This is a genomic window from Nostoc sp. FACHB-888, assembly GCF_014696655.1.
Taxonomy (GTDB): Bacteria; Cyanobacteriota; Cyanobacteriia; order Cyanobacteriales; family Nostocaceae; genus Nostoc.
Window position 1 is genome coordinate 1 of record NZ_JACJQM010000045.1, and the last position, 54990, is coordinate 54990.

Genomic DNA, 54990 nt, shown 5'->3' on the forward strand with positions numbered 1-54990 from the left:
AGTGTTTACGAGAGAACTGGTCAATACATCCCCAAAGACGACAAATTGCCAATGATACCGATGGTTTGGGGTAGCGGTTTTATAACTCAGGTGCAAGAAACATTTAATTTAGATTCAGAGCAAACGTATAGGTATAGTACGTCAGCGCGTTTGGTGGACTGCTTTGGGATGTTTGATTATTTGTTGGGGATGGAGACAAGTCAATGAACCAAAGCAAAAAGAAACGCAAGTCTCTGAGTTTGCGGCTTCAGCCTTATGAGGGTGATGTTTTAGCGGAGGTTGTCGATTACTTGAACTCGTTGCCCAAGGATGAGGCACAGCGTAAGATGGCTGATATCTTGGTGGCTGCTTTCTTGCCAGTGGCGCGATATTCAAGCGGTAATTTTACAAGAGAGCAGATCCGTTTTGCTTGTTGGGAAGCGCAGGACTCGTTGAATAAACACGGTAGTTATATGCGTTTTGCTCTGGGTGTGGAACAACCGCAGTTTGTTCTGTCACAGCCAGCGTTGACTGCACCAGTTGTAGCGGTCAATGCCCCAAGCTACAAGAGTAATGCTTTAGAGTCGCCTGAGCTTGAGGGGGAAGCGGCTGATTCAATCAGACCTGCTTCAATAGTTCAAGGTCAGGCTTCGTCTCAAGAATTAGATGCGATTTTTGGAGGAGATTGAGCGAAGAACTAGCATAAGAATCGCCACAGTTTCCCTTGGGGTGAATTCTGAGGTGGCTTCTGTAGTGCTTGTGTAATGTTTTCAGTAGTATTGGAAGTAAAAAGGGGAGAAATTTTTTTGTGGATTTAATGTTGGGTCTTAGTCATCCGTGAGAGGTTAAAATAAAGCGCATTTTGTCAATCAGTTAAAATACTCAAAATAACCTTATTGAAAATGATAATCGTGCGTGGGGGAGGGGAAAGGAGGCGAGCGACGCTCGCCTCCTTTCCCTTCTATTCGATTATCATTATCAATAAGCTTTTGAGAGTTAAAATTTCAAGGGAAAAGGTATTGTAACGGCAGAATAAATTTATAAGAAGTGGGCAACATTGTTAGGTAAATTCAATTATTAAACGAGTTAATGAAAAGTTTGGTTTACCGCCATGCCCAAGCGACCAAAGCAAAACTCTGACCACGTACACAAACATAATACTCCTACTATAGATAATCAGGTAATTTCTCAGCAATTAGAAGCTTTATTAACTCCAGCTATTTTTGCTCAACACAAATATTATCAGCAGTTAGGATGCCGAGATAGAATTCTGAATTTATCTTTCATGGTAGCAGCAGTATTAACGCTATTGTGGAGACAAGTTCCTGGAGTACAAGAGTTAAATCGCCTTTTGGCAAGAGAAGGTTTCTTATGGTGTCGTGTTACTAAAGTTGCTCAACAGTCCCTATCAGAAAGATTTTTAGTTTTTCCTAATGAATTATTTGAGCGTGTATTTAAAGATTTACTACCTAAGTTACAATTTAATTGGCAACAAAGACTCCGACGACCATTGCCAGATAGTGTTAAATTTGCACTCCGTAATTTTGAACAAATTTGGATTGCTGATGGGTCAACCCTAGAAGCGTTATTTCGGAAGCTAAAAAGCTTGGAGGACTTGAAGACAGGACAGTTAGCTGGGAAAATCTGTACAGTTATTGATTTGGTTACTCGTTTACCTGTCGAAGTTTGGTTTCACACTAATCCAGCAGCATCGGACACTAATTTTGAAGCGGCATTATTAAATTTACTGCCTGCTAAAACTCTGATTTTACTTGACAGAGGTTTTTATCATTTCCACTTTTTACAACAAATCATTAACCAAGAAGTTCATTTTATTACTCGTTTAAAAGCCAAAGCATCTATTAAGTACTTAAAAATTTTCAGTTATGACCATTCAGTTAAAGACCGATTGATTCAACTTGGTACTGTTCGTCGTGGCGCACCAGTGCTTACTTTACGTTTAATAGAAATTAAGGTTGGTAAAACTAGCTATTCTTATATGACTTCTGTCCTCAACCCACAAATCTTACCTCCTTACGTTGTCGCAGATTTATATCGCCGAAGATGGAGAGTTGAAGAAGCTTTTTACGTGGTCAAGCGTTTATTGGGACTGTCGTATTTATGGACTGGTTCTATTAATGGTGTGAAGTTACAAGTGTGGGCAACTTGGCTCTTTTATGCAGTATTGGTTGACTTGGGAGATGCGGTTGCAGACGAATTATCTCTGCCATTTGACCGCATTTCTTTAGAGATGATTTTTCGTGGTTTATATCATTTTAGTGTCGCCTATGACAAAGGTAAGGCGGATGACCCAATTAAGTACTTCGCTGCCAAAGAAAATCAAGATTTAGGAGTAGTTAAAGCCCTGCGAAAACCAGTCTCCAAGCTGGATTTATCGCCTTTTCCCGCACCCTCTTGACAAAAGTGCAATCACTCTAACCTCTCACTGATGCTACATTGAGTCTAGTTTGAAGATAAGTGAAATACCTGAATTTGTTAAATTATTATCAGAAAAAATTCACAAAGCACATTATGTTGATAAAGAATTAAAAAAATTATCTAAAAGTTTAGATAAAGGTGAATTAGAGTCTCGTACAACAATTATTAATATAAATATATTTATCAATGAATCCAAGTCAACTTCTCATGAAATTAAGGAAATTTTGTCCGGTAAAGTTGATTATACAAAACTCCAAGAAGCCCTTGGAACTGCGAATTATTGATTGTGAAGTTAAACTAGAGGTAAATTGTGATGAGTAACGATCCTAATAAATCATCAGGCAAGTCATATAGTACAGGCAATTTTACTAATGTACCAGGAATTGTAAATATAGGTGAGGGCATAACAAATACCTTGAGAGATATAAGAACTACCATTGATAAATTACCTAAAGATGAGTCTGAAGACTCAGAAATCAAAAAAGCATTAAATGAATTAGAAGAAGCTATTGTGAGTGACCCTAACTTGCCAGTAAAACGAAAAGAAGAAGCACTACAAAAATTAAAAGATTTGGCAGCAGCAGCAAATAATCCCAATCCAAAGGCTGAAGAATCAAGAAAAGATGCTAACTACACTATTACGCTCTTGAAATCCATGACTGACGCATTGGGTAATGCTACACAATTCGCTGAGATTTTTAATAAAGTATTACCTGCAATTAAACTTTGGTTTGGATTACCTTAATCCTTATCAACACTATCATTGATAGTGAAGGCGATCACACTCTTACCAAGAGTATCAAAAAAGTGATCGCCCCCATCTAAAAACCTACCCCACACATCCACAGCCCCCAAAGCCAAAAGAGCCGATCGCTGGGCTGCTGTTAAGCAGTCACGCCCCTGATGTTCATCCCTTCATAAAGGCGATCGCTTCTCAATATTTTTGTACATTAGACTTGTCGCTAAATAAGAGCAAAAAATGATGAAATAGAATTCTCGATATCACTCATCAATTTATGCAGCCATCAAGTAGAAATTCCACAGACCCGCAGCAGTCAACATGAAGCGATCATCTAAATCACGAATGTGATTTCTATATACTGCTGTAGCAACTTTGTATCTCTTAATACCTGATATTGTGTGTTCACATTTAACGCGAGCGCTACTTTTTTCTCGATTGGATTGTTTTTGTTCTTCAGTTAGTTGTTTGCCTCTGGGCTTTTTGTCTGGAATGCGGATGTTGACAAATTCTTTTTGTAATCCCTGAAACCCCAAATCCACATGAATCGGAACTTCATCTGGAACAAAATCTACCAATTTTTCCTCATCTAACTGTCTTTTATCATGAACCTTACCTTCCCTTGCAATTGACTTGCACTAGTACCCGTTTAGCTTGGTCTGTCATTACGAGGTGTTTGCGAGTATGGCGCTTTTTTTTACCCGAGTAATGACTTTTCTGCTTCTCTTCGTCTTTGGGGCGTTGAATCGGGCGTTCCGTCCCATCAATCATGACTTCTTGAGCATACGGGAAACGAGCAATAAACTCCTCTATACTCTCCAACTTACGTTCTGGTAATACCATTTTCTTTCCCAGGACAGTCTTGAGCAATGGTTGTAGTCTTAACATCCAACGGTGTGCCCGACTGCGATGTAGGTCAAACAGTACTCCCGCCACATCAAAGGTGGGGTAGCACTTGAAGTAGAACAATATGAAAAATAGCTTGTCTTCTACTCGCTGCAATCGAGGCTTTCTACCCCCACCCACAGACCGTTTCCGAGGCTTTTGGCTGTTGGCGTAGGCGTAGCCCGCCGCAGGCATCGCTTCAACGTTGAGTACAATTTCAAGGGCAACTGACAACTCATCAAATGCTTTACGATTCAGTCCACTAAATGCTCTAAGCAGACGATCTTCCTTGAGCACCCGATTGATGTCTAGCATTTTCCTGTCTCATCCCAACGGCTAATCGCTGATTTTACCTTATTAAGCGACAGATCTAGTGTGTAAGGCTAAAAGGGTGCGATCGCTCAGTTCTTCTAAAGAAAAGTTATCTCCAGCATTCTCGTCAAATTCCACTTGAGTTTTGGCAGCTTGAAATTTATCCCAGCCTTTTAGGGTAAGGATTACACCCCGTCTACGTTTGCTTGGTTGTTTCATCAACGTCACCTAAAACCGAGTAGATGCATCTCTATCGAGAAAATTATCACAGTCCTATAGAAATAGTTGTTCCGCAACTATTCAAGCTTGGCAAATTAAATAAAATGTAAAAGTTGACTAGCTTGGCAAGAAGACGGCAAATATCTAAACCTGATTGTGGAAATTTTGTCAAGTTCAACGGCAGCAGTCGATAAAAGTTTAAAAAAACAAGTTTATCAAGATACCTTCCGTACACCAGATTATTTCTGCTTTCATCCTGTAACAATGGAATTTCAAGGGTTTCATTTAGTTGATGGTAAGTATCAAGAAATTCAACCTACCACTGATGGACATTTGTGGAGCCAGCAGTTAAAACTTTATTTGGGGGTTTATGAAGGTAAATTAAGATTCTTCACTGCTGGAAATGAATTGATATTATCATCAGAACAAATAGCTGAACAAGAAAGTTTACGCGCCCAACAGGCAGAGCAAGAAATTACTCGACTGCGCGAGGTTTTACGTAAACAGGGCATCGACTTAGAGAAGATTTAATTACATTAGGAAATTAATTAAGTCCATTTTCAAGTTAAGATTTAGTTATTGGTGTGTAAAAAAAGCATTATCTTCTGAAAGTAGGGCATCGTTTGCAAGCAAAAGACATTAAGGATAAGCTAAAGTCCCTTACCCTGCAAGCCTCCTCGATAGATCCCAATTTAGCGAGAAGATTAGATGAAATCAATCGTTGGGTAAAAAATATTAAGCCAGGTTCTCTGACTGCAAAACCTTTTGTCCTTGCATTTCTCCTAGAGGTGATTACGGATTCTACAATTTGGCTGATCGTCAAATCCCTACCTTCAGAAGAACAAAAAGCAAAATTTGAACAAATGACACCGATTGAAAGATATTGGTATGGTTATCTCTTTCCTAGATGGATTAATGCAAGTGACTCCAAATTTTATATTTGGAAACAAAAATTGATGGCAGGTGAATTTAATCAGGTAGATGATGATATCATTAAGTCAATAGCTCAAGATGTTGTTAATCGAGAAGGTAGTTTTTGGCAGCGTTATATCGCCGACCTATCGATGGCAACAGACCTAATTGTTAGTAGTCGTAACAATCAACCACTTTGTATTCAAGTTACCAGTGTTTCTGAAGAACTTAATCACCAAAAGTACCAAGCTTGGCAAAATACACTGCGATCGTGGGAAATAGAGAGAGGATTGTTCTTGAGTTACAATCCCAAGGATAGTAATTTTGTCAACCAGTTAGTTAACGTGGCCCTGTATAACAGTGATTACCTTTCTGGTGGCAAATATTTAAAATTTTCGTGAATTTTCAGGAATTTCATATTCCAGATTTGTTTCTAGCCTACATACTTACGTGCTAATTACAGCTTTATATGGCTAATAAAAGAGAAACTCCCTGCAACAATCAAGTAGATATATTTGCTGAAGCTTTAGCAACAGCGCGACAAATGCAGCAGAACTGGCTAACTTATGGGGTTGATTTTGTCAATATTTACGTTGAAGATGTGGAGGGAGACTGGCTAGAAACCTGGGGACATGACGAAATATTAGGTAATTTTCAATTAGATACTATTAAGGAATTTTTGGTAAGTAATGATAGTGTAGCTGTGAAAGTAAGACAGCATTTAGGAGAGCGATCGCTGTTTGATTTCGCAGTAAAATTAGAAGAATCTTGGAGAATTTCCCAAACCAATGACAGGTTATCTGCTGTTAGAAATCTGTTAGCTGATGAAGAAAATAGTATTAATACAGATGATCTCAGGTTATTGGATTTAGCAAGTACTCTGCTGGTAAAATTGGCAGAGATTTTGTGAAATTTGAAATTACAGCAGATTGCTTTGGATGCAATACATTTTGACCTCACTTTTATTCCTCTCTCCCAAAAGGAGTCAGGGTTTGAGGCTTGCTCCCCAACGCTCGCTCTTAATAGGCTGGGGGTTAAGTCTGTATTTCACACAATTGAGAACCGCTATATGTTCTACTGTATAACGTCAGTTTGCAGCAACTAAAATCAAATAGTATTACTTATTTTCCAAAACGCTCCATTGCTGTTTGTACTTTCTCAACTTGTCTGGGTGCTTGCATTTCGTTAAAGAGTGCGATCGCTTGCATAAAATTTTCTCTGCTCTTGTCAATTTCACCCATTTGTTGATGAGTCAATGCAAATTGATAGTAAGCCTCTGCTAAATTAGATTTCGCACCTATTTTATACAGAATTTCTACCGCTTCGGCATGATAAAAAACCGCCTTAGTAAATTCTCCTTCTTCTCTATATAACCCAGCTAAACAACTTATAGCTTTAGCCTTAAGCTGAGTAAAGTTATTTTCTTCGGAAGTAGATATAGCTTTTTGGCAGAAATCAAAAGATTTTTTAATATCACCTAAGTTTTTGTAAGTTAAACATAGAGTTATTAAGCTATGCACAACTCCCCAAAAAGTCACTCTAGTGGATGAAGATATTGCAGAGAAGCCATCTTCAGCAATATAAACAGCATCTTCTCTAACGTTAGAAGATGATTTAACAAAAGCTAGGCAACACTGAGCATATGCCATGTAATCGTCAAGATTGCTATCTTGTTTAGCCAAGTTACAAACCGACTTAAAACAATCTTCGGCTGCTTCCATCTCCAATAAATCAAGCTTGCAAAGCCCTGTATTGAAAACTACAGAAATTTTTATTACCTTGACATCTAAATTGTCTAATATTTCTTCTGACTTTTTATAGCAAGCTATAGCTTCTCGAATGCAACCGATAATTCGATATGTATAACCTAGTATATTGTAAAGTTTAATTAGTCTTTCTGGTGATTCTATATAGTCTATTATCCGACTAATTACAGAAAAATTTTTTTGGAGCAGTCCCAATTGGTAAAACGAGGAACCTAAAGGTAAACCTGTACCCCACTTTTTACCTCTTCCTTGCACAATTACATCACAAGCTAGCTCAAAATCACTAATTTCTACATAGTGATAATAAGCTTCTAAAGCGGTTAATGCATCTGTAATATTCTTGATGACTGTAACTCGTTGCGTCCAACCTTCTGCGGCTTTTCGATTTACTAATTCCCATTCTTCACTGACTAACCTTAATCTACTAATCGCTTCATCCTGAATTACCGGATGCAGCCAGTATTGTCCTTTTTTCGCTTCTATTAAAGACAAATCTTGCAAAGCTTTAATTACACGTCGGCGTTGTTGTTCTGGAACATCCCAAAGCAAACATAAAACTCCCTCAATAGGTACTGAAGGAATATCTTGATAGCGATAGCATCCTAAACGACACAGAAGGCGATAGGCTTCTAAGTCATTTTTTTCAAGACGCGTAAATTGACTGGCGACTAAATCTTTTAACTCTCTTTCTATTAATAAATATTTACAGTTTTCCTGCCAATAGGCGTGTATGTCACCATAAAAATCTGTTAATATTGCTCCTCGGAGAATTTGCATTGCTTTGGCGTTACCTCCATAAGCTCTGCACATTTCACTGAGAATAGTACAATCACAATTGATATGGCATCTGCGGAAAAACTCTCGCCATGCTTCATCATCTAAACCTTCGAGTGGGTAGAGATTTATCTCTACGCTAGACTCCCGCAAACGCTCACGACTTGTCACTAAAGTAACTGAATGCACATCGGGATCTGCTAATACTCTCAATAGCTCAACATAAGGGCGAAGATATTCTAGGAATTTGCCATTTTGATCGAGAGCAGTTTCTAGATTATCGATAAACACCCCAATTTTAGTAGTTTGTTCTCGCAGTTTGCGCCGGAGTCGTTCTAAGCTGATACCAAAGTCACATCCCGGTTCTTCGTTAAAGTATCGCCGCAGCCATTCCTCAACTACACTCTCCACAGGGGTGATGTTTTGGATTTCTGTGGTGGCCATCCACAGTTCCAGAACAAAATTAAATCTTTGACTTTTAAAATATTTGCGTGCTAAGGTTGTTTTGCCAACACCACCTTCACCCTGGATGAGGATAACTTTTGCTCCTCCACTAACAAGGGTGTGGAGTTCGGATATTTGGCGATCGCGCCCCACGAAGTTAGAATCTAAATCTTGAGGTTTAGCGTCATTCGCCACTAAATTTGGAATTTCCGGGATTTTTTGCGATTGTTGAGTTGTTCTAAACCTCTGAACCACTCCTTGGAAGGTTGATTTTGAGACTTTCTCTCCTAGCACTTTTGACAGCAAATGCCAAAGTTCTGCACCAACTGCTTTTAAATGCGCTTCTGTATAACCACGGCTGTTGGCAATATCTTGGTAAGTCCGCTTTTCATCCTCCCACAAATGACGCAAGATAATCCTTTGAGTTTTATCTAGGTGTTCTCCCGTCTTAAGAAAAACCAAGTTATCTACAAACTCTAAGGCTTCTTCTACACCCATTTGCTAGCTTGATGTATCATTTGCAATTTATTATAACCATATTTTTACTACTTCTTCCTACTTTGCATATTACAAAAATACTTTTTCCTACTCGGTAGTATATTTACTTTATCCTACTGCAAACCATTTTGGACTGTATTATTCTTGTAATTAATACAGGCGAAGTTAAGTTAAGCGCCAATAAAAGGTGGTTGAGGAGAGATTTTACCAGCGTTACTACTGCAAGCTTAGTAAACCACAGATATTACTTGTTACTGTCCCATATTAATGACCAAAGAGGCAAGGGAGCAGGGAGCTAGAAGCAAGGGGGAGGATTTAAGATTCCCCCTGCAAAATGGAGAGGGTTTCTGAACAACTAAATTTATTTATCGGGTTCTCTCCCCTGCTCCCTACCCCTTTTCCTTTTTTGTTGACTCATGAAAGTGGTGTCTACTAAACAGGCAGTAGGTATTAACTAACTAGATTCTGTAGAGCATATTTACAGCTAAGTATGTAAGCCTTTACCCTACAGGAGGTTCAATGATGTTAGACAAAGCTTGTCATCATGATTGCAATCAAAATCAGTGCCCCTTTGCCCAAGATGCACGTAATCCCAATAGATATGTTTGCCTCAAATGTGGTGTTGAGCGAGAAATAAATAATTATTCCTCTGGTTTCGGCTCATTTTTGCTGCTGTTGTTAAGCTTGTTTATTTCGTTTCAACTATTAGTTACCTACGAAAGGCGAAACGATCTACAAAGGCAACAACAGTCTTTGAATAACTCACCCAATCAGACAAATATTCACAACGTGTAAAACTAATCTTCAGACTGGGCAAGATTTCCCATAATCTCCTTTTTTAAAAGGTAAATGGGAAATCAAAAAGAATATGCACTGCTAAAAAGCTAGTTATTTTCGTGAGTAAAATTATGGAAAAAAATCAAGATACGCTTTTATTTCGCTTTGCTTCTAAATCTTTGAAATATTTTTTACTGGTGCTGTTTGGCATTGCGATCGCCTACGTTCTATCCATTGGTTTAGGCATCTTACACATCATACCCATACTGGTGTACCTTTTACAACAGCTTTTGCTTCCACTGGGAATCATCTTGTTGTGTTTAATTACAACAGTAGTCATTATTGAATCGCTGCGTTAACAATCTTGGGAGTAGGGAGTTATTTAATTTTGGATTTTAGATTTTAGATTAACCCCCTATCTTCATGTAATCGCTTTGGGAAAGGAATTTGGAATTTGAGATTTCTCCTTCAATCCAAAATCCAAGTTGCGCTGGAAGCGCACCAAAGCTGCGACTCAAAATCTAAAATTAAATGGCTTCTAACTTATTTACTTACCGTAGTAAACCCTGGCATTCCGGTATCCTATATTTCGCAGATATTTATTCCATTCCTCTGCTGGGAATCGATCAGAGAACGGCCCTACGGCTACGTGTGGCCCTCTTGGTTGCGTCCTTTCGAGGACTGCGCCAGATTGTCCTAAATCTTGACCAAATCGGCCCAGATTCTGCCTAACTTCTGATGCGATCGCAGATAATTGGTCTAGAGTGGTCGGAATGATGACATAATACCTAGAAACTGGCCTAGTAGCACTTATATTATTGCGATCGCCTACAAAGCCTCTATTACCTACATCTATCTCTTGTCCGTTAGCAAAGCTGATAATGCGGGTGCTATATATGCCTCGTGACTGTAGCTCATTTACCCGTTGTTGGGCGTTAGATACCCTGTTAAAAACACCTGACTGAATTACACTCCGTCCTTGGTACTGGCGAATGTAAGCACTGGGTTCAATTTGACGGATTGCTTGTAGCGTCTGGAAATCACTACTATCTACGTAAACTAAGTAGCGCTCAAAGTTCTGGTTATATTGACTAAACTGTGAAGGTTGAGAAGGCTGAAAGTTCGGCTCAAATTGATTGTTTTGTAATGGTTGAGAGGGCTGCAAATTCGGCTCAAACTGATTGTTTTGTAATGGTTGGGAGGGCTGAAAATCCTGCTCAAATTGACTTTCGTCCACTGGTTGTAACTGCGGTGATGGCTGTTGACTAAAAGGAATTATTGGTGGTGGCGGTAAAGTTTCACCTGCTTGTTGAGCCAATAGCACCTTGCTGTTGTAAATTTGTGCTTGTGCTGGAGTAGATTTGGGAATCAGCACGAACCATCCTCCCATTAATAAAGACAAAAGTCTGATAGTAGGCTTCCAACCCTCAGAACTTCGGCGCAGCGTCTCAATTGGGATAAATTGACTTGGTATTCCTCTCGACATAGTAGTTAGAAAGTAGTCAAAGTATTTTTAGGCAATTTCCATCAAGAACTAATTAGTTCACCGTTGTAGCAACTACTATATAGCGTTAACGTGAAGTTAGCTCATCTACATGGCAAAAAATACATCTGCAACTATTCTTATATGAATGTATTCCCATGCAGAACATGGGAACGAGGAAAATATTAACTACAATTTGGTGTCAGTAAGCTTTCAAACACAAAGTCTGCCAATTTTGTACCAGACACATAAGCTGTATCTGCATCCCATATGAACACCAAAATAAACACGACTGCGCCCATTCTCTAAAGCTGCGGAAGAAAAGCTATTAAATTTTTGGAATATCTGACACAAAAAGACGCGCAACCTTTCCTAGAGAATGCCTACCCAGTTATGCCCAGTAATGACGGAGTTAAGAGCAATTTATATTTGCTTGCTCAAAAACCGAAATGCTTTAGTAGCAAGGCTTTGAAAGAGTGTGTGCTACAATTGGACAACCACGCAGCTATCGTGTCGTGCTTTGTATGAAAAAAGTCGTCGTTGGTCTTTCTGGTGGCGTTGACAGTTCCACCGCCGCAGCTATCCTGCACCATCAGGGCTATGAAGTGATTGGTTTGACTCTTTGGCTAATGAAAGGCAAAGGTCAATGTTGCTCTGAAGGTATGATCGACGCGGCTGATCTCTGTGAACAACTGGGCGTTCCCCATGAGGTTGTGGATATTCGAGATGTCTTTCAGACGCATATTGTCGATTACCTGGTGACTGGTTACAGTGCTGGGATCACACCTTTGCCTTGCTCTCAGTGTAATAAAACGGTGAAGTTTGGGCCAATGGTGCAGTATGCCCATGAACAATTGGGGTGCGATCGCATTGCTACTGGTCATTATGCCCGCATTAGCTATGACGAAGCAACTGGACGTTACCAATTATTAAGGGCTGTTGACCGCAACAAAGATCAATCATACTTCCTCTATGATTTGTCTCAAGATTTACTTGCAGCAACTATATTTCCTCTGGGCGAACTAGAAAAAACTGACACGCGCCGCATTGCAACTGAATACGGACTGAAAACTGCTGATAAGCCAGAAAGTCAAGACTTATGTTTAGTGGAAAGTAACGGTTCCATGCGGGCATTTCTCGATAAATATTTAGCTCCCAAAACAGGCGATATTGTAGATGTATCAGGCAAAGTTTTGGGACAACATGATGGTGTCCATCACTACACCATTGGCCAGCGTAAAGGCTTAGGGATTGCTGCTGCTGAACCTCTGTATGTGATTGAATTAGATGCAGAAAATAATAAAGTAATAGTAGGCGATCGCACTAAGGTAACTCAGCCAGAATGCACAGTAAATCGGGTAAACTGGGTTTCCATTGCTGAACCATCCACCCCAATTCATGCCCAAGTGCAAATTCGCTATCGTTCAACGCCTACACCAGTGACGGTGATTCCGTTGGAAAACTCCCGTGTGCGTTTGGTCTTTTATGAACCTCAATTCAGCATCACCCCCGGACAAGCGGCGGTGTGGTACGACGGCGAGAAAGTGTTAGGTGGCGGAATAATTGAACAATTTAGTTGAATCTTACCCTGCTTTTGCGCCCCTCCACAAGTGAGGAGGGGTATTTTTATTTATCACATTTTTGTAAAAAAGTTTGATAATGTTGTTGCAATGCAATTGAATTAGGTTTAAATCTGTCTTTATCAGGAAGTAGTAATTTTTTTCCGCCGAGTCCTTCATAATCAGTCCCACATAAAGTAGGAGAAATTACTACCTCATAGCTTTTTGGATGAATAGATAGTAAGTGTTGATCAAAAAGTATGTGTATATCTACCCGAAGTAAAATGCCATTAGAGGGATGATTTGTTTCACTGCCAAGATAGGGAATAATATGAGCGGCTTGTAATACTTTATCTGGGCCAAAGCCTGTAATAGCACACTTTCTTTGATAGGCTTTTAGTAGCTCACGCAGAAACCTTGATTGCCCTTTGCGTTGAACAACTCTGGATACAACCCGCTTTCTATCATCTGTAATATTCTGCGGATTAAATTTATCTTCAAGTATATGAAGTAATTCTCTCGAAAGCTCATCTTTAGGCTCTTCTCCAGCCATCAGATGCATCAATTTCACTAAAATATTATCCGTTTCTTCATGAGCCAAATTATGCTTATTTATATATTTATGATAAGCAGCAACTAACTCGATATAATCGATGTTTTCCCCAGTGATAACATCTGCCTTTATCTTATCAGTTAATTTTGTTGACAAAGGTGGATTTTGTTTATTAATTTCTATTATTTCCTTTATGAGTTGCTCCCAAAATAGAAATAAATTTTTTGATAATTTATCCTTTGGTTTTTCTCCAAAAGAGAGGTTTAGAAGTCTATATAGTATATCTCTTTTCTGCTTAAAGCTTAATGTATTCTGCTTGGTATATTCTACAAAAACAATAGTGATTCTTTCCCAACACTTAATTTCCCTTTCGGGAAAAACATCACGTGTGAAATTCATTACCCAATCTTCAAAACTATATTTTAACAAAAAACCCAGAAATGAGTAAAATTTTTTAATTCGAGTAATTTGTTCGGAAGTAAGTTGGCTTGTTAATTCTCGGCGAATTATAAGGTTATCAAAAGATACAGTTTTCGTTGTAAATTTGCCTGTCTTAAGGTTTAAGACTTTTGTTTTTCTATTAAGTTTTTGATTATTTGACATTTTTTAATCTTACTATTCCCATTTATTATCTCCTAAATCTTCATCCAATATTGCTTCGATATCTTGTCCGCCATAAATGACTCTCAGAATCTCTACACCTGAATCCGAAGTAAGATAAAAAACAAGATACTTTTTAAATCCTTTTATTGCTTGCTGTCGAATACCAGCTAAATTGGGATGAGAGAATTGACAAGATTTTCCCATTCGTGGCATTTTACCTAGTTGTTTGAAAGTTGTTTCTGCTGCTGCAAGAAACCGATCTGAAGCTTCCAAGTTATCTTCTGCAATATAAGTCGCTAATTCTATCAAATCGCGGATGACTTGCGGTCGTTTGCTTACGTCGCTCATTAACCTTCGTTTGACTCTTTATTCTTGGCAATTCTTCCGCGCACAGCTTGGCGAATGTCTTCCCAATCGTCAGGAGTCATCTCAGTTGCATTTCCAGAATTTAGACCTTCTAAAAGCATCGCTTCCAAACGTTCAGCCGCTTGACGCTTTTGATCTTGGCGTACTAACTCGCGGAAATATTCACTGACACTACTATAGCCACCAGTCGCCACTTTCTCTTCTATATAAGTCCGCATCGCGTCAGGGAGAGATATATTTATACTTTTCACTGGCATTACTTCCCTAATTTTTGCTTCATAATATTATTTTATGGCAATTTATGCCATTTATTGCCATAGCAGGAGTAATTAGCAAAAGCAATACCTGCGTGGGCTACATATACTTACTTTTTATCAAAAACTACTTCTATCTAATGCTTCTTCAAACTCTTTCAAAGCTTGTACGGTTCCTACTTGCCAAGCTCGTTCAACTGTAGCGGCAACGATTTGAGTTAGAGGGATATTTGGAAAGTTAGGACTGTGATCAGATTCGATGTAATGTCCATCCTTGAGTAAATAAATCCTCAGCTTTTTACTATCGTAAATCCATAGTTCTGGAACTGCGATCGCAACGTATGCATCAAGAGTTGTTTTTGATGTCACATCTGTTTCAATTGCCAAATCAGGAGGCGGATCATCGGGTTCGAGTTTGCGACGACCGATCATTCTTTGGTAATTCTGGATGTAGAAACAAGCATCTGGTTCTACCCCCGCCGTATTTTCCCGCTTGAAGGTGGTTGAACCGAAGGGTTCATAACTTTTTCCGGCGATCTTCAGCAAGATTTTTACAATATCCGAAATTAAGTCCTTTGATTTTTCGTGTTCGGGTAGAGGAACCATAATTTCTAACGTAGACTTGCTGTAAGCAACTCGTAGCGAGCGCTTTTCCCCCAGTTCTTGCAAAATAGACTCAAATTCCTCCCAACTGATATCCTGGATATTCACTGTACTACCAGGTGTTAGCCGCATTTGACTAACAGGTTTAACAATGGGGGATACAGCAGTCATAAGCATTTTCCTTATAAAGGAACTATTGTGAAACTTGAGGCTGGATTAGCTTTAGCGTAACCTAATCAGATCGCTTACAGGCTAGTTGCAAAAATTTTCCTCCATCTCTAAACTCTTTTTTTTCTCTACGTACCAGCATTTGATAAGTTAGTACATAATCTGAAACAATAACAGTTAATACAACGAGGGGATTACGTTGAGTCAAAATCCAGATGCTATAGCTCCTCATGGTGGACAGTTGGTTAACCGTATAGCCACACCAGAACAAAGAGCAGAGTTTCTCTCAAAAGCTGACTTTTTGCCGCGAGTGCAACTAGACGATCGCGCCGTTTCTGATCTAGAAATGATTGCGATCGGTGCTTTTAGTCCACTCACGGGTTTTATGAACCAGCAAGACTACGATCGCACTGTTACAGAAATGCGACTAGCTAACGGTCTTGTGTGGTCAATACCGATTACACTATCGGTAAGCGAGGAAGTAGCTTCCCCCTTAAAAGAAGGCGGCTTCATCCGTCTGGATAACTCCAGAGGTGAATTTATTGGGGTTTTGCAACTCACGCAAAAATATCACTACGACAAAACCCGCGAAGCCATTAATGTCTACCGCACTGATGATGTCAAACATCCAGGCGTACAAGTACTCTATAACCAAGGTACTGTACATCTGGCGGGTGATATTTGGCTATTGCAGCGCGAACCTCATCCCCAGTTTCCCACTTATCAAATCGATCCAGCTGCCTCACGGCAACTATTCAAAGACAAGGGTTGGAAAACCATCGTTGGCTTTCAAACTCGCAACCCCATTCACCGCGCCCATGAATATATTCAAAAGTGCGCTTTAGAAACTGTTGATGGTCTATTTTTGCACCCATTAGTGGGGGCGACAAAAGAAGATGATATTGCCGCCGATGTGCGGATGCGCTGCTATGAAATTTTGCTAGAACACTACTACCCCTTAGAACGGGTAACTTTGGCAATAAATCCAGCAGCAATGCGCTATGCTGGGCCTCGTGAAGCAATATTCCACGCTTTAGTCCGCAAAAACTACGGTTGTACTCACTTTATCGTCGGACGGGATCACGCTGGCGTTGGTGACTATTACGGTACTTACGATGCTCAATACATCTTTGATGAATTTGCCCCAAGTGAATTAGGCATTGTGCCGATGAAATTTGAACACGCTTTCTACTGCACGCGCACTAAGCAGATGGCAACATCTAAAACTAGTCCCAGCAGGCCGGAGGAACGCATTCATTTATCGGGGACAAAAGTCCGAGAAATGCTGCGACGTGGTGAGTTACCTCCACCAGAATTTTCTCGTCCTGAAGTAGCGGCAGAGTTGGCGCGGGCAATGCGGATAGAAGTACCTGTTTAGGGCATGGGGTATGGGGCATGAGGCATTAGTTATGGTTTCTCACTCTGCTACCTCATCTTCCTTATCTCTAGATTTTGAACAACAAGCAAACAGTATCGACTGTAACTTTACAATACAGAGTTCAGCCCTGTAAGCTGCTAACTGATAGCTGAGGGCTGATAGCTAATTATGAAACGGCGCACGTTTTTACACAGAATTGGCTCAATACTCGCGGTATTGGGGGTAACTGAGGCTGAGTGGTTGACTTTGGGAAATCGCTATTATCAAGCTTTGGCACAACCCAGCCCGCGTAAATTGGCATTGTTAATAGGTATTAACCAATACCCAAAAATTTCAGCCCTCAGTGGTTGTCTGACAGATGTAGAACTACAAAGAGAACTTTTGATTCACCGCTTTGGCTTCCAAAGGTCAGATATTTTAACTTTAACTGAGGAACAAGCTAGCAGGGGATTGATTGAAGCGGCTTTTTTGGATCACTTGGGTAAGCAAGCTAAACCTGGTGATCTGGTCGTCTTCCATTTTAGTGGTTATGGCAGCCGTGTCAAATTGGAAACATCGCCAGATATAATACAAAACGCTCTGGTGACAGCTAATGAAAGTCAAAATTCACAAATAGTCAACTATATATTAGAAGAAACTCTACTGCTATTATTGCGATCGCTCCCCACAGACCGAGTCACAGCAGTATTAGATACTAGCTATTATGCTCCTAGCGCAGTAATAGGATTAAAAATTCGCGCCCTTCAGGAGTCAGTAGCAAAGCTAGCAGCAGAGGAACTCGACTTTCTCAAACAACTTAAAACTCAGAAGTTATCCAGTACTCCAATTGTTTTAGCAGCTACCTCAGAGCCAAAGCAGCCTGCGAGAGAAAGACTCTTTTCTGGTTTTAGTGCTGGGTTATTTACCTATGCCTTGACGCAGTATTTGTGGGAATTCACCCCAGCTACCACAATTCAAGTCGCCCTCTCTCATGTGGAAAATTCCTTATACAAATTGGGAAATAAACAGCAACCAGCCTTATTAAGTAGTCAAAAAAATCCAGATATAACCTCTCTACTGCCAGAAAGTATCATTGGTGCAGAAGGTGTGGTGAGTGCTATTGAAGAAGACGGTAAAACAGTGCATCTGTGGTTGGCAGGATTACCTCCACAAGTGCTGCTATACTACGGAGTGAATTCTCGATTCACCCTAGCAACAACAGAGCAATTAATATTGCGATCGCGCACTGGGTTAACAGCAAAAGCGCAAATTTCCAAAATTGAAGGTGCAAATCCCCTACAAATCGGGCAACTCGTCCAAGAAGCAGTCCGGGTTTTACCCCGAAATATTAATTTGACAATCGCTTTGGATACAGGATTGGAAAGAATTGAGCGGGTAGACGCTACAAGTGCCTTTGCTGGATTTTCCCATGTATCCACCGTAATGGCAGGAGAAAAACCAGCTGATTATCTATTTGCCAAGCTACAAGAAGTTCCCAGTAGTTATGGTCTATTTTCTCTTGGTGGCGAGCTAATTCCCAATACTACCGGGGAAGTAGGAGAAGCAGTAAAATTAACAGTGCAAAGGTTAGCGCCAAAATTATCAATCTTGTATGCAGCCAAATTATGGCGACTTACAGAAAATGAAGGTTCTTCCCGCTTGCCTCTCAAGGCAACCTTAGAAATAATTAGTGGCATCTCGCCTCGCGTTGTCATCCAGCGCGAAACAGTACGAACTTTCAAGACTGAAAACTCGATTAAAAAATCGCTCCCTACTCCGATTGTGCCTATCGGTAGTCGAATGCAATATCGAGTGGAAAACCAGAGCGATCGCCCAGTATATTTAATCTTGCTGGGATTAAACAATAATCATACAGCGATCGCCTTCTACCCTTGGGAAACCCCCACAGAAGCAAACATTGCGGACACCAAGCCCCTTCTTAAAGAAGTAGTTATTGCCCCAGGTGAAACCCTTACCCTACCCCAAACTAATGCTGCTTCCCAATGGGTGATTTCAGGGCCAGCTTCTGAGTGCGAACAACAACTGATTTTTAGTACTAACCCCTTTAGGGAAACTCTGGCCGCCTTGAGTACTGCTAAGTATTCCACAGCCGAACAACGGTCGATTGACCCATTGTTAAATCCCTTGGACGTTGCACAAGCCTTGCTACAAGACTTGCATAACGCTAACGCTCTCAAAACTGAGATGAATGGCACAGCAGCCGACTCATATATCTTGGATGTAAATAATTGGGCAAGTCTTAGCTTTAGTTTTCAAGTATCTTGACACTCCTACGGTTATTAAACTATCGCTGTTTGTTTGGGTTTTAACTTGGGCAAATCTGCCTTGTCTTTCTTCTATCAACTTTCTGGAAGTAGACACCACCCTTAAAACAACACTGTTCAATAATTTGAAAGAAGTAAGTTCTTTCAAGGGAACACTTACAGGTTAGATTTTGCAGGCTGCAATCTCTCTGTCTTTTTACTGCTTTATTAAGTCCGCCTACGCTGACTAATACTAATTCACAAAAATCCTGATACATATAGATTTCTCGTAAGGGCATGGCAAAGACAAGCCCTTACCAGCGTATTTGTATCATTATTAAAGTGAAATGGTATAACTTCAAGATCATCTCCAGTAAAAAATTCTTTCTCTTAGCATAAGCTAGAGTTTTATATAACTTTAGTTGTACTCCTATTGATTACCCTGAAGGTTCAACTTGAATATTTAACTCATAAAGTATGAACTATAAACCATAAAATATCTCAATTTAATTCAGTCGCCAGCAGGAGGAGATTCAGCACAATATTTTTTATAATTGCTAACAAAGCTTATAAACAACCCGGAAACAGCGTATGCCTCTTCATAAACTTGAACATTTTGACCCAAACTATCGAGAAACTTTTGGCGGAGACGACATAAAATCCCTGGATCTTTATACTGAGGGAGGAGACAGAGTTGGCTCAGTGGCTGATGTTTTAGTAGATGACGATGGCCATTTCCGGTATTTAGTTATTGATACAAGCGTAAATTTTCTAGGAAAAAAAATATTACTACCAATTGGCCTTTCCCGGATCAATTATGCTGCAAGACGTGTCTATGTTGATGGATTAAGCAGGCAGCAAGTAGAAGGTTTAGTTGAGTATAAAGAAGGCGCGTTCATCGATCATGATTACGAAGAAAGCGTACGTAGTGGATTTCGCTCTCCAAGCAGCGGTGTGACTTACGATCGCAATACATACAATTACCAAACAGAACCAGCTTTATACGGGTTGAATGATCAAGATCATCAAACTTTTAGACTGTATGAAGAACGATTGGTTGCTAACAAACAGCGGATCAAAACTGGAGAAGTAACGGTTGGTAAACACATTGAAACACAAACTGCAAGTGTTACCGTACCTATTCAAAAAGAGCGAGTTCTAATTGAGCGAGTTGTGCCAACAGAAGCAGGAAACGTTATAGATCCCAATGAGCTTAAGTTCCAAGAAGGGGAAGTAGCACGCATAGAAGTGTATGAAGAAACGCCTGAGATACGTAAAGAAGCCTTTGTGCGTGAAGAAATCCGAGTTAAGAAAGTAGTAGAACAAGACACTGTGGAAGCACAAGGAACTATTCGTCGAGAAGAGTTAGATGTTGATACTGAGGGTAATTTACAGGTGCAGGAACATGGTACCACTACACATGAAACTATTTAAGTAGTTGGTCAATAAGTTTGTTTAGTATCTTTATCTGAAATAATCATGCAGGCAAAGTTAATTTTTATCTCTGCCTGTATTTTTGTATTAAACAACGAAATTCCTGATTTATCTAAAAAGACGGAAATTTAACCATTTTAAAAATTTACATATTGATAAAGGATGTGGATGCGTGAAATTGCACTTTATATCACAATGTTTTCCTGTCTCTACTTAATCTTTGGCTATGCTATAAATTTGCTATAAGAAAATATCTATAACTTTTGATAATTAAACTTTTGAAATAGTTCATTCGCCAGAAAGAGGCAAATAAGTAATTAAATGGCTAATTTAGTTATTAGGAGATGGGAAGAAAATTTTTGAGGAAAATATCATGGTTCTTTACAAATTAGAAGATTTTGAGCCTAATTATCGTGAAACCTTTGAAGGTCGCGACATTAATGGCCTTGGCGTTTATACACAAGGAACTGATGAAAAGATTGGGACTGTAAGCGATGCTTTAGTGGATGAAGAAGGTCATTTCCGCTATCTAGTCGTTGACTTAGGTTTCTGGATTTTTGGTAAAAAGGTATTACTACCAATTGGTCGTGCCCGGATCGACTATAACGTTGATCGCGTTTACACAATTGGCTTGACTAGAGAGCAAGCGGAAGATTTACCTGAATTCAATGAACGCCTAGCGCTTGATTACGACTATGAAGAACGCGTGCGTGGCGTATATCGCCAGCCCACAGACTACACCCGTCCTTTAGAAGCATCAACACCTGTAGAAGGAACAATACCTGTAGATACAAGCTATCAACCAGCAGCAACTACACCAACTTACAATCGTGATACCTACAATTACGAACATGAGCCTTCTTTATACGGAGTAAATGAGCAAGATCATCAAACTCTGAGATTGTATGAAGAACGGCTAGTTGCCGGTAAACGTCGCCAAAAAACTGGGGAAGTAGCGATTGGCAAGCACGTTGAAACTGAGACTGCACGGGTTGCAGTGCCAATAGAAAGAGAGCGGGTTGTGATTGAGCGTGTAACTCCAGCAGATGCAGGTACCGCTGTTTCTGGGCGCGAAGCAGACTTCCGTGAAGGCGAAGTTGCTCGCGTAGAAATCCACGAAGAAACTCCTGAAATTCGTAAAGAAGCATTTTTGCGTGAAGAAGTCAGAGTTAGAAAAGTGGTCGAACAAGACACAGTTGAAACTCAAGAAACTGTGCGTCGTGAAGAGTTAGATGTGAATGCTGGTAATCTTCCGATTGAAGAACGCTAACTAACAGAGTCATTAGTTAGTAGCTAATGACTAATAATTAATTTAGTACAGTACAGGTGAGGCTGTTAAGTTAGCTTTGCCTGTGCTTACGATAGATAATGCAATTTTAAATTTTGGAATGCGAATATTGTCGTAAATTAAATATGGGTTAGATAAATACATCTGTCGCAAACATTTTCTAAATAGTATTTAGATGATCAATACGTTTAATTTAGTTAAGTAAAAAGTAACTCATAATTTGCATATGAATAGCCAACCGATGACAAAAAACATTGGACAGGCAAACTCCGACTCTCAGACTAGCACCTCATTAGCAGATTTAAGAAAGAAGGTGAAAGGTTTTGCTGTATTCGATCAGCAAGATCAGCTAGTAGGAGTAGTTCATGACTTAATTGTGGATGCTAATCGTCGATTAAACCTAGTTATATCTAACGAGGTGAATCAAGAAACTCTAGAATATGGTCAGCAGTTGGCCGGGAAACATCCTTCTTTATTTCGCTTGCAGAGCCAGAAAATCAAAAAAATCGACAAACCGACTAAATCTGTTTTCATAGACTTAAACAAATCAGAAATTGAATATATGCCTGAATATTTAGAAACAGAAACACCAGGCGAACGCGTACTATCAGAAAACTCAACTGACCAACCAGTCGATTCTCAAACTACAAATAACACAGTTGAGCCAGTAAATTTAGAAGAGGTTACCGAAGAACAGATTATTCGTTTACTAGAAGAACGATTAGTTGTTGAAAGCAGTAAGCGTAAAATTGGTGAGGTGATTGTTCGTAAACAAGTCGAAATCCGGATGATACAAGTTCCTGTCCGGCGTGAGAAGTTGATTGTGGAACAAATTAGCCCAGAACAAAAACAACTTGCAGAAATTGATTTAGGACAAGAAGAAATTTCTGGCATCCAATTAACCGATATAGAAAGACTTGAAGTTACCCATTTTAATAGTGGTTTAACCGTAAGCGGCGAGTTTAGCTCACCTAAAACTGCTAGTTTATTATTAAATGCGATCGCACTAGAGCAAAATCACGGCTGCAACCAGGTGCGAGTGACCATTGTTGTTGAAGATGAGTCACACCAGAAAAAATATCAGGAGTGGTTTGACCGCTGTTCTAAAGGTCAACAACCAAACCCTGAAAAATGAGTTAGTTTCTCGCTGATTGTTAGGGTGGGCATCGCACACCCTAATTTTTTTTGCTGATTTAAGAAAAGAAAGTTGAAATTTCCGTTCCCTTAAGAGCCAGTGGAATATCCCTAAAGCAACTTAATTTACAATACTAAGCAGTTGCCGTTCTTTTGGCCACTTGCAATGAAATTTCAACTGAAGAGACTTTTACCGAAGAAAAAACAGCGCCTGATCCCCCGTATTCAGATTCAAGTTCGAGATGGAAAGTTTGAGATTATGGGTATGGGTGCATGGCATTCCTACTGGCGCGATCCCTACCATCTGCTGCTAACGATTCCCTGGGCTGGCTTTCTGACCTTAATTTGTAGTTTCTATATAACGATTAATATTCTATTTGCCCTAGCTTACTGGATAGGAGGAGATTGTATTGCCAACGCCCGACCTGGCTCTTTTTTAGATGTTTTTTTCTTTAGTGTGCAAACCCTAGCATCTATCGGCTATGGGGCAATGTATCCTAAAACAACTTACGCCAACATTGTTGTCACGATTGAAGCAATGATCGGTTTGATGGGAATTGCTGTGATGACGGGGTTAGCGTTTGCTCGATTCTCCCGACCCACAGCCCGCGTGCTTTTTAGCCGTGTTGCTGTAATTACACCTCATAATGCGATGCCGACTCTCATATTTCGCAGCGCTAATCAGCGTCGCAATATGATTCTGGAAGCGCAGATGCGAGTCTACTTGATGCGCGACGAGGTAACCCTAGAAGGTCAGTTCATGCGTCGGTTCTACGATCTCAAACTCCTGAGCAGCCAAACACCTAGCTTCACCTTAAGCTGGTCAGTGATGCATGTTATTGATGAGTTTAGCCCTCTATATGGGATGACACCAGAATCATTAACGCAGACAAATACTATGCTGATCATCTCTTTGAGTGGCATTGATGAAACGGTTGCACAGGTCGTCCATGCGCGTCATAGTTATGCTGCTAATGAAATTTTGTGGAACAATCAATTTGTTGATATCATGCACCACACACCCGATGGACATCGCTACATTGATTACAACCGCTTCCACGAGGTTTTACCTTTAGATGAAATGCTTTGAATGCTTAAAACTTACTCCAAATTCTAATTGAGTGGTGGTTGTAAGGGTTTAACGACAACCCGACCATTTTCAACTACAGTGCAACTTTTAACCATGCTTTTGCTGTAGTTAACTGGCACATCCTGGGACTGGTTTTGGTAGGAGACATTTTGCTGCTGTTGTTGGTTGAGGACGACAACACAACAAGGGCAGGAGGAGAAAGACATATAAAATATTTTGATCTCTATATCTATTATCGCTCTACTGATGCTGTTTGGCTGAAAAATTTGCTACTGATGTGTTTTGATAAGCCAGTGCTGATTTAAAGTGTATATGCGAAACTATGGCTGGAAGTAGTTGCTTTCTTGTGCTTGTAACCTGTTTGATATATCTAAACCAAGTAAACAGGAAAGCGGTTATAGATCCCGCCCCGCTTTCCTCCCTGCTCAAACTTGTCTGGCAGGGTTAGATAGTGGATTTTTCTAATGAAAAAATTTTTGAGATACCTGGGTTTAGGTTTGCTATCTACGTTTCTGACTGCAACTCCTGGATTGGGAGCTGAACGCATTAGCTTTTATTATCCTCCCTTCGGCGAGTTCTCGTTGTCTGTGGATTCGCTGGAAACTTTTGCGAAAGTTGGCAAAATAGATCAAGATTTTTCATTTTATGCTAGTCGTGCTACCCCACAACAACTCACTCAACTGCGGGATCTGCTCCAGCAAAGGTTCAATGTCACTCCTACTTTGGTGTCTCAGGTTACCTACTCACCTATAGGCGAACAAGTGATGCAACAGCTAGGAGAATTACTCCTTACTGAGTCTCGACAGAACGGCTTCTATGCCATACGTGCCTCTTTAATTTTGGCTGCTGCTGATCAAGAAGGTTTAACAGTTGTGAATTTGCTGCGGAAATTTCCTAGCAATACTATGCGGGTGAATTTCACAGAGGGGTTAAGAATAGTTGATAACTTGTCACAATTGCTCAGAAGAAGGGATGAAGTTGTTGCCTCTCTTCAAAAAGAAGCGATCGCTCAAGCAGCTAATTCAACCGTTGACTTCTCACAACAGCCAGATTTGCGATCGCCTGGAAAATTCCGCTGGCAGAAAAAAAACCTGGAGCTAAATGACTTTTCTCGCAATCGCCGTCTACCAGTAGATATTTATTTACCTGAAACTCAAAACTCTCTGTCGCCTCCCTTTCCCCTTATTGTCATTTCTCATGGCCTCGCCTCAGACCGCTCTCCCTTTGTTTACCTAGCTGAACATCTAGCATCCTATGGTTTTGCTGTTGCTGTACTGGAACACCCTGGTAGTAATGCCGAACGCATTCAACAATACTTTTCGGGTTTAGCAGGGCCGCCACAACCTGCGGAATTTATCAACCGACCTTTGGATATTAAGTATCTACTCAATGAACTCCAGCGACTGGAAAAACTTGATCCTACCCTCCAAGGAAAACTCAATTTTCAGCAAGTTGGGGCAATCGGCCATTCTTTTGGCGGTTATACTGTGTTGGCTCTAGCAGGAGCAAATATTAACTTTAACCAACTGCGCCAAGACTGTGATCCTATTACTTCATCCTTTAATTTGTCGCTCTTTTTGCAGTGCCAAGCAATTGAGTTATCCCCAACAACTTACGAACTCAAAGACGATCGCATCAAGGCCATTATGGCGATTAATCCGATTAACAGTTCAATCCTGGGTGAGGACGGAATTAGTCAAATTAAAGTACCTGTAATGTTGGTAGGAGCTAGTCAAGATATTTTCGCCCCACCTGTATTTGAGCAGATTCGCCCCTTTACCTGGCTTTCTGAATCCAATAAGTACCTAGCTTTGATCGAAAATGCCACCCACTTTTCAGCGATCGCAGAACCTACTTCTGAAAATAATGTTTTACCTGTGCCAGCTGCCTTGTTAGGCCCTGATCGGACTCCTGTTTATTCCTATCTCAACGCCCTCAGCGTAGCTTTTTTGGAAACCCATGTCCTCAACCGCGCTGAATACCGTTCCTATTTACAGCCAGCCTACGCCACATATATTAGTCAAGAGCCACTTAATCTTAGTATTTTGCAGTCGTTGTCGGCAGATCAGTTCAATCAAATTTGGAATAGATCAACTGTCCAGTCAGTCAAACCATTAAATTTTCAACCTCCCTCTACTCCTACCATCCGTAAGAGATTAGGGGCTTCCAGATAAATCCAATTCGCAATTCGCTTTTTCGCCATGACGCTCCTACGTCGCTAACGCTGCGCTAACGCAATTAAACTCAGCCTGACACTAGGGGTGGGGTTTTTACTTACCTTGAGATACAAGGATTTTTTCTCTACGAGACGCTATCGCGAACGCGCCACTTGCGGGCGAGGTTTTGAACATGAAGCTTTTTTGATAAAAAAATATTTCATCCCTACGGAACGCTACGTGTAGCTTGCTTCCCCAAAGGGATACGCTTTAAGGGGAGGGGGGCAGGTGGTCACTGAGCGTCTTGCACTGAGCGTAGCCGTAAAGCTTGCGGCATAGCTACCCTTCGGGCGCAGCCTCTCCAAGAGTTGGGATCTGAAGTTTTACCAGCAGACCCAAGCAACCAAAACAAAACTCTGACCACACATAACGAGAAAACGTTGGTTGTAACGCAGTTTGTGAACTTTTGTAAAGAATTGGTTGGGTCTGCATAAAATTTAGAGATCAAACTGATAGCTCAACAGACGCTGTGCTGTCCAACTATCAGGGAGGATTTTATGGACTTCTGTCAGAAGTTGTTTGAAAAGTGTTTCGCTGTGATTTTAGGCAATTTTAGATCCCTCCTACAGCTTTTTAAGGGGGGAACCGGAATCACAATCCCCCTTTTTAAAGGGAGCCACTGCGGTCTTCTCCCAAGGGGAGACGCCAAGGGCGATAGTGCAGCGTTAGCGTTCACGCAGCGTCTCGTAGAGAGGTACGAGCGTCTGGAGTTTCCCCAAATGGAGCAAATGGCGTGGATTTAGAGGGATTTAGAGCTTTTGATGCCGACAAGATGACTTTTCAAACATCCTCTAAAGAATTAATTGGCTCTGCATAAAACTTGTGCACCCAAGGCAAAGGAAACAGGCATTAGCTTGACAATGATTGTAGATGAAAGTTCAATATGAAAAAAGTGTTTGCATTAATTGAAAAAGAATCAGCCAAATCTGCTCAATTAGGCTCCGAGAAGTAGGCTACAGTCGGGTTTTAAATCCCCTTATGTAACTCTCTTCTCTACGAGATACTGCGCGAACAATGCGTGAATTTGGAATTTAGTAATTGTTGTGGTAGTTCTCAATGGCGTGGAATATAGTAAGGAGCCTACAAATCTGTTAGCAGCCTTGCTTTTCTCAAAATAAATGTTAGTAAGGTTTCTTTTTTGGAAATGATTTCAGCTGTAACGTCCATCCCTGCTTGAATAGGATAGGATTTATCGCCCCTTTTTAAATGATTTCTCTCTGCTTCAATTGTCACTTCATAGTAAGGCGCAATTGGAATGTTACTGTTCCCTGGAGATGTAATAGCATCAGCGGTTATGCCTCTAACAGCACCTTTGAGAATGCCATAATCTGGGTACGGATAAGCAGAAAGCCGCATTTGTACTTCCCCTTCTGAACATTTTGTTACTTCTGGAACTTTACACACCTGCACTTTACTAATATCTGAAGAGGCAACACGGGCTTTGACTACTAAAGGGGCATTTTTGGGAGCAATTTGAGCGATCGCATCCCCAGGGCGAACAACTTGTCCAGCATTTCTCAATTCCAATTTGAGGATAGTACCTGTCTCTGAGGTACGAATTACAGTTTTTTGTAATTCCGTGAAGACCCGTTTAAGTTCTTGTTGAGCAGTACTAATTTGGTTTTGAATCTCTATTTGACGCCTGATGAGTTCCTGTCTTTCTTTATTCAATGCTGCCAGAGTAGAGTCACCCTTAGTCATTTCTTGGGAAATGCGTTCTTGGGCGATCGCCACATTAGCATTACTGGGATTGAGTCCAGCTTTAGTACGTTCCAATCTGGCAAGTGCAGCTTTTAAAGCTTGTTCTTTTTCTTTAATTTGGAGAATAGCGATCGCTCCTGTATTTCCTAGCTGCTGATATCGGTTCATTTCCTCCCTAGCTAATTCAGCAGCCGCTTCTGCTTCTTGCACTTCTGTCTGAGTTGTAATTCCTCTGTCTTTATAGTCCCGTTCGTTACGACTGAGGTCTGCTTTTGCAGATGTGATCGCCTGTCGCATTGCATTGGATTCAGCAGTGATTTGAGTTTCTAGAGCTTTTAGTTGTGCATTAAACTGCGCTCTTTGTAACTCATTTTGTCGAATATTTCCGAGTATTTCTTCTCTTCTACTTTGTAATTGGGAGTTGTCGATGAGGGCGATCGTATCTCCTTTTTTCACAACTTGATTTTCTTTTACTTTGATATTTATGACTGTTCCCTCTGCTGTTGCTTGCACTAACCGGATTTCTCCGGTTGGGCGGACGGTAGCATTAGCTTTTACTATTACGTTGTATTGAAAGACACTAGCAAGGCTGAAGGCAGCGCCAACACTTCCAATTAAAAATATCCCTCCCAACCTTGTCCATATACTGACTGAGGGAAGATATTCGTCTTTTTCGACTAGGCGGAGAAAGTCTGGCTGTGGGTCAATGAGCATAAACGTTAAAAAGCATTTTGTTTACGTAAATAATCTAGCAAAAAAACTTACCTACCGTTAGCGTGACGAGCAAGATTTAGGGATATCCAAAAAATAAAAGTTCTTTTCTATTTCAATAATATGTTTTGCAAAACTTACATAGGTTTGCTGCTTTCGCCTTCCAGGGCGGAAGTGGCAGCTTTTGCTTTTATTGCTGATAAGTGCCTTATCTGTATATAGTTAGTATGTAAATACAAGGTTTCTATACAGCTAAGTCTAAATAATAATTAGCCGTTTTAGTACGAACATCAAATCTTTATAATTTTTATATAAAATTTTATCCTTTCTTTATTCATTTGCAAAAAACTGGTATAATAAATAGAAGTTTTTTAAAATCATTTCTCATCTATCAAAGATTAAGTGAATTTACGCGAGTTGATATTAAATTAATTTATATTCATTTAATTTAGCTTTGTATATAAAGTTTGAGTAAAGAAATTTTTTGCGTGAATGTACTTATTTAAGAATGCATAATCACAGTTTTGAGTTTTATAAAACTATTTAAGTACAAAATGTATAAAATTTACAAACAAATTACTAAAATTATCTTTAGATGCCTGTGTTTTTCGTTATTGTTTCAGTATTAACTCTATATAAGTTAAACTTATGCAGTATTTTTAGAAAGGTATTTCTAAAAATACATCTTTGTAGTTCGCCATATTTATATGAATATGGGTGTTGATGCCTCCGATTTCTTGATATTTAAAAATTTTTTTAAAAAAGTAAATTTGTATAAAGAAGAACTATGTAGTATCTTTTTTGAAGAGATGTAATACATATTTCTTAAAAAATTAGTTACTTGACCTTTGGAACAAGAGTCGTATAATACTTTTAGCGGGACAAAAAAGTAACTAAATATACTCTTTTCGTTTATATCTAATTACTTTGAAGTTCCGTTGCTTTAACCTCAACAATCAAGCGAGAACTAAGATCATGCAAAACACATTGTTTACAACATTAACCGCCACTGAAGAAGCCAATTTGTCTGGTGGTAAAAAGTATAAGCCCAAAAAAGAACACAAAAAAGAAGAACCCAAAAAAGACCCTAAAGCCCTCGTTAAATTAGACTTGAAACTTAACGTAGTTTCAATCGTACAGAATAATATCTCCATCGGTGACGTCGACAAGCTAAAACAAAGCAATGTTGCTGTTGTTAGTCTTTAGTGCCAGGTAAAGAATAAGCGTATAAACAGTAAAGATACGATTAACCGCATCTTTACTGAAATCAAAGTCTCTTACTTAAAGAAACTAACCTGCTGCAATAGGGTAGTTTAATTTCAGGCAAGTGACGTTACTTTAACCTCAACAATCAAGCGAGAACTCAAATTATGCAAAACACATTGTTCACAACATTAACCGCCACTGAAGAAGCCAATTTGTCTGGTGGTAAGAGTTCAAATTATCATTCTTATAAGCCCAAAAAAGAAGAACACAAAAAAGAAGAACCCAAAAAAGACCCTAAAGCCCTCGTTAAATTAGACCTAGCACTTAACGTAGTTTCAATCGTACAAAATAATGTCTCCGTTGGCGATGTAGGAAAGCTAACACAAAGCAATGTTGCTGTTGTTAGTCTTTAGTACCAGAGAAACAATAAACGTAAAATCAGTAAAGACATGATTAACCGCGTCTTTGCTGAGATCAAAGTCTCTTACTTAAAGAAACTAACCTGCTCCAACAGGGTAGTTTGATTTCAGGCAAGTGACGTTACTTTAACCTCAACAATCAAGCGAGAACTCAAATTATGCAAAGCACATTGTTCACAACATTAACCGCCACTGAAGAAGCTAATTTATCTGGTGGTAAAAAAAAGAATGGCAAAGCCACCAAAGCTGCTAAACCCAACGTTAAGTTGAATGTCAATGTTAACATCGTTAAAATTGAACAAAATAACGTCTCCGTTGGTGATGCAGAAAAGCTAGAACAAACCAATACTGCTGTTGTTGTTATTGGTTCTTAGTACCAGGGAAAGAATAAACGTAAAAACAGTAAAGACACGATTAACCGCGTCTTTACTGAGATCAAAGTCTCTTACTTAAACAAACTAACCTGCTCCAACAGGGTAGTTTGATTTCAGGCAAGTGACGTTACCTTAACCTCAACAATCAAGCGAGAACTCAAATTATGCAAAGCACATTGTTCACCACATTAACCGCCACTGAAGAAGCTAATTTATCTGGTGGTAAAAAAAATGGCAAATCCACCAAAGCTGCTAAACCCAACGTTAAGTTGAATATCAATGTTAACATCGTTAAAATTGAGCAAAATAACGTCTCCGTTGGTGATGCAGAAAAGCTAGAACAGACCAATACTGCTGCTGTTGTTATCGGTGCTTAGTACCAGGGAAAGAATAAACGTAAAATCAGCAAAGACACGATTAAACGCGTCTTTACTGAGAGCAAAGTCTCTTACTTAAACAAACTAACCTGCTCCAACAGGGTAGTTTGATTTCTGGAAAGACATATTAGCTTTGTTGTTTATCTAAGTTATTCTAGCATTACGTTTATTCCTACCGCATACTTTTTTTGAACAAAGTTAACAAAATCTATCAACAGTTGCCTATTAGGAACTGTTGATAGATTTACTTAAGACTTTTTTGAAAGATACTGCTCACCTTGAACACTTAAGTAGAGAACTGAGCTTTGCTATTGGAGAAATCGCTCATATCCATGTTTAATCACTCTCGGTAGAGTAAAATCTCAAACCTTTTTATACTTAGGGTCTTGCTTATTTTCCTTGGTATCGGGATTTTTATCAATAGACGCTCATTAAATCCCTAGTTACATCTGGTTTTCGGCATTTAGCCCTAATTATTCTCATCCGCAAGTGATTAAAAAAGAATATCGAGCAAAATTTACTAGTTTGCAAAAACCAGCGAAAAAGATATAGCGATTTTGGTACCTGCTAGCTCTCGTTATCTTTCAGTTGATGCAGCTTTCCATCAAGTTGAAAATTCGTAATTAGCATAGCATCTGAGGTTAATTAGAATCATGAAAAGCACTCAAATCTTCCCAATGTTTACCTCCCTGACTGAAGCTCAAGAAGTAACCCTGTGTGGTGGTGAAACCAAGGAGGTTTCTTATGTTTATTATTCTTCTACTCAAGTAACACATGGGAAAAAAGGAGAAAAGAAACAAACTACAAAAGTTGTAAAAACGAAAACTAGCAAAGGAAAAACTTCAGTTTCAGGACTATTAAAGAGCCTGGGAATAGACCTATCTTCTCTACTAAAATTTGATTGGTAGTGATAAGTAAGCGGTCGTGAATAATTGAAGTTTTGTAGTAAGCGGTTCCAGCCGCTTACTACTAGGGAATTTAATTAATTTTACATTACATAACATAGTTTGATTTTTTTGCTCAGTTACTTAGTAAAATTAAACTGTTGGTCAAATTATTAACCACGCAGGGACGAAACCCTGCTATTTTTTTAAGTTTTTTTACGATGCTATTGGGTACTGGAGTGTGAAATGAAATACCAAGTTGTTACACAACATAGTGAAGAAGATTGTGGAGCTGCTTGTCTTGCTTCCGTTGCCAAACATTATCGCCGTAACTTTACACTAAATCGCATCCGGGAAGCGGTAGGGACTGGCCAACTTGGAACAACATTGTTGGGATTGAGACGGGGAGCCGAGGCACTTGGTTTTAATGCACGTTCGGTCAGGGCATCAACAGAAATATTAGACCGAATGAACCAAGCGCCACTGCCAGCAATCATCCACTGGAAAGGCTACCATTGGGTTGTTTTGTATGGTCAGAAAGGCAAAAAATATGTAATTGCTGACCCAGCTTTTAACATCCGGTATGTCTCTAGAAAAGAATTAACGGAGGCTTGGTCAGATCAAGTCATGCTGTTACTAGAGCCAGATTCGGTTCGCTTTTATGCTCAACCGGATGAGAAAGTCAACGGTCTTTGGCGCTTTGCGCGGCGGGCATTGCCTTATGGAGGCATAATATTTGAGGCTTTTCTCTGCGCTATAGTTATCGGTCTGCTTTCATTAACGTCTCCTTTCCTGCTTCAAATTCTAACGGATGATGTACTAGTTAGAGGTGATATCCAGCTTCTTGCTGGTGTGATTATTGCTGTTGTGGTGATGAATTTGGTGGCAAGTAGTCTGCAACTAGTTCAATCTAACCTGATTGCCAATTTTGCCCAACGGCTTGAGTTAGGGCTAGTTCTAGAATTTGCCAGGGCAATCCTGCGGTTGCCTCTGGCTTACTATGAATCACGTCGCAGTGGTGAGATTGTTAGCAGATTACAAGATATTCAACAAATTAATCAGCTAGTTGCTCAAGCAGTTATCAGTCTGCCTAGCCAATTGTTTATCGGACTGATTTCTTTAGGTTTCATGGTGTTCTATAGCTGGAAACTCACCTTTGTTGCCGTCGTTGTTGCTATTGTCATGAGTTCGTCTACGGTGGTTTTCTTGCCTACACTTCAACAAAAAATCAGAAGTATGTTGGTCTTAGACGCAGAAAACCAGGGCGTTCTTGTAGAAAGCTTTAAAGGAGCGCTGACACTCAAAAGTACTACTGCTGCTCCTCAATTTTGGGAAGAATTTCAGAACAGATTTGGTCGGCTCTCAAACATAACATTTCGCACAGTTCAGATCGGAATTATTAACAGCACCTTTTCTGGGTTAGTTTATGCTATCGGCAGCGTTACTTTGATTGGTTTCGGCAGCGTCCTAGTTATTGGTAAGGAACTCAGCATCGGTCAACTGCTGGCGTTTAACGGGATGAATGGGAATTTTTTGGCATTAATCGGTACTGTGATTGGATTTATAGATGAATTCATGCGTGCCAAAACTGCCACGGAACGTTTAACAGAAGTTATCGATTCCACACCTGAAGCTCCAAGCGATAGTAATAAACCCTTTGCTAAAATCCCCAGTGATGCTGATATTACTTGCACAAAGCTAAACTTTCACTACGCTGGCAGACTAGAGCTACTAGAAGATTTTTCCCTCGCAATTCCTGGTGGTAAAGTTGTTGCCCTAATTGGTACATCCGGCTGCGGAAAAAGTTCTCTTGCGAAACTGATAGCCGGATTATATGCACCTAATTCTGGCAATATTCGCTTTGGAATGTACAATATGCAAGACCTAGCTCTTGATTGTTTGCGGCAACAAGTTGTTCTGGTTCCTCAAGACGCTCATTTTTGGAGTCGCACAATTATTGAAAACTTTCGCTTAGGTTCTCCTCACCTCAGCTTTGATCAAATTGTCAAGGCTTGCCAAATTGCTGAGGCAGATGAGTTTATTAGTAGACTACCTGAAAAATATCAAACTGTATTAGGTGAATTTGGGTCAAATATTTCTGGTGGACAACGCCAAAGACTGGCTTTAGCAAGAGCTATTGTTAACGATCCACCAGTCCTAATTTTAGACGAATCAACTGCTGGACTCGATCCAGTTAGTGAAGCTCAAGTTTTAGATCAATTGTTGTCCCACCGCAAAGGTCAAACCACGATCCTGATTAGCCACCGTCCTAGAGTAATTAACCGTGCTGATTGGATTGTTTTTCTTAATCAAGGCAAGTTAGAAATTCAGGGAACAGTAGAAGATTTGCGTGCCCAGCCAGGAAAGCATTTAGACTTCTTAAACCCTTAATTGCTCACAGTTTTAACTAGGCCAGCCTTATTTGATTTGTCAAAATTGAAAGCTTTAGAACCCCGACTTCTTAGAAAAGTTGGGGTTCTTGTTGTTCATAAATGATTTAAGTTTGCTATACACTAAGCAAGTCTCAAGCATTCCTTTGACAAACTCAAAGCTAAAGCCAAACAAGTTAACATTTTTGATAAAATCTTGGTAAATAAATATACCGTTCTAATTTGCATTAAAAACAATAATTCAACTCTCTTTCTTCTATTCTTTAAAAAATAAGAATCAGAAACCTTTATTTTAAATGCTTAAGTAAATATACTGCCGTGCTTATATGAACTAGCTTAATAAATGGGGTTTTGCAACAATAGACCAAAAACCTATATGTCTTTTTTGTTTCTTGACTATGACTGAGATATTACAATTTCAGGAAAGAGTGCTTAATTGTCAGGGAAGTAAGATATTTATACTGAGGTATTCATAAAAACTTATTTAATAAAATCTTTTCCATATATATACTTGTCATTAATAAGTATTAAGAAATACTTATTAATGAATATTGCAATAGCTTGATTTAATTGCTAACGTGTGTGTAACAACGATGCTGATGAGCGCTCGGATCTAGGAGAAGTAAAATCTATGAGCTATATGCATTCAGCCAAGGCTGTTAGCCCTTAACAGGTTAAAAACGATAAATTTCTGCCTCGTATAGACAATTATGAGGGATTGCAGATTAACCAAGAAATATCTCGTTGCTAAAGGCTTAGTTTCAGTTTGATTTAAATTGCAATTGATTATTTGTCTTACCTTGTGCCGACAAGCGAGTAGCTCTTGATTGTGTGTATCGGCAATAACGAAGAGTTTGGTAAGACTTAAATTTTGGAGGATAAAACCAATGGATATTCAAGGCAAAGTTGCCCTAATTACAGGGGCTTCGCGTGGGATTGGACGAGCGATCGCACTCGAACTAGCGCAAATCGGCATCAAGCGACTGATATTGGTAGCACGCGATCGCCAAAAGTTAGTTGAGGTAGCTAACGAAATCGAGGCGATGGGAACAGAAACTGCGATCGTGGCATTAGATTTGACGCAGACAATTGAAGTGAATATCGCTGTTGCCCAACTGTGGCGTAATTACGGACAGATTCACCTGCTGGTTAATTGTGCGGGAGTCGCATACCAAAGCTCGTTTTTGCAATCTAAAATGCCCCAAGTTCAAGAAGAAATTTCCGTGAACTTGTTAGGAATGTACAACCTCACGAGTCTAATAGCTAGACGTATGGCCAGCCAAAGACAAGGAACAATTGTCAATGTATCAAGTCTGATGGGGAAGGTGGCTGCACCAACGATGGCGACTTACTCAGCTACCAAGTTTGCCATCTTAGGATTTACCCAAGCCTTGCGCCAGGAACTAGCTGATTACAATATCCGAGTCATTGCATTACTGCCTTCCCTCACAGACACAGATATGGTGCGCGACTTAAAATTATTTCGTTGGGTGATCCCCATGACTCCACAGCAAGTGGCTAAAGCACTCGTCACCGGAATGCAAAACGATTCATCAGAAATTTTAGTCGGATGGCAAAGTCATTTAGCTGTATGGTGTCAACGCCTTGCTCCCTGGTTGCTAGAGCTAATTTTACGAATAGCAACTCCGCCGGCACCAACAAAACAACAGCCGAGTCAAAAACTGAAAAAGCTAATGCCGAAACTAAATTTTTGATGATTTCTGCTGTGTCTGCGCGTAAATTCTAGCTTTTTTAGCGCATCACTTACCCTACTGGGGTCAATTGCCTTTAGCTAAAAGGTAAAAGCGGAAATACCCGATCAAATAAAACAGGTTGACCGCAATCAGCAGTCCTTTACCCCAGTAGGTTCGTGTGGAAGGAAATAGATAAATAGTTGCCCCTAGAACTAACAAGATTTCTACCAAAGCTGCGATTGCGCCATAATGATTTGAGTCCCAATAAGAAACAGGGCTGATAAAACGGTAATTACTGAAAGGAAAAAAGTGTCGGTGAGCGTCGTTGTTATGAACTGGTAAATCTAAAAGAGAATGTAGCACCATACTGACGAAGCCAATTTCAATCAACTGCCAACTCCAGATATGGGCAATCAATATTCCAAGCAACGCCAGTGGAATCGAATGAAACGTACTGACAATAGCTTGCCAAAAAGGTTGATAATAGACTTCTGACCAAATCTGGCGTGTTGGCAGATGGTAAACAAACTTCATTAAGAAGTAGAACACAAAGATGGGAATATCTGGTAAGACTGCGCCGATAACAATTGCCGGACTTGCCTGAGTTCGCAGTTGTTGATTGAAAATCACCAAATTGAGAATAGCGTGACTTGGGGTATTCATTGTATATATGTTGAGTCAAGTCTTATTAAATACAAACGTAATTTTCTCGATTAACTCATATTGGAGCTACCAGAAATGCTGTCCTTCCCCACAACTCTTAGTAATCTACCCGAAATCATTGATGGCTTGCCAAATATTTCTGGTTGGGAAACAGAGGTTCTCTCTGTAGTTAACCACGATCAACCAGTATTTTTACCAACAACAAATATTCGCTTAGAAGACGTAAATGCGGTATTTGCGATCGCCTTACACATGCACCAGCCAACTATACCTGCTGGAAATGCTGGTACACTCATCAGCAATCTGCAATATATGTTTGAACATCCTCATGAAGGGGATAACCACAATGCAGATCCTTTTACATATTGTTATAGCCGCATGGGAGACTTGATCCCCGAACTCGTCAGCCAAGGTTGCAATCCGCGTGTGATGTTGGATTACTCAGGTAATCTTCTGTGGGGACTGCGGCAAATGGAACGCGGTGATGTTCTCGATAATCTCAAACGGATTACTTGCGATCGCACCTACCAACCTTATGTAGAATGGCTGGGTACAATGTGGGGCCATGCAGTTATTCCTTCCACACCCATAGCAGATATCAAATTGCATATCATTGCATGGCAACATCATTTTGCGGCAATTTTTGGCTGGGAAGCACTAGCGCGAGTTAAAGGATTTTCGCCCCCAGAAATGCACCTACCAAATCACCCTGATGCTCTCTTTGAATTTGTGAAAGCGCTGAAAGAATGTGGATATCGCTGGTTACTTGTTCAAGAACATTCTGTAGAAACAATTAGCGGTAAATCTCTTACCTACAAACATTTACCACATCGTCTAGTTGCCCGCAATTCTCAAGGCGAAACAACTAGTATTACAGCTTTAATTAAAACTCAAGGTTCAGATACTAAATTAGTCGCACAAATGCAGCCTTATTATGAAGCTAAGACATTGTCCAAAGTCCAAATTGGTAGTGTTTTTGTGCCACCAATAGTTAGCCAAATTGGAGATGGTGAAAATGGCGGCGTGATGATGAATGAATTTCCGAGCGCGTTTAAACAAGCTTGGTGGGATATGGTCAATAACGGTGGAGGAAAATCAGGTGTTGTTGGGATGTGCGGTACAGAATATTTAGAATTAATCGAAGCTGCTGGATGCAAACCTGAAGATTATCCAACTTGTCAACCGATGGGACAGCATAAAATTTGGCAGCGAGTTTCACCAGACAATTGTCAACCTGAAACTGTAGAGAATGCAATTCAAGAATTAAAGCAAATAGACTCTAATTTTCATCTGGATGGAGCCTCGTGGACAAATCATATCAGTTGGGTAAAAGGATATGAAAATGTTTTGTCTCCCATGTATCAATTAAGCAGTTTATTCCATCAAAAATTTGATCCATTACAGCAAATTGATTCAGAAGAATCTGTTACCAAACAATCTCATTACCGTAACACTCTTCTACATAACCTTTTGCTGCAAACCAGTTGTTTTCGTTATTGGGGACAAGGCGCTTGGACTGACTATGCACGGGAAATTTATCAACGTGGCGAGAATTTATTGCAGATGAATTGAACTGGTAGCTGAAATGAGTACCTGTGGGTATTCAAACTCCAGAAATACGCTTACTTGGATTAAGGCTTGATCCTCCCTAATATCGTGTCCGCTTTGATTTATAAATCAAAGCGGATTTTTATAATTAAACTAAAGGCAATAAAATTTCAAATTTTGTACCTATACCAATTTGCGAATTGAAATTTAATTTTCCACCATGTCTTACTGTTATAATTCGATAACTTACTGCTAAACTAGTATTTTTACTATTTTTTGTTTCAAGCGCAAAAGACTCTATAATTTGCTGTTGCAATTCTTGAGACATTCCAGGCCCATTGTCAGCAATGCGAATTAATATCCAACGAGAATCTGGTGCATTTGGGTTGTTTGCTTCTTGCGAAATTACTTCTGTAGTAATCTCAATTCGGGGTTTTTGAACAGTTTTTGTATCTTCTATATGCAACTGCTGTCGTACTGCTTCATTGAGTAAAGTATCCACAACTTCGCTGAAAATATTCATCAAAACCTGGTTTATTTGTCCCATGAAGCAATAAACTGGAGGTAATTGACCATAGTATTTGACGATTTCAATTTCTCCTTGAAGACGACTATTAATTAATAAAATAATACTATCTATACAAGCGTGTAAATCTACTGGTTTGGGATAAAGCTCGTCGATATGGCAGAAGTTTTGTAAGCTGGTAACGAGTTTTTTTAATCTTTCTGCTCCGGTGCGGATACTAGCAAGTGATCGCGACATATCTTGTTCTAAAAAATCAAATTCAATCTCTTCTTTAATCTGATTAATTGCCTGGGAAGCTGATGGTAACTCTTGCTCGTAAGCCGCTATCAGCTTGAGTAAATCTTGGCTGTAGTTTGAAACGTAAGTTATGTTACCCCAAATAAAACCTACTGGGTCTAAAATTTCGTGCGCTACGCCGTCTACCAAACGTCCCAGATTTGCCATTTTATCATTTTGAATCATTTGGGCTTGACTGCGTTCATACCGCACCAGATTGTCGATTCCTCGAATTTGCCAAGAAATAATATTCAATTCTTGTACATCTAACAATCTATAAGCACCAGATTCTGTTTCTACTACAATTGGTTCTGCTAAGAATTCTGGCGATCGCTTTAAGCTAAGTTGCATTGCAGTTAAAATCGATGTTGTATCAGCAAGCAGCAACATTGGTATCCGCGCATAGCTGTAGAGAACGGCTAATGGTTGCTGAACCAATAACTCTTGTCCATAGGGACGAATCAAAAATTCCAGCAGTCGCCGCCGCGAAATCATCCCAATGAACTTTCCTTGTTCTACCAAAATTACTCCTGGTAACAGAGGGTATTTTTCCAAAAAATTAGCCACTTCCATACCAGTGTGGTTGATTTCCACTGGAAAGTTATACATTGGTAGTTCTTGGAGGGTTGAATCTAAATCGATATCGCCATCGCTACCAAGAGACACAAATGGCGGTGAGATTTGGCAACTGAATTCTTCTGACACTAGACACCCTGATTTTTACAAAGACAGGTAAACAATAAGTTAATATTTTACATTCTGCCACCGTCTAAATCCGGTTTCAATTGAGGTATTTAATCAAATTAGTACAGCTAGCTATTAATATCTGAGGCAGTTGTAGAGATAAGCGGTGTCTACGTTCGCGGGAGCCTGTCGCAGAAGGACGCTCTTGCTAGCTTGCTTCCCTCTAAGGGTACGAATACTCGCTAACACTTCACTATCGATGTTGCCTTTTTTACCTTACACCCTAAAGTTGCTCAATTGAAATCTAAACTTGGCTTTCACAATTACTGGCAAGAGCGATCGCAAGCTAAACTAAAAACAATCTTTACAAACAAGTGCAAAGGTAGCATTATAACCTCTGCAACCAGAGCCGAGCAGGAATCCCAAAGAGCCGATTGCCTAACTGCCCAATTGCGCTCGCTCGGCATTGAACCAGAAGCCTAATATTAAAAAGGGGTGGTGTAAAAGAGCCATCTGTGGCTTAATTTGTTTAGACACGAATTTTACTGCTACTAGGGTAATCACGATGACAAATAGACCTCCTTCTGAACCGGAGTCATCCCAAAGAACTGCCCTTGGCTTTGATGAGTTTATAGCCATTCTGGTTGCCTTCGCCACTATTGGAGCAATTCTTTTTTGGTCATTGTCCCGCAGGGATTCTAGCTGGAACTTCAACGGGGTGCTATCGCCTTCCTCTACTCCGTCTAGAAGTGTTCAACCAAATCAAGTATTGCCCTCTTCTACTCCCAAGGTAGAGCCAGCAGCCCGCAACAACGTTTTGCCATCATCTCCACCTGAGGCTGTTATTGAACCCACGACACGTTCATCCCCGACTAACAGCACAACTTCTTCCCGCGCAGTGTTACCATCTGCTCAGGTAATCCCAACTCAATCCTCACAGCTACAGACACCTGTACCCTCTTCAGCAGGACTTGAGTCATCAGTTACATTATCAGCATTGCCTTTAGTAACTCCAGCAAAACAAAAATCCACCATTCCGCCGCCAATTGCATTTAACGATGTACCCAATAACTTTTGGGGTCGGCGTTTTATAGATGTTCTTTCTTCCCGTGGTATTCTCAAGGGGTTTCCTGATTATTCTTTTAGACCAAATCAGCCTGTAAACCGTGCCGAATTTGCTGCTATACTGCAAAAAGCCTTTGATCAAGACCCAACTAAAACCGCGATCGCATTTCAAGATGTACCAGCAAAATTCTGGGCAACTCCAGCAATTGACCAAGCCATAAGTGCCGGATTTCTGAAAGGCTACCCGAAAAAAACCTTTAAGCCCCAACAAAATATTTCACGAGTGCAAGTTTTAGTTGCCCTTGCTAGTGGGTTAAATTTGAAAGCACCTACTTCCCCCAATCAGCTTTTAAGTGTTTATAAAGATGCTAAAAATATTCCAACCTATGCTAACAGCAAAATAGCTGCTGCTACAGCCAATGGTTTGGTAGTTAACTATCCAAATTCACAAATTCTTGCTCCCAACAAAACAGCTACTCGTGCTGAAGTAGCAGCAATGATTCATCAAGCTTTAGTAAAACGCGGCAAGTTGGAGGCAATTCCATCTCAAAATATTGTGCGTAGCCGTACCTTGTCTTCAGTATCTTCGCGCACCCCAAAACCGAACTTAAAAGGTAACTTGTCAGCAGAAAGCTCGTCTCAACAATAATTACTAATTTGTAGTAATTTTGAGAGAAGTCTGATCACCGACTTCCGGCGATCAGACTTCTGTGATTTTCAATTAGCTCGTACTCCTACACAGGAGCAAGCTATGCGTAACGTCTTATAGAGAAGCGATAATTAGATATTAAGCTTCTGGAATTTCTTTACCAACCACTTGTGATTTAAGAGTGGTAATTTCACTACTTAACTCTTTCCTGGTTGAGGCTTTGAGTAAATAGCGGTAAACAAACCAGGCAGAGTAACCAATACCAATCAACTCAAAAGTAGGTGCTACCAAAGGGATATCATTCAAAGCATCTAATACTGCCAAGAGTACTTTAACCCCAACAATTGATCCCACAATTATACCAACAGTGATCAGGGGTTGCTTGTATTGATTAAAGAAACTTCCTAGATATTCTGGCAATGTTGCTAAAAAGCTAGAAATTTGCTCACCATATTTTTGCCATTCATCTTGAGACTGTGCGGGAGGTTGGAGTTTGGTGATGGTTCCTGTTTGGCTGTTGATCTCTGCCACTGTAGTATCTTTAGATGTGGTTTCGGTAAATTCTTGTTCTGGCATTTTAACTCCCGTAAATTTGACAGTTGAGTTTTTCTAATCTGGATAATTACAACAAAAAGGCTGTTGATTAGGTAATGCAGAAGTGCATTAGTACAATTGTGTAAAGGGCACAAAAGAGTTTTAGTGTCCTATAACTATAATTGCCTCATAATATCTACTGCATCAACTACAAGGTAGAAAGCCAGTAGGAGGATAGAACTAAGAAGACAGCAGAATGTACTATAGCCAGCTTTCTGAGTTCTTTTTGAATCAACTGGAATCCTCAGGTTGTGATTATCCCATTCCGTGTCATTCGCTCATAATCGTACTAAATTTAAGTACAATCATGCAAAAATCTATCCCCCTCTCATTTATATAAGCCTAAAAGCCGATTTTAGCCGATATAAAGCTATCTTAAGCCGCATTCGTCAATTAACGCATTCGTATTGATATTAATACGTAATAAAGGTTTTTGTGTATTCACATAGACTAGACTGTAGAATTATTTTATGATATGTGTGCCTATTTATTGGGATTCAGGCAGATAAGGGAGAAATAACCCATACTTCTTTACGTTCGCGCAGCGTGTCGCAGACAGAGGCTGCGCTCAAAGCGTAGCTATGCCGCAGGTTTTACGGCTACGCTCAAGCTTAGTACATACAAGTCAGTACAAGTGCCCTATGCCCAAGGAATGTTAAAGCTTTTATTTTTTTTCCTGATTGTATTAATTTTATAAGGAAGCAGTTAAGGTAGAGTCGTGGCATACTTGATGGCAAGAACTTATTGCTATCAACCAGATATTGAGGAAAGTGTTGTGGTAAGGAGAAGATAGTCTCAGATAGGTCTTTTAGTGTAGGAAATTATTCGTTACTGCTGAAAAAAGTGAATCTATTCGCTGTCAGTAAGTGTACTTAGCAGCATTGCTATCAAAACTACTTATACTATATAAGGTACTGTTAATTATCTAGTAAGTAATGATTTGCTATTGCTATAAAAGAAGATAATGTAAATGTTAATCACCAATTAAATTGTTTGTTTGCACAAGCTAAACTGATTTGGTGATTTTTGCGGGAAGGCTAGGAGGTTTAAGAAATGCCTTCTTCAAAAGCCAACCCTATCGACAGCAGTTCAGAAAGCAAAAAAGTGTCAGCCGAAGAGCCATCGACAGACGAACTCCCGACCATAGAATTTCCCTCACGAGGGAAACTCAAAGCCAGTTCTTGGCGCATCCATCAAAAAATTGGCTATGGGTATTTTGTAGCTATCGGAATTGGCTTTTTTGGCTCACTGACTGGGTTAGTGATCGCCAACTACTACCGGGGAAGGGAAGTCAGGCAATTCAATCAAGCCTATGAACAAGGGCAACTACTGAGTAATTATAAAGATGCGGTAGTAGGGGCGCAATTACATAGCTCTAACCTAGTTGCTGTATTGGAAAATCCACAACAGCTAGAAAGCAAAAAAGCCGATTTTCTGAAGAATGTTGAAAAAGCCAAGCAATTAGAATCAAAAATTGCCGGATTTATCGACAGTAAACCTAAAAGACTAGCAGCAACAAGTTCAACTTTACAGACGTTATTGCTGGATTACAAGAATAATTTAAAAGCTTATGTTGACCAAATCGAGGTCGTCTTAAAGGAAGTTGACTTCCCAAAAGTGCAGCCTCAGCAGATTTCCTCTGCCCGATCGCAGTTATTGATAATTATGCGTGGTCAAACAGCCGTGCGACTAGATCAGCTTTCTCAAAACTTGGCTAATATCCTGCAAACTGCTGAAGTTCAAGAGCAAGAAAGGCAAAAAGCCGTTGAGCAGGCAAAAGTAGTTGAGCGATTCATCGTGATGATGAGTATGCTGGTTTCGGTAGCGATCGCAGCTATTGTAGCTTGGCGTACCAGTCGAGCGATCGCGGAACCGGTTATCACTGTCACCCAAGTAGCTGAACAAGTGGCGAGAAAACATAATTTTGATTTGCGAGCGCCCGTCACCACTGAAGATGAAATTGGACTACTCGCCAAATCTCTAAATCGTCTGATTGAGCGCGTATCTGAGCGAACAAAAGAACTACAACAAGCTAAAGAACTAGCGGAAGCTGCTAGCAAAGCAAAAAGCATATTTCTGGCCAATGTGAGTCACGAATTACGCACACCATTAAATGCTGTCATTGGCTTGAGCCAACTTTTAGAAGATGATGCTACCGATCTTGGTTTATCGGTAGACTTTATCACAGATTTAGAAACAATTAACTCTGCTGGTAAGCATCTATTGCACTTGATTAACGAAATCCTCGACTTGTCAAAAATTGAAGCCGGGAAAATGACCCTCTATCCTGAGACATTCGAGATTGCAACGCTGATTCATAACGTCGTCCTCACAGTTAAACCAGCTATAGAAAAAAATGCCAATGTTTTAGAAGTGGATTTTGATGAACAACTTGGCACCATGTACGCCGATCAAACCAGGATGCGGCAGGTATTGTTAAACTTACTAAGCAACGCCAGTAAATTCACTACAAACGGCAAGGTGACGCTCACAGTCAAAAGAGACAAGGATGAATTACGACTGGATGCTCCTTTAGGTATGATTACTTTTACCGTTACCGACACAGGTATAGGTATGTCTACCCGTCAACAACAGCAGTTATTTCAACCTTTTACACAAGGAGATACCTCAACTACCAAAAAGTATGGAGGTACGGGACTGGGGTTAGCAATTAGCCGCCACTTTTGCCAAATGATGGGTGGTGAGATTATTGTCAAAAGTCAGCCGGGAGTTGGCTCTACTTTCAGCATTAGTCTGCCAATGACTGTACAGGATTGAATGGGGCATGGGGCATGGGGCATTGGGAAAGAGCAGGCAGGATAGCGCAGCGTAAAGCCTGCGGTATGGCTTGTCTGCGACACCCTACGCGAACGTGGAAGCAAGCTACGCTTTTAGCGTCTCGTAGAGAGCGTCATTGCGAATTGCGTTAGCGCAGGGTTAGCGACGTAGGAGCGTCATTGCGAATTGCGAATTGGTATAAAACCTTGGTTAATCAGCTATTTCAGACTTCTGTGTACACCGTAGCCTTATTCTTGGGGTGGGGTTGTTCGGGTTTCATAAAGTAATCAAGCGGACAAGCCCATTCGTTCAGAACACAAGTCCATTCGTTCAGAACACAAGTCCATTCGTTCAGAACACAAGTCCATTCGTCCAGAACACAAGTCCATTCGTCCAGAACACAAGTCCATTCGTCCAGAACACAAGTCCATTCGTCCAGAACACAAGTCCATTCGTTCAGAACACAAGTCCATTCGTCCAGAACACAAGTCCATTCTCAACCATTTGTTCTCTAGTATCGTGTAATTACTGAGCTAACAATTCGATATCGTTACAGAAGATGTAGTAAGCGGCTATCGTTTGGATGCAATACACAATAGGGCACAGCATTGCTGTGCCCCTACAAATGGTCTGTATTCTAAGCTGTTACGCAAATAATATTGTACATTAGAGTTGTCGGGAAATAGTGACTAAAATCGCTGAAAGGCTTAGGGAGTCTGGGTTTCAATAATTTTGGTCAGAAATCAATAAAAAGCTTGCCACAAGCAGATTTCAAGGATTTTTGAGCTTATTACCCAACAAGTCTATTTACCTGATGACTGATGACTGATGACTGAAAACCCGTCAACAGTCAACATTTAACGACATCAAAAGTGTTTATATAGTTTAGATGTGCATCAGCTTATGCAATTGAGAACTGCTATATGCAACTTAAATGCTCATTAGCTTATCAGTGAACAGCAAACAGTTTTTCAGTCGGGAATCAGAGTCTCCAACAATTTTTGAATTTTGAATTGTTTAATTGTTGGGAATCCTCTGCCGAATTAGGTAATAATAGTCACCCTCCCTGTATCCAAGTCATAACGACCCCCGACAATTTTCAATTTGCCCGATCGCACTTGCTCAGTTAAAAGCTTTGAGTGCTTCAACTGTTCAATTTGATATTGCACATTTGCCACCACAGCATTCTCAACCGCGTCACCCGGTTGACTCTTGACCTTTTCTACTGCTGGCTTAATTGCCTTCACAAAAGTACTAATATCACCGAGTAACGATTCATTTTGGACAGCAGCAGTTACAGCCCCACAACGCTCATGACCCATCACCATCAATAGCGGAGAAGCTAACAAGACAACCGCATATTCAATACTACCGATCGCTTCATGTGTGGCAATATTTCCGGCAATCCGAACATCGAAGATGTCTCCAATGCCCTGATCGAAAACAATTTCTGCGGGTACTCGTGAATCAGCACAACTAAGAATAGTTGCAAATGGATGTTGAACTTGAGCAACTTCCTTCAACCGCAGTGCAGATTGATCGGGGTATTGGGGTTGATGCTGAACAAAGCGCTGATTCCCCTCTATCAGCTTTTGTAATGCTGCATCGGGACTGAGGGATTCAGGGGAAGTTGAGGGTATTTCGGCAGCTTTAGCCTGTTCCACCCGCCAAAGCAAATCGCTAGCGGATAGCATCATTCCAAATGCCCCAGTCATTCCTAACTTTAAAAAGTCACGACGTTCCATGAAATGCTTCATTGAATTTATAACTCTCTTACATTGACGCGACACATCTGACAGAGCGAATCTCCATCACATCCGAAACGTAGCAAGTACCTCCGAACTTATTAAGGAGTGGTTTGATATTTTCCACAACAGGCTTGAGTTGTTCTGGCATACAAAACGCAAGGATATAAACATTATCAAGCATGGTCATGTCTAAATCTTCTGTTGTTCCTTGTAACCCTTTACCAGCAACATTTCTAATTACGGCATGGTTATGTACACCAGACTTGTCTAAATTATCTAAAATTTTAGCAAGTTCAAAAGAGTTGGCGATAATTTCTATCTTTTTAACTACGTGCATATTATTACCTCCAGAATAGGTTAATTCCGTAGAGATATAACGGAATTCCCACAATAATATTGAATGGAAATGTCACCGCTAGAGCGGTAGAAACATACAGGCTGGGATTTGCTTCTGGAACAGTCATCCGCATAGCCGCCGGGACAGCGATGTAAGAAGCACTGGCACACAATACAGCGAATAAGAGCGAATCTCCACGAGGCATACCGATCAATTTGGCAATCACCAACCCAATGCCTGCATTGAGTATAGGAATTAGTATGGCAAATAAAATTAGGAAAACTCCGGTTTTTTGCAAGTCTTTAATTCTTCTCGCAGCGACTAGTCCCATGTCTAGTAAAAAGAAGGTGAGAACGCCATAAAACAACCCTTGAGTAAAAGGTTCTAATACGTGCCAACCGCGTTCTCCTGTCAAAACACCTATTAAAAGACTACCAACTAGTAGAAAAACTGAACTGTTAAGAAATGCTTCTTGCAAAACTTCCGGCCACGACAAGTCCCGCTTTCCATCAACGGTAAATATATTCACCAAAATTAAACCGACTATAATCGCTGGAGATTCCATCAGGGCAAGGGCTGCCACCATGTAACCATCAAAAGGAATTTCAAGCTCAGTTAAAAAAGCGCTAGCCGTGATGAAGGTGACGGCACTGATAGAACCGTAGGTTGCTGCGATCGCAGCCGCATCGTAAGTATCCAATTTCCACTTCAAGATAAAAAAGGTGTAAATTGGAACAACACAAGCCATCATCATTGCTGCCGCGAGTGTTAAAACCACTTCCTGAGTGATGCCGCTTTTGATTAGTTCTACGCCTCCTTTAAAACCAATAGCAAACAGCAGGTACAGCGAAAAGAGTTTGGGCATTGGTGCGGGAATTTCCAGATCAGACTTGACAAAAACAGCAGTCATGCCTAAAAAGAAAAACAGGATTGGCGGATTCAAAATATTGGATACAATTAAGCTAATATCCATATCCACCCCTCCTTGTATTGGTTAAACCTGAAATTAAAGAAATTTTTCATCTTTAAAAATTTAAAGGTTGAATCATGATGTATCGTGTATTGCTACCCAATGTCAATTGGGTACTTAAGGAGTGAATAGTCCTATTGGTGACAATCCTCTCGGTTGGTATTACAGCGTTTTTCAAGCAAATAAACCACAAGCTAAGGAAGATTGCGGTGTTCCTACGAAAATCTGTAGGGGCAATTTATGTAGACGCTAAGCGGCTTCCCGCAGGGTATTGTCCCTACTACTCTGTTGAGAACAAAGCAAGTGAGAGCTTGCCCAGTATTTTTATGATGTTTAATTCCCCGTCGCTGATTTTACGATAGAAAGCGCAGGAATAACTGATGGCTAACTTAATCTATGTAGAAAAGTTAATGTACCGTCATGGCAATACCCTGCGGGAAGCCCCTTTACGTCTACATGAATTGCCCTAATACAAATTTTGTAGTTTTAGTGATTTTTTGCGTAAATCCTGTAAAGATGATGCCCGATCAAATTGCGCTTGATGCCTCGATTAGCAGTAATGTAGCCTTAATCGTAGGAAGAGCATAGAATTTTCAGGATGCAATCAATACAATCATGAAATCGACAAAGATTAGGCTGTACGATTTGGCAGCAGCTGAAGACGATCGCCGTTTTAGTCCAAACTGCTGGCGCGTGCGACTGGCTCTACTCCATAAGGGATTGCCCTTTGAAACTGTACCTTGGCGCTTTACTGAAAAGGAAACTATTGCCTTCTCAGGACAGGATAGGGTGCCAGTAATAGTTGATCATGAGCGAGTTGTTTACGATTCCTGGGCGATCGCTCAGTATCTGGAGGAGAATTACCCTAAGTACCCATCACTATTTGGTGGAGAAATTGGAAAGTCGTTATCCCGATTTACTACTGATTGGGTAGAAGCAGTACTCAATCCTGAAATTGTGCGATTGATTATCACAGATATTTATTCGCACCTACACGAAAAAGACAAAGACTACTTCCGCCAAACACGCGAAAAAGCTTTTGGTGCAACATTGGAGGTAATCTCTGCCGACCGGGAACAACGAGTTATCACCTTTCGTAATAGCCTAACCCCACTGCGTCGAACTCTCCAGCACCAAACCTTTCTAGCTGGACAAACACCAGCTTGGGCAGATTATGTGGCGTTTAGCTCCTTTCAGTGGGCACGCAGCGTTAGCCCATTTCCCTTACTTGTAGCAGATGATCCCATTTTTAGCTGGCGCGATCGAATTCTTGATTCTTTTGATGGCGAAGCTCGTAAGCTCTTAGCTTATGAGTAACATTCTGGTTAAGAATATTGCCAATCTTTGTTGACCAAGTTTCGTTAAGATGTTGTAACCTGGGCAATAGCAACTCTCTATTGATGTGACGCCAGGCAATCGCTTTTTCACATCCATGACAACAACCATCGACTTTCTCAGTCACCTTAACCCTAGCCAACGTCAAGCTGTCGAACATTACTGCGGCCCGTTGCTAGTTGTTGCTGGCGCAGGTTCCGGTAAAACACGAGCGCTGACTTATCGCATTGCGAATCTGATTTTGCAACACCGTGTTGATCCAGAAAATATTCTGGCGGTTACTTTTACCAACAAAGCCGCACGGGAAATGAAAGACCGGATTCAACGGCTATTTGCTGAACAACTGGCTATGAAACAACACGGTCAGAGGTTGGATTTGTTGACAGAATACCAACAAATACAACTGCGATCGCAAGTTTACAAAAACACGATTAAAGACTTATGGTGTGGCACTTTCCACAGCCTATTTTCTCGGATTCTCCGTTTTGATATTGAAAAATATGTAGACGAAAAAGGACGGCGTTGGAATCGTAATTTTTCTATCTTTGATGAATCAGATGTGATGACTCTGATTAAAGAAATCGTCAATAAACAGCTAAATTTAGACGATAAAAAATTTGACGCTCGCTCTGTTCGCTACGCTATTAGTAACGCTAAAAACCAAGGTTTATCGCCCCAAGAATTTGAGCAAGATCAACCAAATTATCGCGGACGGGTAATTGCCCAAGTCTACAATTTATATCAAGATAAGTTAGCAGAAAACAACGCTCTTGACTTTGATGATCTAATTCTTGTACCTACTAGATTATTTCAGCAAAATGAGCAAGTATTAGGTTACTGGCATCGCAAGTTTTGCCATATCCTCGTAGATGAATATCAGGATACTAATCGTACTCAATATCAACTTATTCATTTATTGGTAACTAACGGCGAAACCAGAAAGAGCGAATGGGAATGGCAAAATCGCTCAGTTTTCGTTGTTGGCGATGCAGATCAATCAATTTACAGCTTTCGGATGGCAGATTTCACCATCTTACTGGGATTTCAGGAGGACTTTGGTGATGGTTTGGTAGATGATGACACCCGGACGATGGTTAAGCTTGAAGAAAACTATCGTTCTTGTGAAAACATTCTGCAAGCGGCTAATGAACTGATTGAAAATAACACCCAACGGATTGATAAAATCCTCAAACCGACGCGGGGGGCGGGTGAGCAGATTACTTGTCACAAAGCCGATGAAGAACTTGCAGAAGCGGCATTTGTGATTAATCAAATTAGCACTTTAGAACAGCAAAATCCAGAGTTAAACTGGGGTAGTTTTGCCATACTTTATCGGACAAATGCCCAATCTCGCCCCTTTGAAGAATTGTTGGTGAAATATCAAATTCCTTACACAGTTGTGGGAGGAATGAGATTTTACGATCGCAAAGAAATTAAAGATGTGATTGCTTATTTAAGAGTGATCGCTAACCCATCTGATACAGTCAGTTTATTACGAGTTATCAATACTCCTCGGCGGGGAATTGGCAAAACCACCATTGATGCTTTGATGAATGCCTCCCAGCAACTAGGGACAACTCTGTGGGAAATACTCAGCGACGAAACATCAGTTAATACATTAGCCGGACGGGCAACAAAAGCTGTAAATAGCTTTGCCGAAATGATTAGCCGTTGGCAAGGACAAATTGGCACGCTTCCTGTGACTGAGGTTTTGCAAGGAATACTAGAAGATTCTGGTTACGTTCAAGACTTGATGAGTCAAGGCACAGATGAAGCCACAGATCGAGTACAAAACGTTCAAGAACTTTACAACGCTGCACTGCAATTTCAAGAAGAAAACGAAGAGGTTTCCCTCCGAGACTTTTTGAATAGTGCCGCCCTCAGTTCAGATTTGGATAACTTAAAAGAAGGGCAAACAGCCGTTTCTTTGATGACTTTGCACGCTTCCAAAGGTTTAGAATTTCCTGTAGTATTTTTGGTGGGATTAGAACAAGGGCTATTTCCCGGCTACCGTTCCCTGGGCGATCCCGCATCTTTGGAAGAGGAACGGCGTTTGTGTTATGTGGGGATTACCCGCGCCCAAGAGAGGTTGTATTTATCACACGCGCGGGAACGACGTTTGTATGGTTCTCGTGAACCCGCCATGCGATCGCAATTTCTCGACGAATTACCAGAAGAATTATTAACTACTCAACGTCTAAGTCGTCAAAGTTATACCAAAAGTGCCTCTACTCCTAATGGAAAGCAAGACTCAACCCAGAATTGGCAAGTAGGCGATAGAGTATTACATAAAACTTTTGGGCTTGGTGAAATAACTCATGTCTTCGGAACAGGTAATAAAATGTCTGTGGCAATTAAATTTGCCAGCTTGGGACAAAAAATTGTTGACCCTAGAGTAGCGCAGTTGCAACGAGTTTAAAGATAAACACACAAGCTATACGCCGACTTATTTTAAAAGTCGGCGATCTTATTTTTCATATTTCAACTTCTTCAAAGTGTTCAACTGTGGGAAATGGCTCATAAAAATGATGCAGAAGTTTTTTCCACTCTTGATATTTAGCAGAACTTCTAAATCCGACAGTATGAGATTCTAAAGTTTCCCATCTCACAAGTAATAAATATTTACTTTGGTCTTCTATACATCTATGCAATTCATGGGACAAATATCCATCAATTGAGGAAATAATTTTAGAAGCTTTTTTGAAAGAATCTTCAAAATCAGATTCTAGACCAGGTTTAACAGGAAGCATTACTGCCTCAATAATCATAAACTTTTGCGGCTTGAATTTAATTAATCGCTGTGAAGTCAGGTTGCTTCTTGGCTGTCTCAGGTTAACGGGAAATCTTGGTTAATAAACCCAGCAGCACTGCGTGTTGCTTCTAAGATTGTGAGTAATCCACTTCCTGGGTGAACTACACCACCAATCCAGTACAATCCATTAATATTTTCAGAACGAATTGGAGGGCGAAATGGCCCAAGTTGGCTCCAATTGTGGCTGAGATTAAACACAGCACCCAAATGAACTAGATAATCATCGCGCCAAGTTGGTGCAGTATAACACCTCTGGGTGACAATATGTTGCTCAATATTGTCATATCCTAGTAAACCTAGACGTTTAAGAATAAAGTCTTGGTAGCTTTTTTGTTTAATATCCCAGTCAACAGCATAAGAAGTATTTGGAATTGGCACTAACACATATAATGTGCTATGTCCATCTGGTGCATTACTGGGATCTATAATTGTTGGATTGCAGACATAAATCGGCGGATCAGTTTCATCTAATGTAGAATCATCTACCCAAGGGCGATCGCGTCGTCGAATCTGTTCTGATAAATAGATTTGATGATGTGGTAAGTCTTCGTAGCGGCGATTTATACCTAAATAGAGCATAAAGGTAGAGCATGAAAATTGCATTTGGTTAAGCTTGCGGTCAGTGTAGCGACCTCGTGCTGAAGTTGGTAGCAAATGACGAATAGCGTATCCAAAGTCAGCATTGATCACTACTGCATCAAAATTTAGGCGCTCACCACCTGCTAATTCAATACCACGCGCCTGCCCCTGCTCAATCCAGACTTGATGCACTGGACAATTGAGGTGAATTTGCACGCCCAAGTCTTGAGCAGCCTTGCCCAACCCCTGTGCCAATGCCCGGAATCCTCCCACTGGATGCCATACTCCTTGGGCAAATTCCAAAAATGGAATCAAACTGAATACACTCGCTGCCACAGTCGGATGCATTCCCAAATATTTCGAGGGATAACTCAGAGCATAAACTAACCGTTCATCTCGAAAAAATCGCCAAAAGTGTTGATATAAACTCTCCCAGGGGCGAAACGAGAGTAGAGGGACAATTTCATTCCAACGTAAGTAACCCAATAGAGTCCGTACAGGGGTTCCTAGATAAGGCTTATAACCCAATTCATATTTACGGATATGCTCTGCGTACCAGCGATCGAATGCTAATGGTAAATCTGAACGCAGGTTTGCCAATTGTGTTTTAAAAGCTCCTAAATCCGAGGTTAAATCCAGTTGTGTACCATCCCAAAATCGAATGCGAGTATAGGGTTCCAATCTTTTGAGTTGAACATAGTCAGCAAAATTTAAGCCAGCTTCCTGAAAAAGCTCTTCATATAGATGTGGCAATTGGAGAATAGTCGGCCCTGTATCAAAAGCGTATGAATCAACTTCTAAGCCACGCATCCGCCCACCTATACGTTCAGCCGCCTCAAATATTTGCACTTGATACCCCAGTCCAGCAAGACGGATAGCTGTGGCTAGACCACCAGGGCCGGCTCCGACAATCGCAATTTTTTTAGACATAGATAAACTCCTCATTTACTTGGGCAATCGATACTGTCAGGAAAGAGTGGTTGAAGATAACCAATCAAAACTTGTTTAGTCTGTGCTACTAGTTGCCGTCGTAAGTGATTGTCTTGGGCGAGCGACATTAACTGAAGCGCCCCCGCAATTTCTACACTGACTAAAGCTACTAAATGCCGTTGTTGTGAATTCATTTGCGGTTGCCGTAAAGCAAAGAAGTTATCTAATTGCTCTACAATCTCATGGTCAACTCGCTGATTTACTGCCTGCAATTCGCCAGACATTCGCGATCGCAGCATAGTTACCCGACAACCCGGTTGAGTAGTATAAAATTTATCAAAATCTTCAATTGCTTCACTCAACAATATTGCTAAGGGATAATTAATCGTTGAGGGATTAAACCTAGTCGCAAATAACTCTCGCATTTGTTGTGCATATCGCTCTGATAGCGCATGAACAATAGCCTCCTTGTCAGGAAAAAAGCGGTAGAGTGAACCAATTGAAATATTTGCCTGCTTTACAATCAATTCGGTTGAAACCGCTTCATAGCCTACTTCTTCCAATAACTGAGCAGCTACATCCAAGATTTGATTGACCCGTTGGCGACTGCGGGTTTGTTGCGGTAATCGACGAAGTGTTTCGGGATTGTGAATCTTGGAAGACATGAATTGGTTAGGAGTCAACACGAGCAATTATCATATTATCACTATAAAACGCGACAATTATTCATTTTTTGATATCTAGTTTTGGCGAAGAAACAATTTCGGTCGTTCAGCCTCAAAAAGCTCCTCTGCTCCTTTTTCCCCTCAAGCTTGTGAGAAATGCGGAACTGGCAAATTCTCATACTATTTCTTTATGAAGCACTTTATATTTTTGGCTTCTAGTTGCTTCCTTTGTTTGTGTCCTGCCCTGCGGGAAGCATCGTTTCTTTAAAAATTGTTAGAGAAACTTTATCAAATCCTTGCACAAAAAGCTCTCCACCCCCATATCACTCTGGAAATTAACAGGAATTTACTACGACATCTCCATAAATTTTTGAGCTTTGTTGTAATAAATGCGACATATTCCAGGATATTCACTGAAGTGACTTCGTTGTGTAAAGGTTAGTTTTAATACATGAGTCCCCAAGGCTCAGTTACACCGCCTACAACAAGTTCGACTAAGTTGTGACATTAGTTCCCTTAAATTAACGGGTAAACCTACTAAAGTTTCAACCAATTCAAGTTTGACCACTTAACCAACGCAGAGAAGACAGGAAATGTCTCCGGCTTTGCGCTGTTTATTGCTGAGAACGTACTACCAATTCCCCTTACACATATTCGGAGTAAAACAATGGCTGGCAAAACATACTACGTTTCTGGAACAGGTAATGATAAAAATGATGGCTCGAACGAGAAAGCCGCATTTCGCACCCTCCAAAAAGCTGGGGACTTGGTAGCCGCAGGTGATACCGTATACGTGATGAATGGTACTTACACAAATCCTTATGCAAACATTTTAAGTATCGCGAATAAAAATGGTACTGCCAATGCACCGATTACTTTTAAAGCATTGTCAGGGCACAACCCAGTTTTAGCTACAGATAAACATAATTGGAATGCCATTTCAATCACTGGTTCTTCTT

Annotated in this window: 49 protein-coding genes and 4 pseudogenes; 32 read left to right on the plus strand and 21 right to left on the minus strand. The window is 40.3% G+C overall.

Annotation, left to right across the window (positions count from 1 at the left end; translation table 11 throughout):
- From H6G26_RS42100 to H6G26_RS23625, 5 genes and pseudogenes are all read left to right on the plus strand, one after another.
- Window positions 1-207, plus strand: a pseudogene (locus H6G26_RS42100) (hypothetical protein); the annotation flags it as partial.
- Window positions 204-668: a hypothetical protein gene (locus H6G26_RS23610; RefSeq protein ID WP_190731712.1), complete on the plus strand. Its 465-nt coding sequence runs from the start codon at window positions 204-206 to the stop codon at window positions 666-668. The pseudogene H6G26_RS42100 and the gene H6G26_RS23610, both read left to right, overlap by 4 nt.
- A 422-nt stretch (window positions 669-1090) precedes the next feature.
- Window positions 1091-2386, plus strand: a pseudogene (locus H6G26_RS23615) (IS4 family transposase); the annotation flags it as partial.
- A 61-nt stretch (window positions 2387-2447) separates the two neighbouring features.
- Window positions 2448-2702 (plus strand): hypothetical protein, encoded by a 255-nt coding sequence (locus H6G26_RS23620; RefSeq protein WP_190731716.1) that lies wholly within the window; start codon window positions 2448-2450, stop codon window positions 2700-2702.
- 29 nt (window positions 2703-2731) lie between these two features.
- Window positions 2732-3163, plus strand: coding sequence for a hypothetical protein (locus H6G26_RS23625; RefSeq protein WP_190731718.1), 432 nt, complete (start codon window positions 2732-2734; stop codon window positions 3161-3163).
- A gap of 269 nt (window positions 3164-3432) precedes the next feature.
- On the opposite strand, the gene H6G26_RS43865 is transcribed toward H6G26_RS23625, so the two are convergent.
- The 3 genes from H6G26_RS43865 to H6G26_RS23635 are packed head-to-tail and all read right to left on the minus strand — an operon-like array spanning window position 3433 to window position 4573.
- A complete protein-coding gene (locus H6G26_RS43865) occupies window positions 3433-3735 on the minus strand; it encodes a transposase family protein (RefSeq protein WP_277883916.1) in 303 nt (100 codons plus the stop codon).
- 34 nt (window positions 3736-3769) lie between these two features.
- Window positions 3770-4357: a transposase gene (locus H6G26_RS43870; RefSeq protein ID WP_277883917.1), complete on the minus strand. Its 588-nt coding sequence runs from the start codon at window positions 4355-4357 to the stop codon at window positions 3770-3772.
- A gap of 42 nt (window positions 4358-4399) precedes the next feature.
- On the minus strand, window positions 4400-4573 hold the full coding sequence (locus H6G26_RS23635; protein WP_190731802.1) for a hypothetical protein: 174 nt from the start codon (window positions 4571-4573) through the stop codon (window positions 4400-4402).
- A 135-nt stretch (window positions 4574-4708) separates the two neighbouring features.
- Between H6G26_RS23635 and H6G26_RS23640 the strand changes: the two are divergent.
- From H6G26_RS23640 to H6G26_RS23650, 3 genes and pseudogenes are all read left to right on the plus strand, one after another.
- Window positions 4709-5104, plus strand: a pseudogene (locus tag H6G26_RS23640) (Uma2 family endonuclease); the annotation flags it as partial.
- A 92-nt stretch (window positions 5105-5196) separates the two neighbouring features.
- The gene (locus tag H6G26_RS23645) at window positions 5197-5886 is read left to right on the plus strand and encodes a hypothetical protein (RefSeq protein ID WP_190731720.1); all 690 of its coding nucleotides are present in this window, start codon (window positions 5197-5199) and stop codon (window positions 5884-5886) included.
- Window positions 5887-5954: 68 nt separating this feature from the next.
- A complete protein-coding gene (locus H6G26_RS23650; protein WP_190731722.1) occupies window positions 5955-6395 on the plus strand; it encodes a hypothetical protein in 441 nt (146 codons plus the stop codon).
- 211 nt (window positions 6396-6606) lie between these two features.
- Here the strand turns inward: H6G26_RS23650 and H6G26_RS23655 are convergent, their stop codons facing one another.
- Window positions 6607-8967 carry a tetratricopeptide repeat protein gene (locus H6G26_RS23655; RefSeq protein WP_190731724.1) on the minus strand — a complete coding sequence of 787 codons (2361 nt, stop codon included), beginning with the start codon at window positions 8965-8967 and terminating at the stop codon, window positions 6607-6609.
- Window positions 8968-9486: 519 nt separating this feature from the next.
- Here H6G26_RS23655 and H6G26_RS23660 point away from each other — a divergent pair.
- A complete protein-coding gene (locus H6G26_RS23660) occupies window positions 9487-9762 on the plus strand; it encodes a hypothetical protein (RefSeq protein ID WP_190731726.1) in 276 nt (91 codons plus the stop codon).
- 113 nt (window positions 9763-9875) lie between these two features.
- Window positions 9876-10103: a hypothetical protein gene (locus tag H6G26_RS23665; protein ID WP_190731728.1), complete on the plus strand. Its 228-nt coding sequence runs from the start codon at window positions 9876-9878 to the stop codon at window positions 10101-10103.
- 188 nt (window positions 10104-10291) lie between these two features.
- On the opposite strand, the gene H6G26_RS23670 is transcribed toward H6G26_RS23665, so the two are convergent.
- Complete coding sequence (locus H6G26_RS23670) at window positions 10292-11230, minus strand: hypothetical protein (protein WP_242053841.1); 939 nt, start codon at window positions 11228-11230, stop codon at window positions 10292-10294.
- Window positions 11231-11751: 521 nt separating this feature from the next.
- Between H6G26_RS23670 and mnmA the strand changes: the two genes are divergently transcribed.
- Complete coding sequence (mnmA, locus tag H6G26_RS23675) at window positions 11752-12807, plus strand: tRNA 2-thiouridine(34) synthase MnmA (RefSeq protein ID WP_190731800.1); 1056 nt, start codon at window positions 11752-11754, stop codon at window positions 12805-12807.
- Window positions 12808-12853: 46 nt separating this feature from the next.
- Here the strand turns inward: mnmA and H6G26_RS23680 are convergent, their stop codons facing one another.
- From H6G26_RS23680 to H6G26_RS23695, 4 genes are all read right to left on the minus strand, one after another.
- Window positions 12854-13942 (minus strand): HNH endonuclease signature motif containing protein, encoded by a 1089-nt coding sequence (locus tag H6G26_RS23680; protein WP_190731730.1) that lies wholly within the window; start codon window positions 13940-13942, stop codon window positions 12854-12856.
- A gap of 12 nt (window positions 13943-13954) precedes the next feature.
- The gene (locus H6G26_RS23685; protein ID WP_190731732.1) at window positions 13955-14290 is read right to left on the minus strand and encodes a type II toxin-antitoxin system RelE/ParE family toxin; all 336 of its coding nucleotides are present in this window, start codon (window positions 14288-14290) and stop codon (window positions 13955-13957) included.
- Entirely contained in the window at window positions 14290-14559 is a 270-nt protein-coding gene (locus H6G26_RS23690; RefSeq protein WP_190731734.1) for a type II toxin-antitoxin system ParD family antitoxin, read from the minus strand. The genes H6G26_RS23685 and H6G26_RS23690 overlap by 1 nt, the downstream gene beginning before the upstream one ends.
- A gap of 123 nt (window positions 14560-14682) precedes the next feature.
- On the minus strand, window positions 14683-15336 hold the full coding sequence (locus H6G26_RS23695; RefSeq protein WP_190731736.1) for a Uma2 family endonuclease: 654 nt from the start codon (window positions 15334-15336) through the stop codon (window positions 14683-14685).
- Between the two features lie 196 nt (window positions 15337-15532).
- On the opposite strand from H6G26_RS23695, the gene sat reads away from it, so the two are divergent.
- The 6 genes from sat to H6G26_RS23725 all read left to right on the plus strand — a co-directional run bounded on the left by sat (window position 15533) and on the right by H6G26_RS23725 (window position 23900).
- Window positions 15533-16711, plus strand: a complete 1179-nt coding sequence (gene sat / locus H6G26_RS23700; protein ID WP_190731738.1) for a sulfate adenylyltransferase — start codon at window positions 15533-15535, stop codon at window positions 16709-16711.
- A gap of 168 nt (window positions 16712-16879) precedes the next feature.
- A complete protein-coding gene (locus H6G26_RS23705; protein WP_190731740.1) occupies window positions 16880-18976 on the plus strand; it encodes a caspase family protein in 2097 nt (698 codons plus the stop codon).
- A 569-nt stretch (window positions 18977-19545) separates the two neighbouring features.
- Window positions 19546-20388 carry a DUF2382 domain-containing protein gene (locus tag H6G26_RS23710; protein ID WP_190731742.1) on the plus strand — a complete coding sequence of 281 codons (843 nt, stop codon included), beginning with the start codon at window positions 19546-19548 and terminating at the stop codon, window positions 20386-20388.
- Window positions 20389-20761: 373 nt separating this feature from the next.
- On the plus strand, window positions 20762-21658 hold the full coding sequence (locus H6G26_RS23715) for a DUF2382 domain-containing protein (protein WP_190731744.1): 897 nt from the start codon (window positions 20762-20764) through the stop codon (window positions 21656-21658).
- A 259-nt stretch (window positions 21659-21917) separates the two neighbouring features.
- On the plus strand, window positions 21918-22811 hold the full coding sequence (locus H6G26_RS23720) for a DUF2382 domain-containing protein (protein ID WP_242053842.1): 894 nt from the start codon (window positions 21918-21920) through the stop codon (window positions 22809-22811).
- Window positions 22812-22976: 165 nt separating this feature from the next.
- A complete protein-coding gene (locus H6G26_RS23725; protein WP_190731748.1) occupies window positions 22977-23900 on the plus strand; it encodes an ion channel in 924 nt (307 codons plus the stop codon).
- 23 nt (window positions 23901-23923) lie between these two features.
- Here H6G26_RS23725 and H6G26_RS23730 read toward each other — a convergent pair whose 3' ends face one another.
- Window positions 23924-24106: a hypothetical protein gene (locus H6G26_RS23730; RefSeq protein ID WP_190731750.1), complete on the minus strand. Its 183-nt coding sequence runs from the start codon at window positions 24104-24106 to the stop codon at window positions 23924-23926.
- A gap of 258 nt (window positions 24107-24364) precedes the next feature.
- On the opposite strand from H6G26_RS23730, the gene H6G26_RS23735 reads away from it, so the two are divergent.
- The gene (locus tag H6G26_RS23735) at window positions 24365-26074 is read left to right on the plus strand and encodes an alpha/beta hydrolase (RefSeq protein ID WP_190731752.1); all 1710 of its coding nucleotides are present in this window, start codon (window positions 24365-24367) and stop codon (window positions 26072-26074) included.
- Window positions 26075-27196: 1122 nt separating this feature from the next.
- Here the strand turns inward: H6G26_RS23735 and H6G26_RS23740 are convergent.
- Window positions 27197-28531, minus strand: a complete 1335-nt coding sequence (locus tag H6G26_RS23740) for an HlyD family efflux transporter periplasmic adaptor subunit (protein WP_190731754.1) — start codon at window positions 28529-28531, stop codon at window positions 27197-27199.
- A 972-nt stretch (window positions 28532-29503) separates the two neighbouring features.
- Between H6G26_RS23740 and H6G26_RS23745 the strand changes: the two genes are divergently transcribed.
- The 7 genes from H6G26_RS23745 (at window position 29504) to H6G26_RS23775 (ending at window position 35893) form a co-directional block, all read left to right on the plus strand.
- Window positions 29504-29734 carry a hypothetical protein gene (locus H6G26_RS23745; protein ID WP_190731756.1) on the plus strand — a complete coding sequence of 77 codons (231 nt, stop codon included), beginning with the start codon at window positions 29504-29506 and terminating at the stop codon, window positions 29732-29734.
- Between the two features lie 164 nt (window positions 29735-29898).
- Window positions 29899-30147, plus strand: a complete 249-nt coding sequence (locus H6G26_RS23750) for a hypothetical protein (protein ID WP_190731758.1) — start codon at window positions 29899-29901, stop codon at window positions 30145-30147.
- Window positions 30148-30311: 164 nt separating this feature from the next.
- A complete protein-coding gene (locus H6G26_RS23755; protein ID WP_190731760.1) occupies window positions 30312-30527 on the plus strand; it encodes a hypothetical protein in 216 nt (71 codons plus the stop codon).
- A 164-nt stretch (window positions 30528-30691) separates the two neighbouring features.
- Window positions 30692-30904 (plus strand): hypothetical protein, encoded by a 213-nt coding sequence (locus H6G26_RS23760; RefSeq protein WP_190731762.1) that lies wholly within the window; start codon window positions 30692-30694, stop codon window positions 30902-30904.
- Window positions 30905-31557: 653 nt separating this feature from the next.
- Window positions 31558-31812 (plus strand): hypothetical protein, encoded by a 255-nt coding sequence (locus tag H6G26_RS23765; protein ID WP_190731764.1) that lies wholly within the window; start codon window positions 31558-31560, stop codon window positions 31810-31812.
- Window positions 31813-32034: 222 nt separating this feature from the next.
- A complete protein-coding gene (locus H6G26_RS23770; protein ID WP_190731765.1) occupies window positions 32035-34179 on the plus strand; it encodes a peptidase domain-containing ABC transporter in 2145 nt (714 codons plus the stop codon).
- An 886-nt stretch (window positions 34180-35065) separates the two neighbouring features.
- Window positions 35066-35893, plus strand: a complete 828-nt coding sequence (locus H6G26_RS23775; RefSeq protein ID WP_190731767.1) for an SDR family NAD(P)-dependent oxidoreductase — start codon at window positions 35066-35068, stop codon at window positions 35891-35893.
- A gap of 63 nt (window positions 35894-35956) precedes the next feature.
- Here H6G26_RS23775 and H6G26_RS23780 read toward each other — a convergent pair whose 3' ends face one another.
- Window positions 35957-36535 carry a hypothetical protein gene (locus tag H6G26_RS23780; protein WP_190731769.1) on the minus strand — a complete coding sequence of 193 codons (579 nt, stop codon included), beginning with the start codon at window positions 36533-36535 and terminating at the stop codon, window positions 35957-35959.
- 75 nt (window positions 36536-36610) lie between these two features.
- Between H6G26_RS23780 and H6G26_RS23785 the strand changes: the two genes are divergently transcribed.
- A complete protein-coding gene (locus tag H6G26_RS23785; RefSeq protein ID WP_190731771.1) occupies window positions 36611-38107 on the plus strand; it encodes a glycosyl hydrolase family 57 in 1497 nt (498 codons plus the stop codon).
- Between the two features lie 124 nt (window positions 38108-38231).
- On the opposite strand, the gene H6G26_RS23790 is transcribed toward H6G26_RS23785, so the two are convergent.
- Window positions 38232-39590 carry an ATP-binding protein gene (locus H6G26_RS23790; RefSeq protein WP_190731773.1) on the minus strand — a complete coding sequence of 453 codons (1359 nt, stop codon included), beginning with the start codon at window positions 39588-39590 and terminating at the stop codon, window positions 38232-38234.
- Window positions 39591-39968: 378 nt separating this feature from the next.
- On the opposite strand from H6G26_RS23790, the pseudogene H6G26_RS23795 reads away from it, so the two are divergent.
- Both H6G26_RS23795 and H6G26_RS23800 read left to right on the plus strand, forming a co-directional pair.
- A pseudogene (locus tag H6G26_RS23795) lies at window positions 39969-40052 on the plus strand (Uma2 family endonuclease); the annotation flags it as partial.
- An 82-nt stretch (window positions 40053-40134) separates the two neighbouring features.
- Window positions 40135-41283: an S-layer homology domain-containing protein gene (locus tag H6G26_RS23800; RefSeq protein WP_190731775.1), complete on the plus strand. Its 1149-nt coding sequence runs from the start codon at window positions 40135-40137 to the stop codon at window positions 41281-41283.
- 138 nt (window positions 41284-41421) lie between these two features.
- Here the strand turns inward: H6G26_RS23800 and H6G26_RS23805 are convergent, their stop codons facing one another.
- A complete protein-coding gene (locus H6G26_RS23805; protein ID WP_190731777.1) occupies window positions 41422-41859 on the minus strand; it encodes a CAAD domain-containing protein in 438 nt (145 codons plus the stop codon).
- Between the two features lie 1071 nt (window positions 41860-42930).
- On the opposite strand from H6G26_RS23805, the gene H6G26_RS23810 reads away from it, so the two are divergent.
- Complete coding sequence (locus H6G26_RS23810) at window positions 42931-44655, plus strand: ATP-binding protein (RefSeq protein WP_190731779.1); 1725 nt, start codon at window positions 42931-42933, stop codon at window positions 44653-44655.
- Window positions 44656-44942: 287 nt separating this feature from the next.
- Here the strand turns inward: H6G26_RS23810 and H6G26_RS23815 are convergent, their stop codons facing one another.
- The 4 genes from H6G26_RS23815 to H6G26_RS23830 form a co-directional block, all read right to left on the minus strand.
- Window positions 44943-45149 (minus strand): hypothetical protein, encoded by a 207-nt coding sequence (locus tag H6G26_RS23815; RefSeq protein ID WP_190731781.1) that lies wholly within the window; start codon window positions 45147-45149, stop codon window positions 44943-44945.
- A 549-nt stretch (window positions 45150-45698) separates the two neighbouring features.
- Window positions 45699-46400 carry a carbonic anhydrase gene (locus tag H6G26_RS23820; RefSeq protein WP_190731783.1) on the minus strand — a complete coding sequence of 234 codons (702 nt, stop codon included), beginning with the start codon at window positions 46398-46400 and terminating at the stop codon, window positions 45699-45701.
- A gap of 28 nt (window positions 46401-46428) precedes the next feature.
- The gene (locus tag H6G26_RS23825) at window positions 46429-46740 is read right to left on the minus strand and encodes a P-II family nitrogen regulator (protein ID WP_069068948.1); all 312 of its coding nucleotides are present in this window, start codon (window positions 46738-46740) and stop codon (window positions 46429-46431) included.
- A 4-nt stretch (window positions 46741-46744) separates the two neighbouring features.
- On the minus strand, window positions 46745-47713 hold the full coding sequence (locus tag H6G26_RS23830; RefSeq protein ID WP_190731784.1) for a sodium-dependent bicarbonate transport family permease: 969 nt from the start codon (window positions 47711-47713) through the stop codon (window positions 46745-46747).
- A 612-nt stretch (window positions 47714-48325) separates the two neighbouring features.
- Here H6G26_RS23830 and H6G26_RS23835 point away from each other — a divergent pair.
- Window positions 48326-49027 (plus strand): glutathione S-transferase family protein, encoded by a 702-nt coding sequence (locus H6G26_RS23835; RefSeq protein ID WP_190731786.1) that lies wholly within the window; start codon window positions 48326-48328, stop codon window positions 49025-49027.
- Between the two features lie 115 nt (window positions 49028-49142).
- A complete protein-coding gene (gene pcrA, locus H6G26_RS23840) occupies window positions 49143-51464 on the plus strand; it encodes a DNA helicase PcrA (RefSeq protein ID WP_190731788.1) in 2322 nt (773 codons plus the stop codon).
- Between the two features lie 55 nt (window positions 51465-51519).
- Here pcrA and H6G26_RS23845 read toward each other — a convergent pair whose 3' ends face one another.
- From H6G26_RS23845 to H6G26_RS23855, 3 genes are read right to left on the minus strand one after another with little or no spacing between them, the layout of a single operon-like run.
- Window positions 51520-51813, minus strand: a complete 294-nt coding sequence (locus tag H6G26_RS23845; protein WP_190731790.1) for an antibiotic biosynthesis monooxygenase — start codon at window positions 51811-51813, stop codon at window positions 51520-51522.
- Between the two features lie 59 nt (window positions 51814-51872).
- Window positions 51873-53366, minus strand: coding sequence for a phytoene desaturase family protein (gene crtI, locus H6G26_RS23850; protein WP_190731792.1), 1494 nt, complete (start codon window positions 53364-53366; stop codon window positions 51873-51875).
- A gap of 11 nt (window positions 53367-53377) precedes the next feature.
- Window positions 53378-54031: a TetR/AcrR family transcriptional regulator gene (locus H6G26_RS23855; protein WP_190731794.1), complete on the minus strand. Its 654-nt coding sequence runs from the start codon at window positions 54029-54031 to the stop codon at window positions 53378-53380.
- Window positions 54032-54698: 667 nt separating this feature from the next.
- Here H6G26_RS23855 and H6G26_RS23860 point away from each other — a divergent pair.
- Window positions 54699-54990 (plus strand): DUF1565 domain-containing protein (locus H6G26_RS23860; RefSeq protein WP_190731796.1); only part of this gene is annotated, 292 nt, incomplete at its 3' end.

Coding starts and splice junctions, on each gene's coding strand:
- H6G26_RS23610 (WP_190731712.1), top strand. CDS start 204: ATGAACCAAAGCAAAAAGAAACGCAAGTCTCTGAGTTTGCGGCTTCAG.
- H6G26_RS23625 (WP_190731718.1), top strand. CDS start 2,732: ATGAGTAACGATCCTAATAAATCATCAGGCAAGTCATATAGTACAGGC.
- H6G26_RS43870 (WP_277883917.1), bottom strand. CDS start 4,357: ATGCTAGACATCAATCGGGTGCTCAAGGAAGATCGTCTGCTTAGAGCA.
- H6G26_RS23635 (WP_190731802.1), bottom strand. CDS start 4,573: ATGAAACAACCAAGCAAACGTAGACGGGGTGTAATCCTTACCCTAAAA.
- H6G26_RS23650 (WP_190731722.1), top strand. CDS start 5,955: ATGGCTAATAAAAGAGAAACTCCCTGCAACAATCAAGTAGATATATTT.
- H6G26_RS23655 (WP_190731724.1), bottom strand. CDS start 8,967: ATGGGTGTAGAAGAAGCCTTAGAGTTTGTAGATAACTTGGTTTTTCTT.
- H6G26_RS23660 (WP_190731726.1), top strand. CDS start 9,487: ATGATGTTAGACAAAGCTTGTCATCATGATTGCAATCAAAATCAGTGC.
- H6G26_RS23665 (WP_190731728.1), top strand. CDS start 9,876: ATGGAAAAAAATCAAGATACGCTTTTATTTCGCTTTGCTTCTAAATCT.
- H6G26_RS23670 (WP_242053841.1), bottom strand. CDS start 11,230: ATGTCGAGAGGAATACCAAGTCAATTTATCCCAATTGAGACGCTGCGC.
- mnmA (WP_190731800.1), top strand. CDS start 11,752: ATGAAAAAAGTCGTCGTTGGTCTTTCTGGTGGCGTTGACAGTTCCACC.
- H6G26_RS23680 (WP_190731730.1), bottom strand. CDS start 13,942: ATGTCAAATAATCAAAAACTTAATAGAAAAACAAAAGTCTTAAACCTT.
- H6G26_RS23685 (WP_190731732.1), bottom strand. CDS start 14,290: ATGAGCGACGTAAGCAAACGACCGCAAGTCATCCGCGATTTGATAGAA.
- H6G26_RS23695 (WP_190731736.1), bottom strand. CDS start 15,336: ATGACTGCTGTATCCCCCATTGTTAAACCTGTTAGTCAAATGCGGCTA.
- H6G26_RS23705 (WP_190731740.1), top strand. CDS start 16,880: ATGAAACGGCGCACGTTTTTACACAGAATTGGCTCAATACTCGCGGTA.
- H6G26_RS23710 (WP_190731742.1), top strand. CDS start 19,546: ATGCCTCTTCATAAACTTGAACATTTTGACCCAAACTATCGAGAAACT.
- H6G26_RS23715 (WP_190731744.1), top strand. CDS start 20,762: ATGGTTCTTTACAAATTAGAAGATTTTGAGCCTAATTATCGTGAAACC.
- H6G26_RS23720 (WP_242053842.1), top strand. CDS start 21,918: ATGACAAAAAACATTGGACAGGCAAACTCCGACTCTCAGACTAGCACC.
- H6G26_RS23725 (WP_190731748.1), top strand. CDS start 22,977: ATGAAATTTCAACTGAAGAGACTTTTACCGAAGAAAAAACAGCGCCTG.
- H6G26_RS23730 (WP_190731750.1), bottom strand. CDS start 24,106: ATGTCTTTCTCCTCCTGCCCTTGTTGTGTTGTCGTCCTCAACCAACAA.
- H6G26_RS23735 (WP_190731752.1), top strand. CDS start 24,365: ATGAAAAAATTTTTGAGATACCTGGGTTTAGGTTTGCTATCTACGTTT.
- H6G26_RS23740 (WP_190731754.1), bottom strand. CDS start 28,531: ATGCTCATTGACCCACAGCCAGACTTTCTCCGCCTAGTCGAAAAAGAC.
- H6G26_RS23745 (WP_190731756.1), top strand. CDS start 29,504: ATGCAAAACACATTGTTTACAACATTAACCGCCACTGAAGAAGCCAAT.
- H6G26_RS23750 (WP_190731758.1), top strand. CDS start 29,899: ATGCAAAACACATTGTTCACAACATTAACCGCCACTGAAGAAGCCAAT.
- H6G26_RS23755 (WP_190731760.1), top strand. CDS start 30,312: ATGCAAAGCACATTGTTCACAACATTAACCGCCACTGAAGAAGCTAAT.
- H6G26_RS23760 (WP_190731762.1), top strand. CDS start 30,692: ATGCAAAGCACATTGTTCACCACATTAACCGCCACTGAAGAAGCTAAT.
- H6G26_RS23765 (WP_190731764.1), top strand. CDS start 31,558: ATGAAAAGCACTCAAATCTTCCCAATGTTTACCTCCCTGACTGAAGCT.
- H6G26_RS23770 (WP_190731765.1), top strand. CDS start 32,035: ATGAAATACCAAGTTGTTACACAACATAGTGAAGAAGATTGTGGAGCT.
- H6G26_RS23775 (WP_190731767.1), top strand. CDS start 35,066: ATGGATATTCAAGGCAAAGTTGCCCTAATTACAGGGGCTTCGCGTGGG.
- H6G26_RS23780 (WP_190731769.1), bottom strand. CDS start 36,535: ATGAATACCCCAAGTCACGCTATTCTCAATTTGGTGATTTTCAATCAA.
- H6G26_RS23785 (WP_190731771.1), top strand. CDS start 36,611: ATGCTGTCCTTCCCCACAACTCTTAGTAATCTACCCGAAATCATTGAT.
- H6G26_RS23800 (WP_190731775.1), top strand. CDS start 40,135: ATGACAAATAGACCTCCTTCTGAACCGGAGTCATCCCAAAGAACTGCC.
- H6G26_RS23805 (WP_190731777.1), bottom strand. CDS start 41,859: ATGCCAGAACAAGAATTTACCGAAACCACATCTAAAGATACTACAGTG.
- H6G26_RS23810 (WP_190731779.1), top strand. CDS start 42,931: ATGCCTTCTTCAAAAGCCAACCCTATCGACAGCAGTTCAGAAAGCAAA.
- H6G26_RS23815 (WP_190731781.1), bottom strand. CDS start 45,149: ATGGACTTGTGTTCTGGACGAATGGACTTGTGTTCTGAACGAATGGAC.
- H6G26_RS23820 (WP_190731783.1), bottom strand. CDS start 46,400: ATGGAACGTCGTGACTTTTTAAAGTTAGGAATGACTGGGGCATTTGGA.
- H6G26_RS23825 (WP_069068948.1), bottom strand. CDS start 46,740: ATGCACGTAGTTAAAAAGATAGAAATTATCGCCAACTCTTTTGAACTT.
- H6G26_RS23830 (WP_190731784.1), bottom strand. CDS start 47,713: ATGGATATTAGCTTAATTGTATCCAATATTTTGAATCCGCCAATCCTG.
- H6G26_RS23835 (WP_190731786.1), top strand. CDS start 48,326: ATGAAATCGACAAAGATTAGGCTGTACGATTTGGCAGCAGCTGAAGAC.
- pcrA (WP_190731788.1), top strand. CDS start 49,143: ATGACAACAACCATCGACTTTCTCAGTCACCTTAACCCTAGCCAACGT.
- H6G26_RS23845 (WP_190731790.1), bottom strand. CDS start 51,813: ATGATTATTGAGGCAGTAATGCTTCCTGTTAAACCTGGTCTAGAATCT.
- crtI (WP_190731792.1), bottom strand. CDS start 53,366: ATGTCTAAAAAAATTGCGATTGTCGGAGCCGGCCCTGGTGGTCTAGCC.
- H6G26_RS23855 (WP_190731794.1), bottom strand. CDS start 54,031: ATGTCTTCCAAGATTCACAATCCCGAAACACTTCGTCGATTACCGCAA.